This window comes from Undibacterium sp. 5I2, assembly GCF_035019605.1.
Lineage (GTDB): Bacteria > Pseudomonadota > Gammaproteobacteria > Burkholderiales > Burkholderiaceae_D > Undibacterium.
This window is the reverse complement of the sequence record NZ_JASJVS010000018.1, coordinates 1-57,671: the sequence shown is the minus strand read 5'-3', so window position 1 is coordinate 57,671 and position 57,671 is coordinate 1. Positions and strand designations below refer to the sequence as shown.

The window sequence follows — 57,671 nt, the reverse complement described above, 5'->3', positions numbered from 1 at the left end:
CCCCGGCCCTGTTTGCAGCCCTGGGCGAAGCCTTGGAACGTTTGGGTGGCCGCTATGTGACGGCCGAAGATGTCGGCACCAGTCCGCAAGACATGGCGCATGTCGCCGGCAAGACTAAGTATGTGGCCGGTTTGGGTGAGCGCGGCGATCCTTCACCATATACGGCACTTGGCTGTTTCGTCGGTGCCCAAGCGGCAGTCAAGCATCAGCTCGGGCGCGACAGCTTGGAAGGCTTGACCGTGGCAGTACAAGGTCTCGGTCATGTCGGCTACGATTATGCGCGTCGCTTACACCAAGCCGGTGCCAAGCTGATCGTTGCCGATATCGATGCCGCCGCGGTGGCCCGCGCCCAGCAAGAACTGCAGGCACGCGTCGTGCATGTCAATGAAATCTATGATGTCGCGGCCGATATCTATGCTCCTTGCGCTCTCGGTGCCACGCTCAATCTCGATACCCTGGCACGTCTGCAAGCGCGCATCGTCGCCGGTGCTGCTAACAATCAGTTGGCCAGTGCGGAAATCGGTGCCGCTTGTCGCGCGCGCGGCATTCTGTATGCGCCGGATTTCGTTATCAATGCCGGTGGCATCATCAAGGTCTGCTATGAATATATGCAAACCCCAGAAGCCGGCATGGATGCGCATGTGCGTCGTATCGGTGAAACGCTGGCAGAAATTTTTAGTCGCGCCGATTCCGAAAACTTGCCGACCAGTGTAGTGGCCGATCGTATTGCCGAAAGTCGCTTCAAAAAATAACTGTTTGTTTGCGTAAATCAGCCGCCCCGTGGGGCGGCTTTTTCGTTAGCGCGCTACCGATCACGCCGCAAACACCACACTGACGAGTAAGCCCGGTCCGCTCTCGGGTTCGGCCAGTATGACTTGGGCATGGTGTTGATCGGCGATTTTCCGCACGATGGCCAAACCGAGACCGCTGCCACTTTCAGCATTGCGCTCGACACGATAAAAGCGATCGAAAATCCGCGCGCGATCGGTCTGCGGAATGCCACTGCCGTTATCGGCAATCGACACGCAAGGCTGCGCGCCACGCCGACCGACTGCCACATCGATGCGGCCATGTGCTGGCGTATAGCGAATCGCATTGTCGAGCAAATTACCAAACAGGGTAAGCAGTGCATCTTCATTACCGCCCACGCACAGCGTTTCTTCGCTGACTTCGACACCGAGATCAATGTCTTTATTTTCTGCCAGTAAAGAAAATTCACCGACTAATTGGCGCAGCAAATGCGGTAAATTGAGCTGACTGTTCCAAGTCTGCGCTTCATGATTACTTTGGCGCGCCAAGGTCAGTAATTGTTTAACCAAATGAATAGCCCGATTGAGGCGCTCATGTAATTTCACAAAGCCGAGGCGGCGCTCGGCTTCCTCCTCGCAGCGCTCGACTAATTGCAGTTGTAATTTCAGCGCTGTCAGCGGAGTCCGTAATTCATGGGCGGCGTCGGCGACAAACATTTTTTGTAACTGTATCGATTCATCGAGGCGCGTCAACAGCGCATTGGTGGCGTCGACAATCGGCATCAATTCCGGCGCGTAGAGGGCATTTTCCAAGGGGTGCAAGACATGCACCGAACGTTCGCCGAGCGCCTCGGCCAATTGCGTCAGCCCGCGCAGACTGCGGCCGACCACCAGCCAGATCAAACCGGCTAACAGCGCGATGAGGATCAGTAAAGGAATCAAGGAACGCAGCGCCAAGCTGTATTGAATGCTTTCCCTATCCGCAATCAACTGCCCGACCTGTACCAATTGTTGATGATTTTCTTCGCTGTAAATACGCCAGGCGCGAGCGCCAAAACTGACTTCAAAAAACCCGGTTTGTGGATAGCGTGGCAGGTTCCGTGCCGGATTCGAGCTGAACACCATGGCATGCGCGGGGTTCCACACTTGCACGACGATTTTTTTGCCCGGATGACGATCGTCGGTCTCACTGTTTTGTGGCGACATATCGAGCGGAAATGAACGGACGATTTGCTTGAGCTGGTAATCGAACAATTCATTGGTTTCATGCCGAACTTTGAGAAAGCTGCCGATGCCGACAGCCAGAATCGCCGTCACCATGCCCGATATCAAACCCAATAATAATTGTTGGCGTATGCTTCTCATTCATCGCACCTGAGGTTCAATTTGTAGCCGACACCGCGTACGTTCTTGATGAACTCAGCCCCGAATTTTTTACGCAGCGTGTGGATGTAGACTTCGATGGTGTTGCTCTCGATTGTATCGTCCCAGCCGTAAATACTTTCTTCCAAACTGGCTTTGGAAATCACTTTGCCTGGCGTACTCAACAAGCTCAGCATGAGTTTGAATTCATGTGCCGATAAATGTATGGCTTGGCCATGCAGGCTGACATCGTGCGTAGACGGGTTGAGGATCAGGCCGGCATGGCGGAATTCTTCCGTGGCCGGTGCCACACAGCGGCGCAATAAGGCACGCATGCGCGCATACAGCTCATCGAGATCAAATGGTTTGACCAAGTAGTCATCGGCCCCACTGTCGAGACCGAGAATACGCTCTGATGTCAAATCACGCGCAGTAATGATCAATACCGCCGCCGTGCCACCGCCTTGACGGTATTCGGCCAACACGGTCAGGCCCGATTTTTCCGGCAGCCCGAGATCGAGCACGATCAATGGATAGGCCTGCGCCGACAAGGCCTGTTCGGCGGCGCGGCCGTCGCGTACCCAATCGACTCGATACTGTTCCTTGCTCAATCCTTCGAGCAAGCTCTCCCCTATCATCTGGTCGTCTTCGATCAGTAACACGCGCATCGGTGCGTTTTCCTCATGGTTTGCTGGTGCTTCAAAAAAAATTTCACCTGATTGAGACATAGTTTTGTCTTAGAAGAATTAAGTTTGCCTTAATTAACAGCAAATACAACAAAGACGAGGCAAGAATTCGCTTGTCTTTTTCCTGTAACAAATTCTGCCTACGATGCCATCCATTGTGAAAAACAAAAGCAACACTCTCGGTTTATTCGTTCATTCCAATTTGTTCCAATTCATTCCATACAGGAAATACCTACAATGAAGCAGCTTCAACTGAAAACAATGACACGCCACATCCTGGCCGCCACGCTCAGCATGTCGCTGGCCGCGCCGGCGCTGGCTTGGGCCGATGCCGAAGCAGAAGCCGATACCAGCATCGTCACGATAGCCGGTGCAAAAAAATCGCCGGCCGCCAGCGCCGCTATCTCACAAGGTTCGCTGACGGCCCGTTCGGCGCAGTCAGAAATCAGCGATGAATTCGTCCGCAATTACACCGTACCAACTGCCGATTTCAGTCAAATCCTGCAAATGGCACCGGCCATGTACAGCTATAGTCCGAATGGTCCGGGCTTGGGCGATACCAAAACTACGTTCCGCGGATTTTCCGACGGCGACTATTCGATTTCTTTCGACGGCATTCCCTTCCAAGACACCAATAGCCCTAGCCATCATACTTGGTCGTTTTTCCCAGCCCCCTTCATCGGTGGTGCGGTGATCGATCGCAGCCCGGGCTCGGCAGCGACCATCGGCCCAGCCAATTTCGGCGGCTCGGTGAATTTACTTTCGCGCAATTTAGAAACGCAACAACGCATCAGTACGACGGCTTCTTACGGCAGTTGGAACACCAGCCTCATCGGTGCCGAATACGAGAGTGGCCAGATCGGTCGCGACGCCAACTCAAATGTGCTGCTCAACGTGCATGAGATGAAGTCGGATGGCTATCAAACCCTCAACAAGCAGCAGCGCGATGCATTTTCCGGCAAATACCAATGGAATGCCACGCCCGACACCACGCTCACTTTGTTCGGTTCCTACATCACGGTGCATTCGAATACGCCGAGCACAAAAGCCGCCACGCGCAGCGATATCGCCGCCTTTGGCGATAATTATCTGTTGTCGTCCGACCCGAGCAAATCGAATTACGTCGGCTACAACACTTACCATGTAACCACCGATTTTGAATACATGGGTATTTCATCCAACCTCGGTGGCGGTTGGAAGCTCGATAACAAAGCCTATACCTACTACTATCATAACCAAGAATTTTACCCGGGCGCGACGATTCCTCTGACCAAGGCCAACACGGCGGCCAATAACAGCGGCACCGACAAAACCAATGGCTACCGTACTTACGGCGATATTTTCCGCATCAGCCAAGAAACCGAGTACGGCACATTGCGCGCCGGTGCCTGGGTAGAAAATGCCGCAACCAATCGCTACCAAACGCCGACCAACCCGCTGACTTGGGTCGATTCGCTGCTGCCTAACTTTCATGAAACGATTTCCAGCACCATCATTCAACCGTTCGCCGAATATGAATACAAGGTCAGCAGTGCACTTAAAGTCACGGCCGGCCTCAAATATTCGACCTATCGCCAGGATTTGACACAGTTTGCCGACAATGGCAAAACCGTCGGCAGTCTCAATGGTGCGGCGTCGATCGAACATGTCGCCAACTACCGTACCGTGCTGCCCTCGATTGATGCGCATTACCTGATCGCACCGAACTGGTCAGCCTATGCCCAGTTCGCCACCGGCGATGAAATTCCGCCGACCAGTGTGTTTGATGTGAAAAACGCCAATGTCACGGCCTTACCAGCCTCGATCAAGAGCAAAACCACGCAAATCGGCTCAGTTTGGAAAGGCGATCGTTTCACTCTTGATGTCGATGCCTACCGGATTAAATTCGACAATGCCTATTCATCGAGTACCGATGCCAGCGGCAACACGACTTTCTACGCCAACGGCAGCTCAGTCAGCCAAGGTGTGGAAGCGGAAAGCACCATCGTCATCGGTGGCGGTTTCAATCTCTACGTCAACGGCACCTATGGCAGCGCCAAGTATGCCGACAGTGGCATGTGGGTACAAAATGCGCCGTCCGATACCGAAACACTGGGTTTCAATTATGTGAAAAATGAGTGGAACCTCGGCTGGTTCACGAAGCGTGTGGGTAAAACCTTCAACGATAATGGCGGCACGCACGAAGCCGTCGCCGTCAATCCGTTCGTGGTGTCTAACTTGTTCGTCAATTATTCCTTGAAAAATATTTCCAACTCACTCAAGGGTGGCAAGTTACAGTTGAGCGTAAATAATCTGTTCGACAAGCACAGTATTGTTTCGGTCACCCCAGCGAGCAAAACCACGGCCGTATCGGCCGCCGGCGATTTGCTGACCTTGCTGCCAGCGCGCAGCGTGAGCTTGGCATTGACACTGGACTTCTGATCGTCAGATAGGTTCCATTCACTCAGAGCGCAGCTGATGCAGATCAGACTGCGCTCTGTCAATTCGCCTGGCAGGGCTGGTTCATGCTAGGCTTCTGTTCTGTTACTCATTCGTTTCATCGCCCCCATGACTACTCGTTACGACAACACCACCATTCTCTTACACTGGCTCTCGGCCGCCCTACTGCTGGCACTCTGGGCCCTTGGTCAAACCATCGATTGGTTCCCCAGCGGTTCGCCGCGGGTACTGGCACGCAGTCTGCATATCAGCACCGGCGTGTTGTTGACCGTATTACTGGTGTATCGCCTGTTCTGGCGCAGCCATGGGGGGATTAAATTGCCACCCGCGGCCAGCGGCTGGCAACAAACCAGTGCCGAGCTGCTGCATAAAGTGCTGTATCTGATGCTGGCAGTGGTATTGATACTCGGTTTGTTCAATACCTGGGTACGTGGCGACAATCTGTTTGATTTGTTCCGCCTGCCATCCTTCGCGCCGGGCGATAAGGCGCTGCGCCATCAAGTCGAAGACTTGCACGGTTTGGCTGCCAATATCTTACTGGCAATGGCCGCATGTCACGCCGCGGCCGGTTTGTTTCACTATTTCTTCTTGAAAGATCAAGTCTTGCAACGTATGTCTTGGAAAAAATAAGACCGGCGTTCAGCTCTGGCGCGGCGGTTTGTCGACAAAGCCTTCACACGGCTTGCCCGAGGCCTCGATCACATCGAGCATAGGCTGGCGCTGACTTTTCAGACCGAAAGCGCGGCAGCCGTAGCGAAACTGCGGGTCATGGGTGATGAAATAGTGGGCGCATAGGCGGCAGTTGCGCGGGCGGGCGGCTTGATCGTCTGGCATGGAATCGCTAGGAGTGAAGGAATGACGTGGAATCAGGAAGCTTGGCGCGCCAACCAGCGCCGGTAAGTCAGTAAAGCAACTTGGGCGTCATTGGCAGCGTACAGCATCTGACGCTCGGTTAACGGCCGCTGGGCCCAATTCGAGGTCGAGGTTTTCTTGGATTTCGACATTTGCATGCCGAGGAATTTCGCCACGGCCGATTTCGCCCCCATGTCACCGTGTTTGTTTTCACGCATGGCACGCGACAAATCGAGCACATTGGCGGTAACAATGGCAAATTTGCTGTTCAAGTATTTCAAATCATCGGCCAAACCATAGCCGACTTTGAGTATCTGCGGTGCTTCGAGTATGGCTTTCACCTGCGCGACATCGCTGCCTGCACTGACTGGAAATAAAAACGCGCGCTGCTCGGTGGCCAGTTGGATCAGGTGCGGGCCATCGTTATGCTGGCCCTTATTGAATACCGGTTTGGTCTCGGTATCGAAGCCTAATATTGTGGCGGCCGACAGCTGGGCATAGGCGTAGTCAGCCGTGGCAGCGTCTTGCACCAAACAAATATCGGCGAGGGCGATGCCGGGATAGGCCGGCAGGGGAGTGTCGAGTTCTGGATTCATGCGCTGATCATAAGCGAAATCATGGTTTTTTGGCAGCGCTGGCGCAGAGTTTTTTCCTCAGCCGCTCAGCTCGGCGGCACCGCGCTGTCGATACGTCGCCGCCGCCGCGGCGCATCCGCGCTGCAGGTGATGAGCAAAGTCTGGCCGTCGGGCAAGGTGACCGCAATATTTTCCCGTCCATATTGCTCGAAATGATAGAGCGTCGCCGTGCCGATGGCGGCCGACTGATGCAGTTCTGCCGTCGCCAGCAATTGCGACAAATCTTCCGAACGACCCGCTTGCCACTGTAATTTACTCATCTCGGCCTCCTCGGTTTTCACTGTAGTACTGGGCAAACGCGGCGGCATCCATGGGTTTGGCAAAATAATAGCCTTGTACTTGGGTGCAGCGCATGGTTTTCAGCAAATCTACCTGCTGCTTCTTTTCCACGCCCTCGGCCACCACATTCAAGCCCAGGCTCAGACCCATGGCGATGATGGCGCTGGCGATGGCGGCATCATCGGGATTGGTATGAATATCGTTGATGAAGGATTTATCGATTTTCAATTCATCGATAGGAAAACGGCGCAGATAAGACAAACTGGAGTAGCCGGTGCCGAAATCATCGAGCGAAATCGAGAGCCCGAGATTTTTCAAGGCGCGCAGAGCAATCAGGGTGCTGTTCACGTCTTGCATGACCATGCTCTCGGTCAGTTCCAAGATCAAATGCCGCGGATCGGCCCCGGTGCGATGGATGATGGCCGCGATGCGCTCGGCCAAATCCTCTTGACGAAACTGACGCGACGACATATTGACAGCGATTTTGACCTCACTGCCCAAACTATTGCGCCACAAAACTTGCTGACGGCAAGCTTGCGCCAGCACCCATTCACCGAGTGGCAAAATCAAACCGCTTTCTTCTGCCAGCGGGATGAATTCGACCGGATAAATCAAACCGATTTGCGGATGATGCCAGCGCACCAATGCTTCAGCACCAATGACTTTTTTGCTCAGCAAATCGATTTTCGCTTGGTAGTGTAAGGTAAATTCTTCATTTTCCAAGCCGCGCCGCAGTGCCCCTTCCATATTGAGGCGGCTGATCGCTGTCACACCCATTTCGGGTACAAATTGACGCGCACTGTTGCGACCATGTTCTTTCACGCGGTACATGGCAATATCAGCATAGCGCAACAGAATTTCGCCATGGTCGCCATCGCGCGGATACACGGAAATGCCAATGCTGGCGGTGACGAAGACATCGCTGCCGTTAATCGCAATCGGCCGCGATAAGGAATGCAGAATTTTTTCCGCCAGCAGATCGACATCGCTACCTTCCGGCAGATCGGTCAAGACAATCACAAATTCATCGCCACCGAGACGCGCCACGGTATCGGTATCGCGCACACATTGGTTGAGCCTTTGTGCGACTTGCTTGAGCATTTCATCACCGGCCCCATGACCGGAGGCGTCATTGATGAGTTTGAAATGGTCGAGGTCGAGCAGCAGCAAGCCGACTTGCAGATTCTTTTTCTTGGCAAAGCCTATCGCCTGGCTGATGCGGTCACTGAGCAGATTGCGGTTGGCCAGACCGGTCAAACTGTCGTGAGTCGCTTGATATTCGAGCTCGCGCTGGTAATTGACGCGTTCGCTGACATCATTGATGACACTGACGAAATGCGTGGTCGCAGCACCCTGTGCATCCTTGACTGGGGAAATATGCAGTTCATTCCAAAACTGGCTGCCATCTTTGCGGTAATTGCGCAGCAGTGCTTGCCCCGGGCGTTTCTCGCGCAAAGCGCTGCGTATCTGTTCCAAATCGGGCTGTGCCAAATCTTCGCGCACCAGAAAGCGCCCTTCCCGCCCGATCACCTCGGCGGCCAGATAGCCGGTAATGCGCTCGAAGGCAGGATTGACGTAGACGATGGAATGGTCATGTTCATCGCTGCGGGTGATCATGATACCGTTGCTGCTGGAAACCAGCGCCTGTTCGCGCAGTAATAAAGCCTGTTCGACTTCTTTGAGTTGAAATTGCTTATCACTGATGTGCTGACGCAGCGCGATCAAATGGGTCAGTTCGCCCGCCTCGTTGCACAGTGGGCTGACCACCTGACGCGCAAAACTGCTACTGCCGTCTTTGTTACGCACCAACACATCGCCATGCCAATGTTGACCGGCACGCAGCGCGGTGAAGGTTTGCCGGTGCTGCGCATCGCTGGCTTCATCAAGATTCCACAGTTGGCATAAGCCGCGCACTTCAGGGCTGGAAAAACCGGAACTGTGGCGATAACTGGCATTACAGTATTCGAGCTCACCGTGGGCATTGGTGATGAGAATGGCAAACGGACTTTGCTCGACCAGCAAAGCCAATAATTCCAGATGAGCTTGCAGATTGCGCTGTTCCGGGGCCGTCATCAAAGCCCGTAGCGCCCGCGTCAATTCGCTGACGAAGCGGTCGAGCATACCGCGCGCCGGACTGCCCAGGCCCAGCTCGAAACTGGCGCTTAGCTTCAATTGTACCTGCTGCTCGGCCGCCGCAGGCAAGGCCAGCTGCAACTGTAAGTGCTGCAATTCTGTCGCGGCCAAGAGCGGCCCCTCGGCGTGATACGAAATGCTGGCAGCCCCCTCTTGCAGCATGATTTCGACTCGCGCATACCCCGCCCGGCGCACCAAAATACGACAAAAGTCCTCTGCCATGGCGGCCAGATCGGTCCGATACCACAGGCAATCGCTCAGCTCACCAAGCAAACCGTACCAGTCTTCCCGCCTGTGCGATTCTGCGTCTGAAGAACCGCCCTGCACGCTCGTATTCATCTGCTGTCTGGTTCCATTTTGATTGCGATAGAAAACTGCACCAAGTTTTTATACCTGCAAAAAAAGTTTGCCGCAATGCAAACTTCCTTATAAATCACCAAAAACAGACGCTTACCGATTGCGCATCGCAGCAAATGCGTGCTACGCCAGCGTTGGCACCCCATATCTGAGGTAAAATTGACGGTTCGGTAAATCATTATTCTCCCGCTTCCGATTCGGAGCGCTTAAGGCAGACAGCACGATGCTCACATTTCAACAAATCATTCTGACATTGCAAGATTACTGGGCCAAGCAAGGCTGCGCCTTATTACAACCTTACGATATGGAAGTCGGTGCCGGCACTTCGCACACGGGCACGTTTTTGCGCGCCATCGGACCGGAGCCTTGGCGCGCCGCCTATGTGCAACCGTCGCGCCGCCCCAAGGATGGTCGTTATGGCGAAAATCCGAATCGTCTGCAACACTATTACCAGTACCAAGTCGTGCTCAAGCCGGCACCGGAAAACATCCTCGATCTGTATCTCGGCTCGCTGGCCGCGCTCGGCCTCGATTTGCAAAAAAATGATATTCGTTTCGTCGAAGATGATTGGGAAAATCCGACGCTTGGTGCCTGGGGTTTGGGCTGGGAAGTCTGGCTCAATGGTATGGAGGTGACCCAGTTCACTTACTTCCAGCAAGTCGGTGGACTCGACTGCAAGCCTATCCTCGGTGAAATCACCTACGGTATCGAACGTCTGGCCATGTATTTGCAAGGTGTCGACAATATCTACAACTTGGTTTGGACCGAGCGCGAAGAAAACGGCCAAACCGTACGGCTGTCGTATGGCGATGTGTTCCACCAAAATGAAGTCGAACAGTCTACCTTCAGTTTTGAATATTCGAATACCGATTTTCTGTTTTCCTTATTCACCAACTATGAAGCCGAAGCCAAGCGCTTGTTGGCGGTAGAAGAAAAATCGCTGGCCTTGCCGGCCTACGAAATGATACTCAAAGCGGCCCACACCTTCAATTTGCTCGATGCGCGCGGCGCGATTTCGGTGACTGAGCGGGCCGCTTACATCGGCCGCATCCGCAATCTTTCGCGTGCCGTCGCCGCCGCCTATTACGCTTCGCGGGCAGCACTGGGCTTCCCGATGTGCGCGGCCGACGATCAGCACAAGCCGGTGCTCTGAGCCGCCGTCGATACACGATCAATTTTGGATGCCGGGGTAATCCGGCACGCAGGAAAGTGAAATATGAAGCAAACATTATTAGTCGAATTATTTACTGAAGAATTGCCGCCTAAAGCGCTGGCAAAACTCGGTGCCGCCTTCGCTGCCGGCGTCGCCGCCGGCCTGCAAGCGCGCGATTTGCTCGAAGCCGATGCAGTGGTCAGCAGCTATGCCTCACCGCGCCGCCTGGCGGTGTCGATCACGCAAGTGCGCGCCATCTCGCCCGACAAACTGTTGCGCGAAAAAGTATTACCAGTCAGTGTAGCGATCGATGCCGCCGGCCAGCCGACCGCACCGCTGGCAAAAAAATTGGCAGCTATGGGTTTCCCTGAAGTACAACTGAGTGAGCTCGAACGCGCCGTCGATGGCAAGGCCGAAAGCCTGTTTTACAGCCATACCGCCGCCGGTACCGCCTTGGCACCGGCCTTGCAAGCCGCGATTGCCGAAAGCATTGCCAAATTACCGATCCCGAAAGTGATGAGCTACCAGCGTCCGGATGGCGAAACCGTGCACTTCGTGCGCCCGGTTCATTCGATATTGGCTTTGCATGGTACGACCATCGTGCCTGTGCATTTGCTCGGTTTGGACAGTGGCCGCATCACGCGTGGTCACCGCTTCCTGTCGGCCGGTGAGATCAGCATCGCCCACGCCGACGACTATGCCGCCGTGTTACAAGAACAGGGCAAGGTCATCGCCAGCGTCGAACAACGCAAACAATTAATCAGCGCCGCCTTGTTGGCCAAGGCCGGCAGCGATCTGGTGCTGATGCCGGAATCCTTACTCGATGAAGTCAGTGCCTTGGTCGAATGGCCGGTGGTGTACGAATGTCATTTCGAAGCCGAATTCCTCAGCGTGCCGCAGGAATGCCTGATACTGACGATGCAAACGAATCAAAAGTATTTCGCCCTCACCGACAGCGCCGGCAAACTGCGTTCGCGCTTTTTGATTGTCTCGAATCTGGCGACCGACGATCCGCGCTTCATCATCGAAGGCAATGAGCGCGTGGTACGCCCGCGCCTGTCGGATGCAAAATTCTTTTTCGAGCAAGACAAGAAAAAAACCTTGGCAGCGCGTTTGCCTCTGCTGGCCAACGTGGTCTACCACAATAAACTCGGCAGTCAAGCCGAACGCACCGAACGCGTGCAAGTCTTGGCCGGCAAAATCGCCGCGGCACTCGGTACCGACGTCGCCTTGGCCCAGCGTGCCGCCTTACTGGCAAAAACCGATTTGCTGACCGATATGGTCGGGGAATTTCCTGAATTGCAAGGCATCATGGGCACGTATTACGCGCTGCATGACGGCGAACCGGCCGATGTCGCCGCGGCCGCTTCAGAACATTACCAACCGCGCTTTTCCGGCGATGCCCTGCCAGCCAGCATGACCGGCACGGTGGTGGCCTTGGCTGATAAACTCGAAACCTTGGTCGGTATCTGGGGCATAGGTTTGCAACCTACCGGCGACCGCGATCCGTTTGCGCTGCGTCGTCATGCCCTGGGCATCTTGCGCATGCTGGTGGAAAAACGCCTGCCTTTGTCGCTGACGGATTTACTCAGCGACAGTGCCGCCGTATTTGCCGGCAATGCGCAGTTCCGCGATCCGAGCGCTGAAGTACTGAACTTTCTCTATGAGCGTCTGCGTGGTCTATTAAGAGGATATGATGGAACTGATCAAGTCATCGCTTTTGGAAATGAAATTAGAGCATCTATTAACAAGCTCAGCGCTATAAACGAAATTGAAGCCATAGTCGCGCAACAGCCCGATACGCTGGCCAATATCGTCGAGCGCTTGGCGGCAGTCCAAGCCTTTGCCGCGCTACCGGAATCCTTGGCACTGGCGGCTGCCAACAAGCGCATCACCAATATTTTGAAAAAAGCCGACAGCGTGCCGAGCACCGTCGACGCCAGCTTGCTGAGCGAAGTGGCGGAACAAGCGCTGGCCGCCGCTATGGCACGCGTCAAACCGGGCGTCGATGCGGCATATGCCGCAGGCGACTTTACTGCGGCGCTGAAAATGCTGGCCGCCTTGCGCGCCGAAGTAGACAGCTTTTTCAATGATGTGATGGTCAATGCCGATGATCTGGCCTTACGCAATAATCGCTTGGCACTGCTGGCGAGCTTGCATTTGATGCTTAACCAAGTTGCCGATATTTCCAAGTTGGCGGCGTGAACGGGGAACGCAAACCGATGAAACTGATTATTCTCGACCGCGATGGTGTCATCAACCAAGATTCTGATGCCTTCATCAAAGCACCTCAAGAGTGGATCGCTATCCCTGGTTCGCTGCCAGCGATCGCTCGGCTTAATCAAGCCGGCTATCGCGTCGTGGTAGCGACGAATCAGTCGGGGATCGGGCGTAAGCTGTTCGACATGGCGACGCTCAATGCCATTCATCAGAAAATGCACAGCGCCGCGCAACAAGTCGGCGCCACCATCGATGCCGTATTTTTTTGCCCGCATATGGCCGATGACTGTTGCGACTGCCGTAAGCCGAAACCTGGCATGCTGCAGGAAATTGCGCGCCGCTATGATGTCAGTCTCAAAGGCGTACACAGTATCGGCGATTCACTGCGCGATTTGCAAGCCGGTTTCGTGATGGGCTGCGTGCCGCATCTGGTATTGACCGGCAAGGGCCAAAAAACCTTGGAAAAAGGCGGCCTGCCACCCGGTACCAAGCAGTACGCCGATCTGGCTGCGGTAGTCGAGCACTTGCTCGCCGCTGATGCCGCACCTGCGCCTGACGCCTGATATTGAACCTGTTTGTGATTGTTGGAGACAAGATGCTTCGCTTTACCCGCCTGTTACGCTCTATGCTGTTTTTGTTGTTGATGATCGTTGCCACTGTTATCTGGGCACCGATCAGCATGCTGTTCGCCTTCCTCCCCTACAATCAGCGCTACTACATCACGGCGCGCTGGAATGTCTTCATCATCTGGTGCGCGCGCGTAGTCTGCGGCATACGCTATGAATTCAAGGGCTTTGAAAATTTCCCGGATGCGCCGGCGATTATTTTATCGAAACACCAATCGGCGTGGGAAACCATCTTTCTCTTGATGGCGACGCCGCGCCCGCTGGTCTTCGTCTTCAAAAAAGAAATCACCTATATTCCATTTTTCGGTTGGGCCATCTCCATGCTGCGCATGATTCCTATCGACCGCAGCAAAGGCAAGGATGCTTTCGCCCAGGTTGTGACGCATGGAAAAAAACGCTTGGCCGATGGTCAGTGGATCATCATGTTCCCGGAAGGCACGCGCATTGCGGTCGGTAAAAAAGGTAATTACAAAGGCGGCGGTGCCCGTTTGGCAGTCGAAACCAATACGCCGGTAGTGCCGATCGCGCTTAATTCCGGCGAATGTTGGCCGAAAAATTCCTTCATCAAAAAACCAGGTCTGGTCACGGTGTCGGTTGGTGCGCCGATTTATCCGGGGAACAGCACGCCGGTGGAATTGATGCAGCAAGTCGAAGCATGGATAGAAGCCGAGATGCGTGTGATTTCACCGCAAGTGTATCGTGACAAATAATCTGTGTTTGGCATGGAATGAAAACCCGCCTCCCGTCTATCATTGATATGGTGCAGCGTGCGCTGCAGCTCGAGTTATTCGGCGAGGTGCACAGTCCGGAGCGCCGCGTAGCACCACCGCAGTTGCCAAAGCTGCCAGCGCAAGCAGTCACACCACCTGCCACGGGTTCCAGACAACGCCGCATTCTTTTGGAAAATACTTGGGTCGAGTACGAATTACTGCGCTCCAAGCGGCGCAGTATCGGCTTCCTTATCCATGCACAAGGCCTCAGAGTAACGGCCCCGCGCTGGGTAACGATCGCCGACATCGAACTGGCGCTCAATGAAAAACAGTCGTGGATCGTGCGCAAGTTGGGCGAACGGCGCGAGCGCAGCGCACGCAAGCCGAGCGCCGCCTTGCCATGGCAAGATGGCACACGACTGCCGTATCTCGGCGATGAATTGTCATTACGCTTGCTGCCTGGCCCTGCTCGCAGCAGCAATCGTGAGCAGGACACCCTGTTACTGTATTGTGCAGATACCAGCTCGCAAGCGCAAATCAAAACTGCATTAGAAACCTGGCTGCGACAGCGTGCCCACGCTTACTTCACGGAGCGCCTGCCTGGCTTCGCCGAACAACTCGGTGTGCAATACCAGAGTATGCAATTATCATCGGCACGCACGCGTTGGGGATCTTGCACTTCACAGGGAAAAATCCGGCTGAACTGGCGCTTGATCCATTTCTCGCCACATATTATCGACTACGTCATCGTCCATGAACTGGCCCATTTGCGCGAAATGAACCACAGCCCACGTTTCTGGGCTACCGTGGAATCGGTGTTTCCCGATTATCACAGCGCGCGCCAACAGTTGCGCCAGCATGCGGCGGCGGATTTGCCGGAGTTTTAAGATCAAAACACGGTGCGGTGCTTTGGCGCTTCAATGCCGGCAGCAAGATCAGCAGCATCAGCACTGCGTACAGTAGCGATGCTGATAAACTACCCAAACCGGCCAACGCAACAGTGACTAAACCCGTGTGTGCGAGCAGCAGGCCGCTGACATAACATAGCGCCAGCAAGCAAAGAAACGGCACCAGCAAGGCGATGAGCAAGGCCCAACCAGCATACGCTCGTATGCGCGGCAGCGACGCCTGCTTGGCCATGGCGAACTGCTGCTCAATTTGCTCGGCGGTCAAGCCACGTAACTCGGGTGCGAACACAAACGCCAGCCATCTGCATGGTATGTCGGAAAGCATCATTCTCGTCTCCTGCAGCAATTAATCAGAGACAGGCCTACACCACAGGCCTGTGAATCAATACGATTTGTTCGAGGTTTGTATTCCTACAAAAAAATCGCTACGCTTGCATACTATGCCTTATGCACGACCAAAGGTGCCGCCCGATAAGGCATATCCTACTGATATCGCAACGCCAACAGCGAATCCTATGGCCGCACCAAGCAAACCGCCAATTGCAGCTCCCGTCACTGTACCGGCCCAACCACCTGCAGCAGCCATAGCAATGTCGCCGGATACGGTCGCCCCAGCAAGCTGTTCAATCTCAATCAGCGTCAATTCAGGCATCATCATCTCCTTGTGTGTCACTCAATTACCGAATAGGCTACTCAATACTAATGACATCAAGGCAGCACGTCTAATCGATTTATTTGATGATTTTTTCAGCTCAATTAATGCAAGCGATTGGGCTTGAGCAAGCGCAGTGTCCTTATTCCCGACACAATACGCGAGGCTGAAAAAAGTCGTAAAATCAAACCTTGTCTCCGCCCATTTACCAGGAATACCATGCGCATCCTCCACACCATGCTACGCGTCGGCCATTTGCAACGCGCGATCACGTTTTACACTGAAGTTCTGGGCATGCACTTGCTGAGTCAATCCGATAACCCTGAGTACAAGTACACTTTGGCGTTTCTTGGGTATGGCAGCAATCCCGAGCATACCGAACTTGAACTGACCTATAACTACGGCGTCGAGCAGTATGAAATCGGCACCGCCTATGGCCATATTGCGATTGCTGTACCCGATGTCGCCGCCGCCTGCCAGGCTGTCAAAGAACGTGGCGGTAAAGTCACGCGCGAAGCCGGCCCGGTCAAGGGTGGCAGCACCGTCATCGCCTTCGTCGAAGATCCTGATGGCTACAAAATTGAATTGATACAGCGCAGCTCAGAGGTGAGCCTGTAAACACGGCTGCGCTGCACGCTCTACAGCGCTGCGGTGCCGAGCTCGTCGCCGCTTTGCGGCGACTGGTAGAACGGTGCAAACCAACATACCAAGAATGAGGGGATGGTGGCCAGCATGACGAAAATAAAGTAATGCGTGTAACCTAGCCATTGCTGCAAATGTCCACTGAGGACGCCGGTCACCATCATGCACAAACCCATCAAGCCGGTACCGAAGGCGTAGTGGGTGGTGGTGTATTTGCCGGGAGCGAGTTGCTGCATCATGTAAATCATGAAGCCGACCGAACCGAAGCCGAAAAAGAATTTCTCTATCGCCACCCCAGCGGTGATCGCCAGCAAGCTGCTTGGTTGATAGATGCTCATGATCAAAAACGTGACATTGGGAATATTCACGGCGCAACACAAGAGAAACAAACTGGACTGCAAGCCACGGCGCGCCAGAAACCAGCCACCCAGCAAAGAACCGAGTAATACGGCAATCAGACCATAGGTGCCGTATATGATGCCGAGCAATTCGTTGTTCAAACCTAAGCCCCCTTGCGAGACCGGATCGACCATAAAGAAGGGGCCGATTTTTTCCAGAAAGCCTATGCTCAAGCGAAACAAAAATGCGAAGGCGATCATCAGCCAGATACCGCGTTTTTTGAAAAAGCTGCTGAATGAATCACGCATGATGTGCAGCGCCGCTTTGGCATCGGTCGGTGTGTGCTGGGCTTTGGCACCCTCTGGCATCACTCGTTTATGCCAGAACGCCATCAAAATATTCACTGCCGCAACGATGGCGAACACCACTTGCCAGGCATCGCGCCACTCTGGGCCGAAGACGGTGGCATCGTGGTGAAAAAAGTCACTGTGTAATTTGCCGCTTAAATACACCAAACCACCGGAAGCGATGATGGGACCGATATTCCAGCTCAAACCCTGGATGCCGCAGTACAAGGCTTGCATCTTGCCATCGAGCGAAGTCACGTAGACGCCATCAGAAGCAATATCTTGCGTCGCACCAATAAAAGAAATCCCCCAAAACAGCAGCATCAGAATGGCCATGTAATCAGGCAAGTTCATCGCCAATGCCACGCCGGCAAAGCCCAGGCCTATGCTGATTTGGCTGCAAATGACAAAGAATTTTTTGGTCCGGTACATCTCGACGAAGGGGGCAAACAGTGGTTTGACGGTGTAAGCCAGAATCAGGTAGCTGGCATACTGCGCCGCTTTGGCATTATCCATGCCCATGTTTTTGAACATGATGGCGGTGACGCTGGTGAGCGTCATATACGTCAGTGCCATCGTGAAATAGGCGGTCGGCACCCATAACAGGGGTGAGGCGGTGGGTTTCATCGCTTGCATGTCTCAACTTTCGTTTTTTTAATTGTTCCAACCCTTGATCTACAGAAAGCCAAGGTGCTGAGCTTGACTATCATTGGTCTCTTGCAATGATTTTCAGCCGATTTTGATGCGATTACCATCCCTCACATTCCGCTTGAAAAGGTTTTCAAGCGGAAGAATAGCATGAAATATGGCGTACAAGCATCAATTTGACGCCTATACCGCAAGGCCTCTACTTCATAGCTGTTGCTTGCATCTGTTCGATCAATGCGCGATGCTCAGGCAAATCCTCGAGCGCGTGCCGGGACATCTGGGCGATCATGTCAAATTCGCGTTGCGCGTCGCTGCTGCGGGTCCAGAGCAAGGAATTGCTGGCAAGCGTAGTCTTGAATTCCATGCCATAAAGCACGTATTGCCAACTAGAACATGGGTACATTTCCACATCACTGATAAAATCGAGCCGGTGCGGTGCACGGCTACGCCACATGGCCAATTGTTCACTGAGTTTGCTGCTGCCCGGTGCCAGATTGTCTATCCAGAACGCACTGTCACGGCGCTGTGTAAGGCAGTAATGTAATTTGATGAAATCGACGATGCGCTCGTAGCGTTGGCGCATCATGTCATTGAATACTTTCGCCACCGGGGCTTGGTTGCCATCGGCTGGAAACAGATAGCTGATCAGGTAAGCCGCGGTTTCGACCAAGCCTATGCCGGACGCTTCCAGAGGTTCGAGAAAGCCACCCGATAAACCGACGGCGACGCAATTTTTCACCCAGGCTTGGGGCCGATAGCCGAGCGCGAGGTCAATCTTGCGTGCCTGCAGTTGCGCCGCCGCCGGCCCGATATAATCACGCAAAGCTTGCTCGGCCGTCACATCGTCGGTGTGCCGGCTGGAATACACATGACCGACGCCACGGCGCTGCTGCAAGCCTATATCCCAAATCCAACCGGCTGTTTGTGCGGTCGCCATTGTGTAAGAGGGAATCGCGCTGTGCGGTTCAGGATACGGTACTTGCATCGCCAAAGCGCGATCAACGAACAGCACGTCGTCGACCGATTTGAACGGCGAACCCAAGGCCTTGCCAATCAGCGCGGCACGAAAGCCGCTGCAATCGATATATAAATCGGCCTGCAAACGACTGCCATCGCTGCACAGTAAGCTGGCGATGGCACCGTCTTGCGCCAAGTCTACTTGCTCGATGGTCGCCTGTCGGTGTACAACGCCCAGCGCGATGGCATGGCGCTGCAATAATTGAGCAAATAATCCGGCATCGAAATGGTAGGCATAATTCATCGGCCCGAGGTAGGCCGCGTCGCTGCTGCGTTTGGGTGCACGGCCGGCATCGGCCAAGGTTTTTTGCATGGTGGCAGCGGCGGCAAACGCCACACCGGCCGGTGCCGCACCCTGCAACCAATACGGTAACAGTTCGGGTGCACCGGCGCGTTGACTGGGTGAACTGAAGGGATGAAAGTAATGGTCTGCACCGGGTGTACCGGGTGGGCGTAGCCAATCAACAAATTTAATTCCTTGCTTAAACGTGGCATTACACTCGCGCACAAAACACGCTTCGTCGATGCCGATCGCCGCCAGTGTGCCACGCAAGGAAGGGAAACTCCCCTCCCCCACACCGATACTGGCAATTTCCGGCGATTCCACTACCGTAATGGCCACCGCACCGGCCGCAGCAGTGCCGAGCGATTTGGCTAAGAAGGCTGCGGTCAGCCATCCGGCCGTGCCACCACCGACGATCAATACATTTGAAATCGTTTTCATATTTATCTCCATTTTTTTGTTTTATGCCTTGAATTACGCCGTCTTTCCGGTTGCTAATTCGCAACAAGACTGAATAATACGTGAAATATGTCGCAATATTCGGCTTTTAAATTGACAGTAAGCATAAATAATCTTTACTATGAAATCGGTTTCACGCATTGAAAACCATTTCAAAGCAACACATTATGCCCGGCATACCGGCACCCCTACACGTAGACAGGAGACATATGACAACACGCCCCCACCACGCCCGTAAGCATTTGGGTACACCAATACAACTCGCTGTTTTGAGCTTGATCGCCGGGCTACATTCGGCCCAGGCGCAAGAACAAAACAGTGCGGCCCAGCAAAATAAAGCAGCGGCCGACAGCAACACCATTTCCGAAGTCCTCGTCACTGGCACCAAGCGTTCCACTTCGCTGCAAAGAACGCCGGTGGCGATCACGGCTATCAATGCAGCCGCGCTCGAAGATGCACATGTACAAACGATACAAGACGTAGTCAATCTGGTTCCTGGTTTTTCTGCCACCGCCCAAGGCGATCATGGCGTGATCACCATGACCATACGCGGCGTCGGCAATGACAGTGCGAAAACCGAATATGCTGATCCTGAAGTGGCGACCTTCGTCAACGGCATCTACGCTCCGCGTCCGGAAGGCGCGACGACCTTGTTGTTCGACATGGAAGGCATAGAAGTGTTGCGCGGACCACAAGGTACCTTGTGGGGTCGTAATGCATCGGTCGGTGCGGTCAATATGCAGACTGCCAAACCGATCCTCGGCGAACAATCGGGTAATTTGGAAGGTGGCTTAGGTAGTTTCAAACGCAGCGGCGTGCGCGGTGCCTTCAATTTACCGGTCAGCGACACCATGGCTTTGCGTTTCGCCTTCGTGAAAGAAGCGCATGATGGCTATGTCGATTACCAAACTTTGCCAGCCATTTCCTTGGCCAGCCAAAAAACCGCTTATGCCGCCTCGAACAAGGGTAGCCTGACCGGTTTTCAAGCACTGAATCCGAATCTGTTCGTCACCAATGGCCCGAAATACGGCGCGCAAGATCAAAGTGCCGCGCGTTTAAGCATGTTGTGGAAACCGACTACCGCGCTGACTTGGAATGTCTCGTATGAGAAGTATACCGATCGCGGCACACCGAACATGAATCTGATGCAAACACCTCGGACTGGCCAAAACTTGTGGTCGGCCCTGATCGATACCGCCCCATATGTCGAGCGTGATTCCGATTCGCTGCGCAGCCGTATGGATTTGACTATCGGTGACTCGATGTCGCTCTCTTATATTGCCGGTTACTCGAAATTCAGCGGTTCTTCGCGCTATGATCAAGATGGTGGCGCGGCCGTGCCGACCAGTTTCACTACCGGTGCCACACATCAGGAAAACAATACCGTCTCATCCAACTATGTCAACTACAGCCACGAGCTGGAGTTGCAATCGACCGGCAAGCGTGATGTCGATTGGTTGCTCGGTTTGTACTACGGTGCCGAAACCAATGATATCCGTTTCGATATTCCTATCATCAACGGCACCCAACAAGGCAGCGTCGGTTGGCAGGGTTCCTTCATCCAACCGAAAGAAACCGTGGAATCCTCGGCGGCCTTCGGTCAAGCGACGTGGAATGTCAGCGATCGTCTGCATCTGACCGGCGGTTTGCGTTACACCAGCGACAAACGCACCAATGTCGGCGGCAATGGTTACACTTGGAATGGCGACGCCAACGTTTCGCAAACACCTTTGAGTGGCAATATCAACCCAACGATTGCCGGCCAAGGCTACAGCCCAAGCTCGCCATCGAATGACGGCACTTATACCGGCAGCAAAGTCACCAGCTTGGCACGCATCAGCTACGACTTCGATCAAAACAATATGATCTACGCCAGCTATTCGACCGGTTATAAATCCGGCGGTCTGCAAGATGGTGGCAAAACCTATGGTGCCGAAACGCTGGCTAACTACGAAATCGGTAGCAAACATACGTTCTTGGGCGGTACGGTCAAGATGAATAATGCCTTGTACTTTGAAAATTTTAAAGGCTTCCAGTTCAGCGCACCGGTCACCAATCCTGACGGTTCGCACACGCTGGCGACCAGCAATGCCGACGGTGCCAAGATCGCCGGTTTCGAAACTGAAATTGCCGCCAAACTGAGCAAAGACGATAAGGTGCAAGTGTCCTTGGCGTATACGCCGAAAGCCACTTTGGGCAAACTGATCGGTGGCTCGAATGATTACGCCTTGCCGAAATGTGTCGCCGATCCGACCATCAGCACTTGTGTCGATGTCACCGGTTTCACCATGCCGCATACGCCGAAAATTCAAATCCAAGTACAGTATCAACACAGCTTCCATCTGGCTGCCGATGCCACCTTGACCCCACGTATCAGCGTGCATTATGAATCCGAAAGTGGTCTGAGTGTGTTCAGCGATTACTTCGGTGCACCCGATAAACAAGCTGCGTATGCCCGTACCGATCTGGGTTTGCGTTATGCCCGCAATAATTTTTATATTGATGCTTTTGTCCGTAATGCCAGCAACAGCAATATCAAAACCAGCGCGCAAAATGGCTTCTCGGTTTGGCAAGCGCAGTACTTGGCACCGCGTACTTTCGGCTTTAATACCGGCGTTGATTTCTGATCGTCGTGGCCGTGCTGGCGTTTCGCGCCAGCACGGAGTGATTTTTTATTTTTTCTCTGTTTCCTCCCTTGCCTGTGCAATGGAGGTTTTTTTTTCAGCGCGAGACGCCCTACATGAATACCAGTGAAACTTTTCTCATCGCCATGAGCATTATCTTCAGTCTGCCCTATTTGATCTGGCGTCTGTTGCGTACCGATTATTGGGCACCGCTGGTGGTGGTGCAAATTCTGGTCGGCATCGCACTCGGTCCGGGTGCCTTGGGTGCCGTGTTTCCCAGCGTTTATCAGAGCATCTTCACGCCGCAAGTCAGCCTGGCGCTCAATGGTGTGGCTTGGTGGGCGGTGATGTTGTTCGTCATGCTGGCGGGAATAGAATTGGACTTGCAACAATTGTGGCAACATCGCGTGGAAAGCGGCGTGACTGCCGCGCTGGCACTATCGGTACCGATGTTGGCCGGCTGTGCCGTGGCACTGGTCTTGCTGGCGGCTGGCGGCGAGTGGAGTGGGCTGCAGGCGCAGCCTTGGCAATTCGTGCTGGGCATAGGCATGTCCTGCGCCGTCACTGCCTTACCTATCTTGGTGTTACTGATGGAAAAACTGGAAATTCTGGAAACGCCTTTAGGGCAGCGAATTCTGCGCTACGCCAGCCTCGATGACATCGCCATCTGGGGTGTGTTGGCGCTGATTTTACTCGACTGGCAACGGGCGCAACGGCAACTGCTGTTTTTGCTCGGCTTTGCCCTCGCCAGTTGGCTGTTGCGCCGACTGATGCCGCGCCTTGCCGCACGCGACCGTTGGCCACTGCTACTGATTTGGCTGCCACTGTGCGCCTATTGTGCCGATTGGTCGGGCTTACATTTCATGGTGGGAGCCTTTTTAGCTGGTTTGGTGATCGACCGGGCTTGGTTCGTGGCGGCCCAAGTTGAGCAAGTCCGCAGTCTGGTGCTGCAATTGTTGATGCCGGTATTTTTTCTCAGCACTGGTCTGCGCACCAACTGGGAAGCCGGCAGCAGTGCCATTCTGTTGGCTGCAGCGCTGCTGTTAAGCGCAGCCATCGGCGGGAAATTATTGGGTATGCAAATCGCCGGCCGCTTGCTGAAGTGGCCGCGTGGAGAAGCGCAGATGATAGGCTGGCTGCTGCAAACCAAGGCCTTGATCATGATTATCTTCACCAATGTCTTGCTCGACAAAGGCATCATTTCCAACGCCAGCTTCACGGCCCTCTTACTGATGGCGGTGCTCAGCACCATGCTGACGATACCGGCGGTGGCACCGCAGTTGCAGCGGTCTCAAACATAGGGAGGGGCACGACGGCCCCGTCGCGATAGGCTGACTACTCTGACTGCTGCTCGGCGATCAAATTGCGATACCAATGCGCACTGTCTTTAAGTACCCGCTCCTGCGTCGCATAATCGACATACACCAAGCCGAAGCGCTTGGCATAGCCGGAATTCCATTCGAAGTTGTCGAGCAAACTCCAATAGAAGTAGCCGCGGACATCGACCCCAGCGGCCATAGCGGTTTGCAGCGCTTGCAAGTGCAGACGCACGTAGTCGATGCGCGCACTGTCATGGATGGCACCGTCTTGCATTTGGTCGGCGGCGGCCATACCGTTTTCGGTAATGTAAATCGGTGGTAAATCCGGGTATTCGCTTTGCAGCCCGACTAATAATCGGGTCAAACCTTGCGGATAAATTTCCCAGCCCATATCAGTCAAGCCGAGCGCAGCGGGAGCGGCCTGCTGCGGTGTTTCGGTGCTGATGTAAGCACGGAAATAATAGTTTACGCCGAGAAAATCGAGCGGTTGACGTATGTTATCCATATCGCCCGGCATCACATGAAAGCGGCTCAGATCCATTCTGGCTAGCGCCGCTTGCGGGTACTCGCCTTTGAAAATAGGATCCATGAACCACTGCACCGAACGCGCATATTCCCATCTGGCTTCGGCCTCGTCGGCCGCAGAGCTGGTGGCCGCATCGGCAGTCCATTGATTGAGCACGATGCCATATTGTGGACCGGCAGCGCCGGTGACCGCACGCATAGCCTGTATTGCCAAGCCATGCGATAACAGCAAATGGTGCGAGACTTGTATCGACAGCGCCGTATCGGCGACACCGGGGGCAAATTGAGCGTTGCCATAACCGAGGTTGGCGGTGCACCACGGTTCATTATGCGTGGCGATCGACGCCACGCGCGAACCAAAGCGACGCGCAACTTCGGCGGCGTACTCGGCAAAGCGTTGTGTGGTTTCACGGCTGAGCCAGCCACCTAAATCTTGCAAACCTTGTGGTAAATCCCAGTGGTACAGGGTGACATGGGCGGCGATGTTTTTCTCAGCCAGACGATCGAGCAGTTTGGCGTAAAACGCGAAGCCGGCCTCATTCCAGGCACCGTAGCCGAGCGGCTGCACGCGCGACCAAGAAATCGAAAAGCGATACGCGTCCACACCCAAGTCCGCAATGAGCTCCACATCCTCAGGATAGCGATGATAGTGGTCACAAGCAACGTCGCCACTACTGCCATCAATGATATTCCCTTCTGCATGGGTAAAGCTGTCCCAGATCGATGGCCCGCGGCCGTCTTCGGCGGCGGCACCTTCGATTTGATAGGCGCTGGTTGCCACGCCCCAACTGAAAGTGCGAGGAAAAGCTAATTTGGAATCGGTAGTTGGCATGTTGTGATAACAGTTTAATGAGATGAGCGGCAAATTTATTCTGAGCGCCACGAAAGCTGCAACGCTTCCAAGCCGAATTGCACCCCGGCACTTATGAAAACGTTTTCAAGCACAGCGAATTTAACATTCAGACCCACCGCTGTCAACTCGGAATCAGTAGTTTTTAAGCTGCAAACAACGACAACTCGCGGTGACGGCGTAACTTGCAGATGCGCATATAATGGTGCTAAAGCAAATTATGGTATTCTGCGCTTGAAAAGCTTTTCACATCCTCTCTCTTCGTTCAAAAGGCATGCAGTGATCGACAATGCAACAAGCCATTCCCCAGTAACCCTGCTCGACGTTGCTCGTGCAGCCGGTGTCTCCCCCGCTACGGTATCGCGCATACTCAATGGCACGGCCAAAGTGTCGGCCGATAAGCGGCTGGCAGTGGAACAAGCCATCGCTGAAATGCGCTTCGAGCCGAATCAACTGGCGCAGAGCCTCAAGAGCGGTAAGTCGATGACCATAGGCATCGTGGTACAAGATATCGCCAGCCCGTTTTTTGCCGAAGCCTTGCGTGGGGTCGACGATGGCCTCAAAGCCAGCGGTTATGCCTCCGTGATTGTCAGCGGGCACTGGAATGCCATCGAAGAAGCGGCGCGTATCAAACTGCTGTTAGCACGCAAGGTCGACGGTTTGATATTGCTTTCAGGCCACATCGCCGACCAAGATGTTCTGCGTTTTGCCACCCAACGCCCTATCGTCGCGACCGGCCGTTTGCTCAACAGCGCGCATGCCAAGGGTTTTAAGATAGACAATGAACACGGTGCCATGTTGGCGGTCCGTCATCTGCTTGAACTTGGTCATAGGCGGATCGCGTTTATTGCTGGCCCGTCGAATAATCCCGATGCCAATGAGCGACTGGCAGGCTATCGCCGTGCTTTGGAAGAGGCGAATTTAGCGTTTGAGGCAAAACTGGTGGTGGAGGGAGATTTACACGAGTCAAGCGGCTTACTGGCAATCAATCACTTACTGGAAAACCAACAGCAGTTCACTGCTGTGTTTGCCGTCAATGATCAAACTGCCTATGGCGTGCGACTGAGTTTGTATCGCAAGGGAATCCGCGTGCCCGACGATATGTCGGTGATCGGTTTCGATGATTTGCCAACTTCTCTCTACACCACCCCACCACTGACGACAATCCGTCAACCTTTGTATGAAATGGGTTTGGCGGCCGCTACGGCCTTGTTGGGTATCATCAATGACAAAGCCGCCGACATCAGCTTGCCGCCGCTGGAATTAGTGGTACGTGAGACGACGCGGCGCCTGCGCTGAGCTGAAGCAGCCTCGCACCTGCGTTAATCAGCTCGCCCCCGTGACTTGGCTATCTTCTTCGGCTGATTTTCAGAGCGGCGCGCCACCTTGTTCATCGCTCGCATCAAAAATACCAGACTGAGGATGAACAACAAGGACAAACCGGTAAAAATTCCTGTCCACATAGCAGCAATCGATCAAAGAGAGAGAGCTCTCTTTATATCAAGCGCTGCGCCAAGCGGTCAATCGCTGTTGCAGATTGCCAAGTAGATTTGACATTCCTTAACGATTTCCACCCTGGCAGTCTGTCGAACTGAGGCAATCGCCGCGAACTCCAACAGACTGCCAGCGCCTCAAACGTGGCCGTGCCGGCGGAAATACGCGATCAAACCACTGGTCGAGGCATCGAGCTGGGCATCATAGGCTTGGTCGCCCATGATAGCTGGTAACAGTCGGTTGGCCAATTGCTTACCGAGTTCAACACCCCATTGGTCGAATGAGTTGATGCCCCAGATCACACCTTGCACGAACACTTTGTGTTCATACAGCGCCAATAACATGCCGAGCTGAAATGGCTCCAGCGCTGGCATCAAAAGCGTGGTCGATGGCTGATTGCCGGCAAATACTTTATGCGGTAACAATTTGGCAATCTGCGGCTCATCCATGCCAGCTTGCATCAATTCTTCGCGCGCCTGCGCTTCGGTTTTACCGAAAGCCAAGGCGGCGCTTTGTGCCAGACAATTCGCTAACAGCGGCGCTTGATGCCCCGGCAAAGGATAATCGCTCGAGGCGGCAACGACGAAATCGCAAGGGATCAACCAACCGCCTTGGTGTAGCAATTGGAAAAATGCATGCTGGCCATTGACGCCGATTTCACCCCAAACAATGGGATTAGCGCGACAGGTCAGCGCTTCACCCTCACGACCGACGGTTTTACCATTCGATTCCATCTCCAGTTGCTGTAAAAATGCCGGCAAATGCCGCAGCGATTCGTTATACGGCAAAATGGCGGTGGTTTCAGCGCCAAGGAAATTGGTATTCCATACCGAAATCAGAGCGAGTAAGACCGGCAGATTCTGTTCCAGCGGTGTGGCGCAGAAATGCGCATCCATGGTTTCTGCACCGAGCAGCAAGCGCTCGAAGCCGCTCATGCCTATCGCCAGCGCCACCGACAAACCGACTGCCGACCACAGCGAGTAACGACCGCCAACCCAATCCCACAGCGGCAAAATATTGGCATCGGGAATACCGAAGGCATGGGCCTTGTCGGTACTGGCTGTGACGGCGATGAAATGCTTGCCAATCGCCCACTCTTCCATGGCCGCCGCCATCAACCAAGTACGTGCGGTTTGCGCATTGATATTGGTTTCTTGGGTGGTGAAGGTTTTCGAGGCGACGATGAACAGCGTCGTGCGCGGATCGAGTTCTTCCAATAAGGGTGCCAGATGAGCACTATCGAGATTGGAGACGTAAAAAAATTTTAAATTCGGATGCTGCATGGCTGCCAGCGCACGCGTGGCTAACTTGGGTCCGAGATCGGAGCCACCGATGCCGATGTTGACGATGTTTTGAATCGCATCACCTTTGAAGCCGCGCCAGAGTCCGCTACGCACACGTTCGACAATATCGCGCATTTGCTTGCGCACGCCGCGTACCTGCGGCATGACATCGAGTTCGGCGCTGGGGAAAGGCTTGAAATCCATGTGCCGCAAAGCGGTATGCAAAACCGCACGGTCTTCGCTGATATTGATTCTTTCACCGGCGAACATGCGGTCACGCCATTCTTCCACATGCGATAAGCGCGCCAAGGCCAGCAAGGCGTCGAGCGTAGGCTGATCGATGCGCTGCTTGGAATAATCGATCAGCAAGCCATCGAGCTCGGCGGAAAAATGTTCAAAGCGTAAAGGGTCTTGGGCAAACAATTCGCGCAAATGTGTATGTTCAAGGCGCTGCCGATGTTGCAGCAAAGATTGCCATTCTGGCGTTTGCGTAATATTCATACAGACTCTTCAGCTTCCATCTCAATTGGGAATACGGCTGGCTCAGGCGGCACTTTTCAACATTCTGGCCAGATTGACATACTGTTCAAGGGCTATCGTTTCCGGGCGACTTTGCGGATCGATGCCGGCTTCGATCAATTGCGCTTCACTGAACATACCAGCGACACAATTACGCACTACTTTACGGCGTTGCGAAAAGGCTTTGGTCACCACCGCTTGCAAGCTGGCCGGATCACATACCAAGGGACTGGCTTTCGGTATCATGCGCACAATAGCCGATTCTACCCGCGGTGGCGGATCAAAGGCTTCCGGCCGCACCACGAACATCATCGTCATCTCGTAGCGCCACTGCAGCATGACCGAGAGCCGACCGTAAGTCTTGCTACCGGGCGGCGCCACCATGCGTTCGACCACTTCTTTTTGCAACATGAAGTGTTGATCTTCCACCAAGGGGGCGATCTCGGCAAGATGGAATAACAAAGGGCTGGAAATGTTATACGGCAAATTGCCGACGACGCGTAATTTCGCCCCTTCTGGTACCGCAATCGTACTGAAATCGAATTTCAGTGCATCGCCTTCATGCACGATCAATTTGTCCGTCGCAAAGTTTTTCTTCAGCCGTGCGACCAAGTCGCGATCAAGCTCGACCACATGCAGGTGCGTCAATTCGTCGAGCAACAGACGCGTCATGGCCGCTAAGCCAGGGCCAATTTCGACCATGGTTTGACCCGGTTTTGGATCGATGGTACGAATAATTTGGCTCAAGACCAATTGATCGGTCAGAAAATTCTGCCCGAAGCGTTTGCGTGGAATATGTTTCATGATTGTTTCTGATGATGTGCCATGACGGCGGCGAGCCGGATTGCCGTCTGCATGCTGCCGCTATCGGCCAGCCCCAAGCCTTGGGCGGCCAGATCGAGGGCGGTGCCGTGATCGACCGAAGTGCGGATCAACGGTAAGCCTAAAGTGATATTGACGCCGAGTCCGAAACTGGCGAATTTGAGTACGCTCAAGCCTTGGTCGTGGTACATGGCCAGCACGCAGTCGGCTTGGTTGAGATATTTTTCTTGGAACAGCGTATCGGCCGGATACGGCCCTTCGATACTGATGCCAAGGCCAGCGGCATGCTGAATCACCGGGGCAATGATGTCTATTTCTTCGCTACCAAGATAACCGTTTTCACCAGCATGCGGATTGAGCCCGGTAACCAGCAGGCGCGGCCGTGCTATGCCGAATTTGTGGCGCAGATCATGGTCGATGATTTGTATCGTGCGCAGCAAGGAATCGAATTGTATCGCCGCTGGCACTGCTTGCAAAGGCAAGTGCGTAGTCGCCAGAGCCACCCGCAAGCCCTTGGGCAGGGTGGCATTGGCTTCACATGCCAACATCATCACCACTTGCGCCGTGCCGGTCTGTTCGGCTAAGTATTCGGTATGACCACTGAATTTGACACCGGCATCGTTGATTATGCTTTTTTGTAAAGGTGCGGTCACCATGGCATCGCACCAGCCTTGTTGTATGCTTTCGATTGCCACATCAAGGGTATGCAAAACGGCGCGGCTGTTGCGTCGGTCTAATTGACCGGCCGTGACATGGGCCGCCAGAGGGCAATCGATGACGGTCAGACGTTGATTGCCGCTGGCCGCCATGCCATTGAGTCTCAGCGCTTCCTGCGACATGCCCATCAGGCTAATGGCAGGGTCTATATCGTGGGCCAACATGGACAAATACGCCGCATCACCGATCAACACCGGTCGCACTTCATGGCGCAGCGCCCACGCTGCACGCAAGGAGATTTCCGGCCCGACGCCTGCCGGCTCGCCCACCGTGATGGCGATGACCGGCAATTTACTCTCAAGCATTACTTGTCATCCAAACGGAATTCGACATAGGTACGATCACGCAATTCGCGCAGCCAGTCTTGCAAAGCTTCATCAGCCTTGCGGTCATGCAAAGCCTGACGTGCGGCCAGACGCTTGCGATCTTTCGATTGATCTTCCGATTTGCGTTCCAAAACTTGGATCAGGTGATAACCGAATTGCGACTGGACAGGTGCGCTGACTTCATTGATCGCCAGTTTATTCATCGCTTGTTCAAATTCCGGCACCGTATCGCCCGGATAAATCCAGCCGAGATCACCACCTTTGGAAGCCGAACCATCGCTGGAATTGGCTTTTGCCAAATCTTCAAACGTTGCTGCTTTACTATCTATTTTCTGTTTCAAGTCGAGCATTTTCTGACGCACTTCGGCATCGTTGACGATTTGATTCGCCTTCATCAAAATATGCCGAACATGGGTTTGTTGAACCACGGCAGCATCCGCCTTGGTATCACTCGATGCGCGCTTACCATTGAGTTTAACGATATGAAAACCGTTCGGGCTACGCACGATCTCGGAAAATTCACCTTCTTTGATTTTACTAATCGCATCGACGAACAATTGCGGCAAACGTTCTTGCTCACGCCAGCCGAGATCGCCACCTTTGAGCGCTTCGGCACTGTCAGAGTAAGTAACGGCGAGTTTTGCAAAATCGCCGCCGCTGCGCAATTTTTGCAAGACTTCTTCGGCACGGGCGCGGCGCAGCGTAATTTGCTCTGCCGTTGCATTTTCAGGAATCCGCACCAAGATATGCGCCAAATTGATTTCTTGCTTATCTACTTTCGCACTGGCTTCGGCGGCGAGGAAGTTATCGACCTCGGACTCAGTGATCAAAATTTTACTGTCGACTTCACGCTCACGTACCCGTTGCATCAGGATATCGTCACGAATTTCTTCGCGGAAACGTGGGTAAGGCGTGCCTTCGCGTTCAATTTGATTGCGGAATTCTTGCAAGCTCATTTTATTTTGTTCAGCCATGCGCAACATCGTGCGATCGAGCATGACATCATCGACGCGTATACCGTTCTCCTTAGCCAGTTGCAACTGCGCACGGTCGAGTATCATGCGTTCCAAAATTTGCTTTTGCAAATCGGCACGCTCAGGCGCGGCCGTACCAGCAGTCTTCAGTCTGCGCTCAACGGATAACAAGCGCTCGTTCAATTCCTGCCGGGTAATGACTTCATCATTGACGACGACGACGATGCTGTTGACCACTTGCGCTTTGCCAGCGGCTTTAGTCTGAGCAAGAGCGGCATGCCCGCTCAGCAAGCCGGTCAGCAGAACGGAGGCCGTGAGAACGGAAAGGAATTGACTTTGTTTCATGTTCAATAGATGTCGCATAATGATCTGAAAAAACGGTTTAAGACCGCAGTATAGAGTGTTCCGGCGGCTAAAAAGTTGCAATATACACGTTAGTGTCGATTTCACAAACAAGCAGCCAGCGCTTGTCTGCGAAGAAAACCGCCAACCCCCTGATAAATCTGGCTTACTTAACGCTCACTGATAGCTTGATAACCGGAAATATTGCGTTTTAATGCTTCAATCGGATTATTTCCCACGCCTAAACGCGCCAGACCACTCAACTCGAGCTGTATCGAAAACCCTGAATTATTGCTCACACTGTTGATGGCAAAGCGTTGCAGCACAAAACGCAGGGCCCAACAATCGGCTTTGTATTCAAACCCAACCAAGCCATCGACGATCTTCTTATCCATCAAGGAATAATTCGAGCGTCCCACGGCATACCAGCGATCAGCCACCGGCCATTGACCGGAGATATCGATCTGCTCCAAAGTGTCGCGCTGAAAGCGGTAGGCCAGATTCAAGACCTTCTTCGGTTCCGGCTGCCAACGCACACCATAGCTGGCCTGTACAGATTGGTTACTACTCTGACTAAATTGCAAAGCGGCATCAGCAGTCAGGCTTTTCGACACTTTCGCCGTCGCCGCCAGCAACAAATCCGAACGGCTAGGGGCGAACGTGGTATCGAGCGTCACTCTTTGCGTGTTGAAATAAAAGCGTTGGCCAATAGCTAAGCGCATCAATTCCTCGCCATCCATTTCCAGATAACGCGAAACCAGTGCCGCCGTAATTTGATTCGAATCACCTACTCGATCATCACCGGTAAAGCGGTTGGTGCTGAAAATCTGCGAAAAATTGAAATCGGCGTCGCCACTGTCAAAGTTTGGCAAGGCCGATTGGTCGACATAGGGGGTACGAACATAGAACAAACGCGGTTCCAGCGTTTGCGTGACCGGTTGGCCAAACAAGTTGGACTGCCGTTCGAACACCAGCCCACTATCGATCGCAAAAGTCGGCACGACACTTTGCATGCCGCTAGGCTGACCGGCAATCTGATTGGCCAGTTGATAATTCGCCGCATGCAAGCTGATTTGCGGAATCACAAAATAGCCAGGCTGCACCAATGGCAGCGATAATTTCGGATTGACCACCAAGCGATCACCACGCAGCAAATCAGGATGCCAGAAGCGGGTGAGCGTGGTATCGAGCGACCAGTCAAAACCCATGACATCATATTGCTCTGCATGCAATTGCAACTGCGGCAGACGGTCATACGGCCGAGCAATCGGGGCGGTCACATCCTGCAGCACTTGGTAATTGGTAGTGCGGAAGGTCACGTTCCAAAACGAGGCGGGAGCATAAGTTAAGGATAAATCGCGCAACAGCAAGCGCTGCGAGGTTTTGGTGATCGAATTGGAGAAGTCGGCCGGATAATTATCATCAGAGGCGGCATTGTAATTCCATGCCAGCGCCAAGCCGGGCATCAGCGTTTGCTCATGCACCGAGGTAATCGCATACCGATTGCTCTTGGTCACTTTATCGTCGAGTATGCCTTCGATGGTGGTTTCACCGCGATAAGAGGGATCGAGATAACGCGCTTCTGCACCCAGTTGCAAACCACGTTTAGCTATGAACTTAGGATAAAGGGTGAAATCGCGATTCGGTGCAATATTAAAGTAATACGGTAAGCCGAACTCGGCCCCGCCGCTAGACGAAGCCCCGACCACCGGCGGCAAAAAGCCGGAATGACGCGCCCCGGAAAGCGGGAAACTCAGCGACGGCGTCGCCAAGATAGGCGTCCCCATGAAATACAGCACCGATCTGCCGGCCACGCCAACATCGAGTCCGCTGTCGAGATCGAGCGTATTGGTGCGTAAGTACCAGTCCGGATCGGGCCCATCGCAGGTGCTGTACGTGCCGTTATGGACGATAGAGCGTTCATCATCAAGAAAATCGATGCGCTCCGCTTCACCCTGAGCATTACTTTTCAGTAACTTATAGCTGCCATTAATCAAATTGCCGAAGCTGGTGCTCAGTTGCAGATGCAAGCTGTCGCCTTTATAGCAATCGCCATAGCGATCCATGCGCACCTTGCCACTGGCCGCGAACTCATCGTCGATAAATGAATAGCTGGCCTTGTCCGACGTCATGGTGGTACCACCCTTGACGATTTCCACATTGTCTTGAAATTGGATATCGCGTTCCGGGCGGCCAAAAGTCTGCTCGGCGCGCACCACGGTGGGCGCATCCTTATCGTCGGCGCGCAGTGGATTAGTTTGCTGACGTCCGAGACGATCTTGTTCGAAATCAAACTGCTGTGTTGCTGGCCCCGTGAACGGCGGCAAGGTTTGAGCTTGCACCTGTGAATAGAATGCGGGAACCAATACCGACACGAGAATTGCCGGTATAGTAGGAAACATCAGCGGTGAGTGAGATAATACGGATTTCCTGCGCATGTATTCGGTTTTTAGTAAGCGTTTGGCGGCTGGTAGAGACGGTGTCATTGAGACAAGCGCCACAAATCAGTCGCTTATTATAGGTGAAATGCTGCAGAAACAATCCTTAGCTTGCACACAAACTCATTGAGCGACCCATTTACCCATGCCTTCTACCCCAGCTTCTGCCTCTTTTGCATCTTTGTCTGACACAAAAACGGCGCGCCGCCTCGCTTTACAAGATTGGCTGGCGACCCTGACTACGCCGCATTTGCAGCTCGATAGCTTGCGTTTGGCCTCGGCCGACGCCAGTTTTCGCCAATTTTACCGGCTCGACAGCAGCGATGGCCGCAGCTTGATTGCCATCGACGCGCCGCCGGCCACTGAAAATTCGGCCAATTATATTAAAGTAGCAACGCTGTTCAAACAATTGTCGCTCAGCGTACCGGACGTGTTAGCCCATGATTTAGAGCAAGGTTTTTTACTCGTCAGTGACCTCGGCACGCAAACCTATGCCCAAGTGCTCAACCATGACAGCGCCCACAAATTGTATCTCGACGCCATCGACAGCTTGATCTTGATGCAAGCGCAAAGCCAGCCCGAGCAATTACCGGAATACGATCGCGCCTTTCTGATGCGTGAACTCGGCATATTTTCCGAATGGTATATCGGCCAACATCTGGGTCTGACCCTGACACCGGCGCAAAGCCAGACCCTGGATAAAGTGTTCGAGCATCTGAGCGCCAACGCTATTGCACAGCCACAAGTCTTTGTGCATCGCGATTACCACTCGCGCAATTTGATACCCATGGAAAAAGGCAATCCCGGCATCGTCGATTTTCAAGACGCGCTGTACGGCCCGATCACCTATGACTTGGTATCGCTGTTACGCGATGCCTACGTGCAATGGGATGAAGAACTGGTACTCGACTGGGCCATACGCTATTGGGAAAAAGCACGGCGCGCCGGCTTGCCGGTGGCAGCCGATATTGACAGTTTTTACCGCGACTTCGAATGGATGGGCTTGCAACGCCACTTAAAGATACTCGGCATCTTTGCGCGCCTGTCTGTCCGCGATGGCAAGAATCAATTCCTCGCCGACATGCCGGTAGTGATGGAATATATACGCAAAACCACGCATCGCTACAAGGAATTGGTACCGCTGCTGCGTTTGCTCGATGAATTGGAAAATACCGCGCCGGCAGTCGGCTATACTTTTTAAGGTCGCCCCACCATGAAAGCCATGTTATTGGCCGCCGGACGCGGCGAACGAATGCGCCCACTGACCGATACCTGCCCGAAACCTTTGCTCAAGGTGCGCGGTCGGCCCTTGATCGTCTGGCACATTTTGAACTTGGTCAAGGCTGGCATCCACGACATCGTTATCAACCATGCCCATCTTGGGGCCATGCTCGAAGACAGCCTTGGCGATGGCAGTCAGTTCGGTGCACGGTTGCAGTATTCACCGGAAACGACGGCGCTCGAAACCGCCGGCGGTATCGCACAAGCCTTGCCCTTACTCGGTAACGCAGCATTTTTGGTGGTGTCAGCCGATATTTATATTCCGCATTTTGATTTCCGCGCATGTCTGAACACGCTGGAAGAGAATGACCCTTGGGGCACGCCGCTGGCAGCCGAGACGCGCGACTTGGCATGGTTGTATATGGTCAAAAATCCGCCCTTCCATCCGCACGGCGACTTTGCCTTAAGCCTGATGGGATTGTCCAATCACAAGGAAGATCGCCATACTTTTGCGAATATCGGGGTGTACCGACCGGAACTGTTTGCCAGCATTGAAGCCGGCAGCCATGCCAAACTCGGCCCTTTATTGACGCAACACATAGAGAGTGGTCGCATCGGCGGCGAACTGTATCGCGGTATCTGGCATAACGTCGGCACGCCGGAACAATTGGCCGCCCTCAATGCTCCACTCAAGCTTAACCAGGACAGCTGATGAACCCGAATTGCTCCGAATTTAAGGCCCGTCGCCTGCGCTTACTTTCTTTGATGCAAGCCCAAGGTGGTGGCGTCGCGATTATCCCCAGCGCGCGCGAAGTAATACGCAATAGCGACAATCACTATCCATTCCGGCATGACAGCTATTTTTACTATCTGTCCGGTTTCATGGAGCCGGATGCCGTGCTGGTCTTGCTTGCCACCGCAGAACAGGCGCACAGCATCCTGTTTTGTCGCGAAAAAAATCCGGAACGAGAAATTTGGGATGGTTTTCGCTACGGCCCGGCGGCGGCACAAGAGGTGTTCGGGCTCGATGCCGCCTGGCCGCTGTCGGTCTTGACGGAAAAGTTAGCCGATTACTTGGCTAACGCTGCTACCGTGTTTTACAGCAACGCCGCCGAGCCCCGGCTCGATAGCGAACTGCAACAAAGTCTGGACTTAGTCCGTGGACGTGCGCGCAGCGGTGTGCAAGCGCCGAGCCAGACTGACGATGTGCGGCGCTTGATCGATGAAATGCGGCTATTTAAAGACGACAAAGAAATCGCCCTCATGCAAACCGCTGCCAGTATCGCCGGTGACGCCCATGCGCGCGCCATGCGTTACGCCGCACCGGGTCAATTCGAATACCAGCTCGAGGCAGAAATTCTGCATGAATTCCTCCATCGTGGTGCCCAAGCCCCGGCTTACGGCAGTATCGTCGCCTCCGGTGCCAATGCCTGCGTGCTGCATTATCAAAGTAATCGGGCGCAAATCCGTGACGGCGATCTGATTCTCATCGATGCCGGTTGTGAATTTGACAGCTATGCCGCCGACATCACCCGCACCTTCCCGGCCAACGGCAAATTCAGTGCGCCGCAAAAGACCCTGTACCAAATCGTGCTGGCCTCGCAGCAAGCGGCGCTAGCCTGTGCCCATCCGGGCGCACGCTATATCGATGGTCACCATGCCGCCGTGCGCGTGCTGACCGAAGGCATGCTCGACGTCGGCTTGCTCGATAAGAACCGCGTCGGCACGCTCGATGATGCCATCGCCAGCGCTGCCTATCGACAGTTTTACATGCATTCGACCGGCCATTGGCTCGGTCTCGATGTGCACGATGTCGGCCGTTATCATTGCAAGGAAGGTGCAGACACACCGTATCGTCCGCTGGCAGCCGGCATGGTCATCACCATCGAACCGGGCTTATATGTGCGCCCAACCGAACAAGTACCGGAACGCTTCTGGAACATCGGCATCCGCATCGAAGATGATATTCTGATCACCGCCGAAGGCCACCTCGATCTCAGCCGAGCCACCCCGAAAACGGTGGAAGAGATTGAAGCCCAAATGCGTGCACGCTGAACCGATGACAACCAGCGATTTCGATATTGCCATCTGCGGTGCCGGCCCAGTTGGGCAGAGCCTGGCCTTGTTATTGCACCAGCATGGCATGCCAGCGGCGCGGATAGGCTTGTTTGATGCCCGCAGTGCCGAGCAAGCCGAACAAGATGCCCGCTCCATCGCGCTGGCACACGGCAGTTGGCAAATCCTGCAAGCGGCCGGCTGCCTGCCGATTGCGGCGACACCGATACATGAAATTCATGTCTCGCGCCGTGGCCACTTCGGCCGCAGTTTGCTACGCGCCAGCGACTACCACGTGCCGGCGCTCGGCTATGTGGCGCGCTATGGCGACATCATCGCACCGATGCAGCAAGCGCTGGCCAAGGCCGGCATCGCCGTGCTGCGACCGCTGCGGCTGGAACAGCTCACGGAAACGGCCGAGCATGTTGAGCTCAGTCTGCGCCCAGACAGCGCCAGCGCGTCGACCACATTCCGTGCCGGCGTGCTGATTCAAGCCGAAGGTGGCAATTTTGCCGAGCAAGCGCAACGCAGTCAGCGGCGCGATTATCAACAAACCGCGATCATTGCCCATATCCGTTGCAGCATGCCGCTGCCGGGACGCGCCTTCGAACGTTTCACCGAGCAAGGCCCGCTGGCCCTGCTGCCGCAGGACGATGGCTACGCCTTGGTCTGGTGCGTGCGTCCGGCGACGGCAGAAATGCTGCTGCAAAAAAATTCGGCCGACTTCCTGCACGCCTTACAAGCAGCGTTCGGCGAGCGTCTCGGCGACATGCTGCAGGTATCGGAGCGGGTCGGTTACCCGCTCGGGCTCAATGCCCAGACCCATGTCAGTGCGCGCACACTCACCATTGGCAATGCCGCCCAGGCGCTGCATCCGGTAGCCGGTCAAGGCCTCAATCTAGGGCTGCGCGACAGCTTTATCTTAGCCCAGTGCCTGAGTCGTCAAGCAGCCGAGACCGCCTTGGCCAGCTTCATCGCCGCACGCCGTCAAGACCGCGCCCTCACCATCGGCCTCACCGATACGCTGGCGCGGGTGTTTACCGTCGGTGGCGATGGCAGTATCGCCCAGAGCCTGTTAGGACTCGGTCTCGGTGCGCTCGACCTCATCAAACCGGGCAAACGGCTGCTGGCCGAACAAATGATCTATGGCTGGCGCTGAGAATTATTACAAAAAAATGAGGGATCCGGTACACTGCCGTCCGCACCTATCCACCTTCACTGAGGATCAATATGAAATTACGCACTAAACGTCGCCATTACAATTACAGCCGCCTGGTCAACCACCAACTCGCGACCGTACTCGAATCAGCCTTTGAAGAATTCCGCCTGAACTTCAGCGAAGAAGGCCAGTCACTGACTGAATCGCTCGATGCCTTGCAAAAACTCGGTGCCAGCTATCGCCACTTCAAAAAGTTCGCACTGCGTTTCGCTGCTTCGCACTGATCGCGGTTTCAGTTAATCGGCAAACCGCTGCTCGGCTTGATCTCTTCCATGCAGATCATCGAACGCAGCGACGCCACCCCCGGTACCTGCATGAGCGTGTCAGTCAGAAATTGTGACAAGCTCTTCAGGTCCGCCGCCACCACTTTGAGTATGTAATCAAAGTCGCCGGAAATCGTATGGCATTCGATAATTTCGGTAAACGCGCGCAGTTGTCGTTCCACTTCACGCACATTGCGAAATTGCTCGCGATCGAGCGATAAATTCACAAACGCCATCACCCCCAGCCCTACCGCCGCCGGTGCCACCTGCGCTACATAGCCGCGAATAATCTGCTTCTCTTCTAAAGTACGCACGCGTCGCAAGGTTTGCGGTGCCGATAAATGAATCCGCTCGGCCAAATTCAAATTACTCATGCGGCCATCACTCTGCAGACAGCGCAAAATACTCAAATCATAGGCATCCATATCGGCTCCTTTTTCATGAAATTTTATGATAATGCATATTTATGTAATTTAAATTCATTATTTTTAATTACATGAAATTAAATTTCTAATTTAATCAATATCAAAGAGAATTTAGCAATCTTATTTTCTCTGTCATGGCTACAATAAAGGCAGGAACAAGTCGATCACAGTCGCGCCTGGCGCACTGAGGCTCTTGCGAAATGTGAAATAATTTCGCAACGGCTTCCGGGGCAGCAATCTACCCCACTGACAATGTTCCGTCTTTCATACACTATACGGAGAACACCATGGTCACTTTCATCGGCACTCAAGAAATGCAAACCCACTTACGTCTGGTCACGCCGGAAACCGCGATCACCCGCATGGCGCAAATGATTAAAGAAGATTATCTGCGTTGGGAAATGTTTGATAAATCGGCCCGCGTGGCGAATCACTCAGCCGATGGGGTGATCGAATTGATGCCTATTTCAGATGGTAAAAATTATTCCTTCAAGTATGTCAATGGTCACCCGAAAAACACCCAAGCCGGCTTATTAACCGTGACCGCCTTCGGCGTCTTGGCCGATGTCGATACCGGCTATCCGCGTTTGCTCTCAGAACTGACCCTGACCACCGCTCTGCGCACAGCCGCTACCTCAGCCTTGGCTGCTACCTACATGGCGCGGCCGAACAGCCGCAGCATGGCACTGATCGGCAACGGCGCACAAAGCGAATTCCAAGCCATCGCCTTCCACGCCATGCTGGGAATAGAAGAATTACGCGTGTATGACGTCGATCCGGCGGCCACCGACAAACTGATACATAATCTGCGCGCTTACCCACAACTGCGCGTGATCCGCGCCGCTTCGGTCGCCGCTGCCGTACTCGGTGCCGACATCGTCACTACCGTCACGGCCGACAAAACCAATGCCACCATCCTGACCCCCGAAATGATACGCCCCGGTATGCATATCAATGGCGTCGGCGGCGATTGCCCGGGCAAGACCGAATTACATGCCGATATCCTGCAACGCGCTCACGTCGTAGTCGAATATGAGCCACAATCGCGTATGGAAGGCGAATTGCAGCAAATGCCGGCCGATTTCGCCGTCACCGAACTGTGGACTATCCTGGCCGGCAGCGCCAGCGGCCGCAGCAATGCCGAGCAAGTCACGGTGTTTGATTCGGTCGGCTTTGCGCTCGAAGATTTTTCCGCCATGCGCTATCTTGAAAAATATGTGATGCAAAAAACCTCGGCCCTGCTCGATCTGATTCCGGAAATGATGAACCCGAAAGATTTGTACGGCATGGGAATGGCAACACAAGTCGCTGCCGCGACCAGCACACCGACTCAAACCGCTGGTAACGCCACCGAACTACCGATACACGCTTGACTATAGAAACGATAAAAGAATGAAAACCATTTCCCTGATTGGCGCACCGACCGATGTCGGTGCCAGTGTACGCGGTGCCGGTATGGGCCCGGACGCCTTGCGCGTGGCCGGCCTCAATGAAGCTTTGAGCGCCCGTGGTCTGCAAGTGATAGACCATGGCAACTTGCATGGCCCGGCCAATCCCTGGGAACCGGCCGTCAATGGTTTGCGCCATCTGCGCCAGGCAATAGACTGGAATCAGGCAGTCTATGATGCGGTCGAACTGGCCCTGCGCAATGGCCATTTGCCGATGATGTTGGGGGGCGATCACTGCCTGGCCATCGGTTCGATCAGCGCGGTCGCCGCGCATTGCCGTAGCACTGGTAAAAAATTACGCGTGCTCTGGTTCGATGCCCACGCCGACAGTAATTTGTCGACCATCAGCCCGACCGGAAATATCCACGGCATGCCGGTGGCCTGCCTGATGGGACATGGTCCGAAAGAATTGATCGGGTATGCCGGACACACCCCGGCCATGCAGCCCGACGACATTCGCCTGATCGGCATCCGCAGTGTCGACGCCGGCGAAAAAAAATTCATCGATGAAATGGGCATGCAAGTGTTCGACATGCGTTACATCGACGAGCACGGCATGCGCAATGTGATGACTTCGGTACTGGCCGGACTCGATGCCGACACCCACCTGCATGTGAGCTTCGATATGGATTGCCTCGACCCCGGCATCGCGCCCGGCGTCGGCACCGCCGTATTGGGCGGGCCGACTTACCGCGAAGCGCAACTGTGCATGGAAATGATCGCCGATACCGGCATGATGGCTTCGCTCGATTTAGTCGAACTCAATCCTGCCCTCGATGTGCGTAACCAAACGGCGATGTTAGCGGTCGACTTGATCGAGAGCTTGTTCGGCAAATCGACGCTGGTACGGCGTTAATTTTTCGAAATCAAGACTTGGCCTCATTCAACCCTTGCGCATGCAATAGTAACTGTTGGTAAGCATGGTCGACAGCGGCCGTTGCGCCCGGATTTTCTTGTAGCTTTTGATACGACAGCGGGGCAAAGTAGCGATTACTTTCATAGTTGAACACCGTGTAGGCTTCGTTGAAGGTGTGGCCGCCGCTGAAGGTCAAATAGGCTGCGGTCATTAACTGTGCCTGTTCCGTAGGAAAAGCAGGAGAAGCCGTTGCTATTTTTTTGAATAAGTGTTTCAAAATATTGCTACTCCCCGACATACCAACAGCAACCGGCGTTTCGCTGTGCAGCGCCGCCTGATTGTGACCGGTCAGGTTGGTTACCGGCAATTGATACCGGTCGATTGGTCGTTCACCCTGACCAAGATGTAATTCGGCGCTCGCGGCCTGTTTCTGGTAATGCAGCATGACACCGTGACGCTGCGATTGCTCGGCTGAATTATTCACCCGCACAAGCAAGCGTTGTCGCGTGATGACATTGACATAGAGCTTGCTTGCCTCAGCCAGCATACCGCTCAAGCTAGGCGCGCAATTAGTATATTTAACCGCCAGCGCCAGCAGCAAAGGAAGGCTGTATGCGTCTTCGCATGCCAGCATCGCCATGAAATTTTTCGGCGTGCTGCTGGCAATAAATTGATTCGCTTCCAGCATGTCAGTCCGCCATGCCGGACAATCTTTCTTCATGATGTCGACAACGTATTGGCAAATCTCCGATTGCGCCGACTTGCTATGCGCTTGAAAATCTTTGCTTACGTAATCGGCAATCATTTTTCCAGCAGCAAGCATGTCTGCATTCGGGTGCAGCACCAAGTGACTGGATAACTCGGTCTCAAACAAGCGTCCGTAGTAATTATCATTATGCCGAGTGACGTGAAATTCTTTATCAATGGAAGCGATCATGCGATCTATGCTTGCGAGAATATCTTTCGCCTGATCAGCATATTGGCTGGCGATCGCATCACGCAGCGTCGTTAAACTCTCGGCAGAAAAATCGCGTGATAGGAAATCATTTTTTAGCGCCAATCCTACCTGCGACTTGGTCTCAGGGCTTAGTTCGCTACTTTTTTCCAATGCTGCCGCGATGTCTATCAGTGCTTCGCCGGCCGTTCTGATTTTCCCGGCTTCATGCTTAATCGGTGTTGCGCTTAAAGGCGTCACAATATGATTGCGTAACAGCGTGTAATCGGCTTGACTCAATTTTCCGTGCACATTTTGAATCACCCCAAAGCCATCGTAACGTATTTGATGCATAGTTTTTTCTGCAATTTGCGGCGCAATGCTTTTTCCGATTAGCTCACGTTCCATTCTCTCTCTCGCCTTGTGGCCACCTGTCAGACTGGAAAGCGCTCTGATCTGCTGGAAAAATGCAGATTTGATTGGCTGCATCGGCTTCAACGAGGGTGCGCTGACGCGCACCTCGCTATTTTTCGCCGCAACAAAAGTTTTAACACCGGTGCCAGGACTTTTATCGCCGTTGATGGTATCGGTGGCACGGCGAAACAGCGCCGACATCGAACTGGAAAAAGAGTGAATGTGAGACATGATGATGTGAATTTCCCTTGCTCGATCGAAGTAATAAAGGCGTCGCTGAGCGAGTTGCTGCGTTAAAGTCTTTAGCTCACAGCAATTTTAGGGATTAAAAAAAGATGCAACAATCGGACTGGTACCAAAAAACCAAAGAAAATTTATTTCAAAGTACTGAAGACTGCATCGAGACATTCGCGTGCCCTTTTGGCTGATCATTACCCACATTCAGCTCAATTACGCATCCCCCCAGTCGCCCAATTCGTCATTTTCGCGCTGGCGGAAACGGCCAAGAGAGGGCCCGGGGGAATGGCGCACATTGTTAAAACTTATGGGTAACGATCAGTCAAAGGCATGTGGGAATAACGCAGCATGCTGTGTTTTCCGTCAGACTTACGCGACCGACTCCTGGCTTCTGTTGACGTTTAGTTGCTGTATTTCTGCCGACACCTTAACAAGTTTTTGGTAGGCATGATCGACCGCAGGCGCGACATCGCTGTTGTAACTCAATGCTTTATAAGAGAAAGGTTTGAAATTTTGCTTGCTGTGATGGGCAAAAACGGCGAAGGTATCATTCAAGGCTTGCCCTCCGACGAAAGAAAAATATGCCGCTGTCATCAGGGTTGCCTGTTCCATAGAAAACCCAGGACACTGTTCTTCAATCTCATGGAATAGAAAATTCAATAAATTATTACAGCCTGCCATGCCGAGCTCTTGGTCTTTGTCACTGGCGACGTGCAAACTGCGGCTCGTCAGGATGACATCCGTATAAAATTGATGCGCATCATTGACTATTTTCGCGCACTGCGGCGCGCACAGCAGATATCGGAGTGCGGTCGCCAACACCAAAGGGATGGCGTGCACAGAGTCGGTATTGAGCATGTTAATCAAACCAAACGGCGAAGGTTGCGCAATGAACTGCGCCGCCTCAGGGATACTTGTTAAGTACTCGGCCTGATCTTGTGCCATGTGCTCACGGACCAGCAGACTGATGTAATTTTGTCCCGCCTCATCGTAGCAAGCCATATCAGCGAGCATATAATCTTTGATGTTTTGGCTGATTTGCAGCATGCCCGAATTGGGACGGGCGAGTAAATCGCACGCCAGTTCGCGTTCGAACAGTTGGCAGTAGTATTGATCATTCTGTTTATCCAGAGCAAGCTTCTTATCGGCAGAATCGACCAGTGCTTGAATGCTGGGTAACAACTCGCCCGTGCTGCGTGCGTACTTGGCGGCCCATACCGTATATAAATTTTTTAAACTGTTTTGTGACACCCCGCCCGCAAGGAAATGGCTTCGCAACGTCCCTCCCATCTCACATTTGGTGATTTCTCCGATTTCCGTACTGGCTTCGATCAGTGCCACCATATCGACCAAGGCTTCGCTTACCGTTCTGCTGCTTGGTGGTGTCACTTCGCTAGGCTCTGGCAAGTGTTTGGGCATGATATTGCTAAAAGTAATCTGACCATAAAATGCATTATCGCGGCCAACCGCCGCGCCTTGCGGTGTCAAGGCCAGCGCATGTCTGACAGTGGGTGCAGCGGCAGAGCGTGGCGAATGCGTGCCGCGACCACTAAACACGGCTTTGAGTCGAGAGAAAAAAGACTTGGTCTTTTTTTGCTGTGCCCCCTCACTGCGGGCAGGCACGCTCAATGTCGAGTTCGACACCGCTTGGGTCTGTGCCAAGCCACGCGGCGGTGCCGCCGGGGGATGATTCTCAATATGAAACGTCGTCGCAGCACGCGGTGGTGCCGCATAAAAAACAAATTTTGGCATAGGCTCTCTGGAAGGTCAGCACATAATAAATCTTAATTTTGCATCGATGCAGCAAGAAAAGCTTTCAGAAAAAAGCTATTCCTGGTGCGACGAGGGCGCAAAAAAAAGGGGACACACTGTTCCACACAGGTGCCCCCTCAGCCGGCACGCGCAATGACGCGCACCGATTTTAATCAGCATCGCTTACTCGATCGCTTTAACCATATCCTCAATCACTTTTTTCGCATCGCCAAACACCATCATGGTTTTATCCATGTAAAACAATTCATTGTCGAGACCAGCGTAACCAGACGCCATCGAACGCTTGTTGACGATAACGGTTTTGGCTTTGTACGCTTCCAAAATCGGCATGCCGGCGATGGCTGATTTCGGATCTTTGGCGGCAGGATTGACGACGTCATTGGCACCGAGTACCAGTACCACATCGGCCTGGCCGAATTCATTGTTGATGTCTTCCATCTCGAACACTTGATCGTAAGGCACCTCTGCTTCCGCCAACAAAACATTCATGTGACCCGGCATACGCCCAGCCACCGGATGAATCGCATACTTGACCGAAATACCTTTGTGCGTCAGTTTTTCCGTCAATTCTTTCAAGGAATGCTGCGCACGCGCGACCGCCAGACCGTAACCAGGAACGATGATCACCGTCTCTGCATTACCGAGCAAGAACGCGACGTCATCGGCGGAACCGGATTTGACATTGCGTGCCGCCTGGGTACCAGTTTGCGCCGCCGCCGGCGCACCACCGAAACCGCCCAACAAGACATTGAAGAAAGAACGGTTCATCGCCTTACACATGATGTAAGACAGAATCGCACCGGAGGAACCGACCAAGGAACCGGCAATGATGAGCATGGAGTTATTGAGTGAAAACCCGATCCCCGCTGCCGCCCAACCGGAATAGCTGTTGAGCATGGAAACCACCACCGGCATATCGGCGCCGCCGATAGGAATGATGATCAACACACCGAGGATGAAAGCCAAGGCTGCCATCAAGGCAAACGGTGTCCAGCTTTGGGTGATACAAAAAGCAATCCCCAAGCCGAACATCGCCAGCGCCAGCACCAGATTAAGCTGATGTTGGCCGGCAAAGCTGACCGGCGCGCCCTGAAACAGGCGGAATTTGTATTTCCCCGAGAGCTTGCCAAACGCGATCACCGAACCCGAGAAGGTAATGGCACCGACAAAAGTACCGATGAACAATTCGAGACGATTGCCGAACGGGATAGGTGCATCACGGGCGACGATGTTGAATACCCAAGGCTCAGACACCACGGCCACGGCGATACAAACTGCCGCCAAACCGATGAGCGAATGCATGGCCGCGACGAGTTCCGGCATTTTCGTCATTTCCACACGTTTCGCCAGCAGTGCACCGATACTGCCACCGACCACCACACCGAGTGTCACCAAGCCATAGCCTAGGCCATTGCCGGCACTTTCAGTCTTGAGCTTGATGATGAGTGCAATCGTGGTTGCCACGGCCAACGCCATGCCGAGCATGCCGAAAGCATTCCCACGTCGGGCCGTGGATGGATGCGACAAACCTTTGAGGGCTTGAATAAAACAAACCGATGCGATCAAATACAGCATCGTAACCAAATTCATGCTCATTATTTAATCTCCTTGGTCGTGCTTTTCGGCTCTTTTTTCTTGAACATTTCCAGCATGCGCTGGGTCACCAAAAAACCGCCGAACACATTGACGGCCGCCAAGGCGACGGCCAAGGTGCCCATCACTTGCGCCAACAAGCCTTCGGTAAGGCCGGCAGCGAGCATGGCACCGACGATGATAATGGCTGAAATCGCATTGGTCACCGCCATCAAAGGCGTATGCAAAGCGGGCGTAACCGTCCACACCACGTGGTAGCCGACATAAATTGCCAGCACAAAAATGATGAGATTGGTAAGGGTATGACTGACTTCCATGATGTCCTCTCTGTTATCGGGATATGCGACATGCAAAACCAGGCGCCGGCAGCAAGGCCGACTGGCCGATTGAATACTCCTTAATACTCCTTAAGACTGCTGATCTGATTCTTAGCGTTAACAAACACCACCTTCGGTTTGTAAGTGCGCGCTTCTTCTTCTGTCATCGGCGCGTAAGTACAAATAATCATCAGATCGCCGAGCTGAACTCGGCGGGCCGCCGCGCCATTGAGCGAAATTTCGCCGCTGCCGCGTTTGCCACGAATGGCATAGGTGGAGAAGCGCTCACCGTTGGTGACGTTGTAGAGCTCGATCTGTTCGTGTTCCGTGATATCGGCAGCATCGAGCAAATCTTCATCAATTCCACATGAACCTTCATAGTGGAGATCGCACTGGGTGACAGTGGCGCGATGAATTTTGGCGCGGAGCATATTTCTTTGCATGGGTGTTCTACCTTCTGATACGTGTTTCTAAAAAATGTACGACCATGCCGGCAAAACCTCTATGTTTTCCGGCAAGATTTACTTCTATGACTTCTTACAGACTTCGCCGGCGTGGCACATCAGCGTAGCGGCGATGATTTCATCGTCGCGGTTGATGGCCAAAGCCGCCTCTTTATCGACGATGAGCTTGAGGAAGTCGAGCACATTGCGCGCATACAAAGCCGAAGCGTCGGCCGCCACCAGCGTCGCCAAATTGGCTATGCCGACGATATGCACGCCATGCTTGGTGACGATTTTATCGAGTTCGGACAAGGGGCAATTACCGCCCTGCTCAACCGCCATATCGACAATTACCGAACCCGGCTTCATTGCCATGACCGTCTCTTCGGAAATCAGCAGCGGCGCTTTCCGTCCCGGTATCAGGGCGGTCGTGATGATGATATCGGCTTGCTTGGCCCGTTCATGCACCAAGGCCGCCTGCCGTTCCATCCACGCCGCCGGCATCGAGCGCGCATAGCCGCCGCTGCCTTTGGCGATTTCACGCTCTTCATCGGTTTCGTAGGGCACATCGATGAATTTGGCACCGAGTGACTCCACCTGCTCTTTTACCGGTGGGCGCACATCCGAGGCCTCGATCACTGCGCCCAGGCGCTTGGCCGTGGCGATCGCTTGCAAACCGGCTACCCCGACGCCCATGATCAGCACGCGTGCCGCTTTCACGGTACCGGCAGCCGTCATCAGCATAGGCATGAAGCGTTGATAGGTGTTGGCCGCCATCATGACTGCCTTATAACCGGCGATGTTGGCTTGTGAAGACAGCACATCCATAGCCTGCGCGCGGGTAATGCGCGGCGCGGCTTCGAGGGCGAACGCAGTCAAGCCGTGTGTCGCCATGGCTGCGAGATTGTCGGCATCAAACGGGTTGAGCATGCCGACGACGACCGTGCCGGACTTGATCAAAGTCCGTTCGTTCGCATCCGGTGCGCGCACCTTGAGCAGCAATTCGGCGGCAAATACCTCTGCCGCGCTGCCGATTTGGGCACCAGCGGCCAGATACGCCTCATCAGTAATACTGGCAGCGATACCGGCGCCGGCTTGTACGATCACGACATGCTTAGCCGCAATGTACTTCTTAATAGTTTCCGGGGTGGCCGCGACACGTGTTTCGCCGGGCCGGGTCTCGGCGGGAATGCCGATTTTCATAGATGTACTCCCTGACAGTCAATAAATTCTTTTGGCATGGATACCAGCAGTCTGCGCTCAGGCGTCGATGAACGACTCGCCATCAGGGCGGCTTGGCGTGAACGAATATTTCTTACTGGGATCTTACATTTAGTATTCGACAACGATATTACACGTAAAATGTTTTTTAGCACAACCGTTCGTTTTTTACTGAATTTTTTTATTCACCACTTCGGTGCACGAGAAAAGATCCCTGAAAATTAATAGAAAAAAATATATTTCCCTTTATAAACAATGTTGTATAAAAAAACTGGATAATAAAGCACGGACCAAAAGTCACCCACTGTGCTCATTTACTGGGCAATTAGCAAGACAAGCAGCAAATCTGCACGCACTAATTTGCTGACAAATTTGCTGGTTTGCCACACAAATTTTGACGACAAAGTAAAATATAGGGCTACGAGAAAGAAGTTATGTCACTTATTTGGAAACCAGCCGTTACCGTGGCTGCAATTATTGAAAGAGATCATCGTTTTCTGATGATAGAAGAAGAAACGCCTGAGGGCTTGCGTTTCAACCAACCGGCCGGTCATCTGGAAGCCGGTGAATCCTTGGAACAAGCCGTAATCCGCGAAACTCTGGAAGAGAGCGCGCACGACTTCACGCCCACCGCCCTCATCGGTACCTACCTGTCGCACTCCGACGAGCAAACCTATCTGCGCTTTGCCTTCACTGGTGAAGTCGGTGCGGCCCTTGGTCTCCCGCTCGACAGCGGCATCGTGCGCGCCTTGTGGATGAGTTACCACGAGATCCTCGATTGCGAACACCGCCATCGCAGCCCGCTGGTCTTACAATGCATAGACGATTTTTTACGCGGGAAACGCGCCCCGCTGTCGCTCTTGTTTACCCATCCCAGCGCACTCGGACCGAAATAATGCGTAAAAAAAGAGTCGTGATAGGCATGTCGGGTGGCGTTGATTCATCGGTATCGGCGTGGCTACTCAAAGAACAAGGCTATGAAGTCATCGGCCTGTTCATGAAAAACTGGGAAGATGATGACGACAGCGAGTACTGCTCGACTCGGCAAGACTGGATCGATGCGGTCAGCGTGGCCGACGTGCTCGGGGTCGATATCGAAGCCGTCAATTTTGCCAGCGAATATAAAGATCGGGTGTTTGCCGAATTTCTGCGCGAATACCAAGCCGGTCGCACCCCGAATCCCGATGTGCTGTGCAATGCAGAAATCAAATTCAAAGCCTTCCTCGATCACGCCATGCAACTCGGTGCCGATTACATCGCTACCGGCCACTACGCCCGAGTGCGTGAAGTCAATGGTGAATTTCAATTGCTGAAAGCCTTGGATGCCAGTAAAGACCAAAGCTATTTCCTGCACCGTTTGAACCAGCAACAACTGGCCAATACCCTCTTTCCGCTCGGTGAAATCCACAAGACCGAAGTGCGCAAGATTGCCGAACAATTACGCCTGCCGAATGCCACGAAAAAAGATTCAACGGGTATTTGCTTCATCGGCGAGCGCCCGTTCCGCGAATTCCTCAACCGTTACCTGTCCTATCAGCCGGGCGATATCCGTACACCTGAAGGGCAATTGATCGGTCAGCACGTCGGTTTGAGTTTTTACACCTTGGGACAGCGCAAAGGCATAGGGATAGGCGGCATCAAATCACATCAAAACGCCGACGGCAGTAGCGATGCTTGGTATGTGGCACGCAAGGATATTGCGGCCAACACCTTGTACGCCGTGCAAGGTCATGAACATCCTTGGCTATTATCGACAGATTTGGAAGCCCGGCAAGTAAGCTGGGTGGCCGGACATGCGCCGCAACAAGCGGCCTTGGCGGCTAAAACACGCTACCGTCAGGCTGATATGGCCTGCACCTTCGGCGCTGATGAAGATCGTTTTGCCTTACATTTCGAGACAAACCAATGGGCCGTCACTCCGGGGCAATCTGCCGTCTTGTATGATGGTGAGGTCTGCTTGGGTGGTGGCATTATCCACGCCGTCGGACTCTGAAACGGAGCGCTGTTGATCACACCGATACACCGCTTGTATGCATTTGCAAGTAGACACAATGTCACAATTTATCTACGCAAGCGCAGCAGACTGGTGTATCGTATGCCGGATAAACTTGCGTGTTTTGCGCTGTTTATCGAGTTCGAATGTAATATAATTTACACTATTAGCGATATTTCGGATAAATATTCAGCTCAACGCATGTCACAATTGAATTAAAGCAAGTCCACTTGCTCGACCGAATGACACATTGACATGATGGAATTACATTAGTATTTTTCATACAGCGCACACAACGGATCTTCATGAATCGCCCAGATACCAACGCCCTTGGTGGCACAGTCAACGTCCGTATAGGCAAGGTCTACATGAACTTGTCGAAAGCGCATAAAAAAACGGCGGACTATGTACTGTCCAATGTGTTTCGTTCTGCCACGATGTCGATTGATGAACTCGCCAATGCCGTCGGCATCTCTGTGGCGACCGCGAACCGCTTTGCGCGCGCGCTTGGCTTCGAAGGTTATCCGCAATTTCGGGCCGAATTGGTGTGTGGGTTTGAAGCCATGTTGGCACCGATCGATAATTTGCGCAGCGAAGTCAACCGTCCGGCCAGCAGTACCGAAATTATCGCCGGTTCGCTCAATGAAGATTTGGCGAATTTAGAAGCGACACGGCGCGCCCTCGATACCGATTTATGCAATCAAGCGGTACGCATGATACTCAATGCCGAACGCATCTACATCGTCGGCTACGGTGCCAGCGCCTTCCTCGGCGGTTTGATGGCACATAATCTTGATCCGTTTTGCACTACTGTGCAATCGACCATAGGCAGCGGCGGGCCATCCACCGTGGCACGGCAATTGTTCAAATACACCGAGCGCGATTTGATCATCGGCATTTCCTTTCCACGCTATGCCGAAGATGTCGTGACCATCTTGCGCCAATTGCATGAAAAGCATGTCCCTATCTTGGCACTGACGGATGCCCCGAGTTCGCCGCTGGCGGCGCTGGCCAATGTCACGCTGTATGCACAGACACGGCGGCACTTCTCACCCAACTCAGAAGGTGCGGCCCTGTGCCTGATCGAAGCCATTTGCAGCGCCGTGGCGCATCAAGCTAAAGCACCGGTGCATGCGGCTTCCGAGATGACGAAATTCGTCCTGCCTTGGTTATACCAAGACCCGAATCACAGCGCCAAAAAAGCGCTGATCCCGGTTAAATAAGCGCCGCCTGCTCAGGCACTAAGACTTATTCTGCTGCAATCACTTGAGCAGCAGCATTAATTACTGCAGCAATACGGCCGACATCACGCAATTGTGTTACCGACATACCTTCTTTTTGCAGTAATTCGAAGTGTGATTTCACGCAAAAGTGGCATTTGCCGACGATTGATGCTGCCAGTGCATACATTTCAAAGCGACGCTTATCGACCCCACCATTGGTGGCATAGGCATTCATACGCAATTGCGCAGCCTGGGTTTTCAAATCGGCATCGTCCGCCATTTCCACATACGGGTACCAGATATTATTCATGCCCATGAGCGCGGCGGCAGTCAGGGCCGCGTGGATTTCTTCGGCACTGATGGCATCACTACTGCGTATCGCATCGATGATGAACTTACTTTTTGCCGCAAAGGCCGCTGCCAGCGCTACACCGACGGCATCATTGCCTTCTAGGCTGGAACGGGCGATGGTGCCGTCGAGATTGAGACGAATATCCTTGGCATAATCAGGGATCTTACTTTTAATTGAATTTAAGAATTCCATAGTTTTTTCCTATCTATTAGTGAGATAAAAACCCGCCGCAGCGGGTTTCATCATACTCGCTACTTGCTTACAGTGTAGAACCGCCGACGCTACGATTGCATGGGCACAGTTCATCAGTTTGCAAACCATCAAGAATGCGCAAAATTTCAGTTGGGTTACGACCAACGTTGAGGTTATTCACCGAAACGTGCTGAATGACATTGTCCGCATCGACGATGAAAGTCGCGCGCAAAGCAACGCCGGCAGCGATATCGCGCACGCCAAGCATGTCAACCAAGGAACCGGTGGAATCACCAAACGAATAGTGATTGAGCTTGTCGAGGTCTTTATGTTCACGGCGCCATGCCAATTTGCAGAATTCATTATCGGTCGAACCACCCAAGAGGATAGCATCGCGATCGGCGAAATCATTCGTCAATTTAGCGAATTCAACGATTTCTGTTGGGCAAACGAAAGTGAAATCTTTCGGGTAGAAATAAATGATTTTCCATTTGCCTGGGAACGAGGCTTCGGTGATGTCTTCAAATGCGGAAACGCCGTTCTCTTCGTGATGATTAAAACCTGGCTTAGCTGCTGTAACTTTGAATGCGTCTAATTTTTGACCTACAGTTTTCATAAAAATCTCCTTAGTGGGCGGTTGGTACGGGCCGTCGACCCGCGATGACATAAAGCATATCACTATGATTTTTAAATATCCAATAGATTATAACTAAACACCATTTAGGCAAAACGTATTCAAAACCCACAGCTACCTCAACTGCGCTGCTTTCTCGTGCAGAAACAGAGCAAAAACTGCGCTTTACTGGCGCGCAACGTTATAATTCTCGACCGATATCTCAACAGGGCCTCTACCGTGTCTGATCGACTTGCCGTCCTACCGCAATACCTTTTGCCCAAACAGGCGCTGACTATCTTTGCCGGCAAAGTTGCCAATGCCAAAGCAGGCGTGCTCACCAGCAAGTTGATCACTTGGTTTATCGGCCGTTATCGTGTCAATATGGCGGAAGCAGCCAATCCTGATATTGCCAGCTACGCCAGCTTCAATGAGTTTTTCACCCGCGCGCTGCGTGCCGATGCCCGCCCGCTAGCCAAGAGCGCACTGGTCTGCCCGGTCGACGGGGCCATCAGCCAGTTCGGCGCCATCGAGCAGGGGCAAATTTTTCAAGCCAAAGGCCACCAGTACTCAGCCACCGCCTTGCTCGGAGGCGACAGTGCAGCGGCGGCCAACTATGCCAACGGCAGCTTTGCCACTATCTACCTGAGCCCGCGCGACTACCACCGCATCCATATGCCCTGCGATGGCAGACTCACCCGCATGGTCTATGTTCCGGGCGACTTGTTTTCGGTCAATCCGACCACGGCCCGCGGCGTACCAGGCTTATTCGCGCGCAATGAACGGGTGGTGTGTTTTTTTGAATCTGATCACGGCCCCTTCGTCCTGACACTGGTTGGTGCAACCATCGTCGGCAGTATGGCGACGGTATGGCATGGCATCATCAACCCGCCACGCCGCAAAGCAGTCCAAGAGTGGCATTACCGCGATCAAGCGATCGTATTAAAGCAAGGTGAAGAAATGGGCCGCTTCCTGCTCGGCTCCACCGTGGTCTTATTATTCCCGGCCGGTGCCGCGCAGTTCGATCCTGCTTGGCAGGCGGAAAAATCGGTCGTGATGGGCGAAGCGATGGCGCAACGCGCCTGAATCTCCCCTGACTACTCTATCCAACCCGGTTCGCCGGGTTTTTTTTCGTCGCGGCGACCACTCCAACACAAAAAATCGACCGTTCCTATAAAAAGCACTTGCAAAATATCGGCTCGCGCTTATAATCCTAAATAGGAATTGTTATCATTTAGATTTAGGAGAATCGAATGCTCGAAGCGCGCCACCCTTCTTCTTGCCAGCCCGATGTGACGTCAGCCTCGCCACAACCGTGCCGGCCCAGCATATCTGGCAGCATTCCGCGCCTCAAGAGCTGCGAACTCATGCAAAGGGAAAGAGAAATTGAGATCGATCACGAGGGAAAAATTTACCACCTGCGCCTTACGCGCTTGAACAAATTGATACTGACCGCCTGAATTCAGGCCCGCACCATCATCACAGGGAGAAGCGCCATGTCCTTAGCTTATTCAAACGAGCAACTCAACAGCACGCCGAGCGGCCACAGCACGCAACCCGAGTTATTGGTCTCGGCGCTACTGCATCTGATGTCGCATTACAGCGTCAATGCCCGGCAAAGCGACGGTAGCAGCGCCTGCCTCAAATTGGCCGCCGTGATTGAACGTCACTTGAAAGCCCTGACCGCCTTGCCTAACTTAGCCCCCGTCTTGCATGCCACTTGCTTGCAATTATCGGAGCAATGGGCCGGGCTGATCGATGCGCAACTACCCCAGTCGAGCAAGCCGCGCCGCTTTTCTTGGATGAACGCAACACCACCACGCCATTCCACTTAACGACCAAGAGAGACAGTGATGATCGTTTGCGTCTGCAATAATATTTCTGAACGCCAGATCGCCAGCGCCTGTGCGGCTGGCCACACCACGATGGCTGATTTGCGGCACCATTTACAAGTTGGCACGTGCTGCGGAAAATGCGCCGGCTGCGCCCGAAAAGTTTTACGCGAATGCAATGAAAACAGCGCCTTGCCGGCCCATGTCATCCCGCTGGTCTTGCAGCGCCGGCCACTCTCAGGAGTCGCGGCATGAATGCTTACGCCTGCGCCGGCAACCTCGGCCAGCCACGCGCGAACACACGTTGGATCGCGCTCCCGCTGATCGCGGCACTGCACGTGTGCCTGATCTTCGCACTCCAGCAAGGCATGCTGACGACTGCCGTACCCAGCCTGCCGAAAGAACTCGTCACCATCTTCATCAACCCGGCCGCCCCGCCAGCGCTGGCGCCGCCGCAGTTGCCGCTGATCAGCCGCAGCCTAGCCTTGCCAGCCCCCGCCATCGCCGTCATCGCACCACCTGAGCTCCCCAGCATCACACTGCCGGCTGCCACGTCTATCGTCGCTGGCCCAGTTGCCGCTGCACTACCCACTGTCAGCAGCGCGGCTGTCGCGACTGTCACAGCCACGGCCAGCAACAGTAGTAAAACCAGCGCAGAACCGAAAAGCATCAGCCAGCTCGAATACCTGCGCGCACCACAAGCGACTTACCCGGCGCAGTCACGGCGTTTGCGCGAACAGGGCAAGGTGATACTGCGCGTAGTAGTGAATGAAGCTGGCCAAGCCGATAGCGTAGAGGTGCATCAATCGTCCGGTTCCGCACGCCTCGATGAAGCGGCCCGTTATGCACTCTTACGCGCCCTGTTCAAACCGTATTTGGAAGACGGCAAAGCCATCAGTGTCGCGGCCAAGGCGGTGATCAATTTTTCGCTTGATAGCTGAAGGCATGTGACAAAATTGGCGGCGAAATTGACGCTTTTATTTCTGCAGCAGAAGAGCTCCCTCTGTGTCAGGATAGTTGGTAAGTTGTAAGCGCTCCATCATCAACAACCTATTCAAGCAACGGTTTCACTGGCTAAATCGTGCTTATGCAAATTCCACGGTAACAGCGCCTCCACCTCGTCACCGTCACGAGAGACAGCAAAGTCGCCGCGTTTAAATTCGAGCCCAAGGGCAAAAAATGACTGCAAAATTCGCTCACGATTGCTATGATAAAAATTCATAAACCGTTTTCGAGAGGAATTTCATGAAAGGCGATGCCAAAGTCATCAAACTGCTCAATGCACAATTGACTAATGAATTGAGCGCAATCAATCAATATTTCTTGCATGCACGAATGTACAAGCATTGGGGATTCGATAAAATTGCACAGAAAGAATATCAAGAATCGATAGGCGAAATGAAGCATGCCGACAAGTTGATTGACCGCATTTTGATGCTCGGTGGTTTACCGAATTTGCAAGCACTGCACAAATTGATGATCGGTGAGCATGCGGAAGAAATGCTGCGTTGCGACCTCAAGCTGGAATTAGCGGCGCAACAAACTGTCAAGGAAGGCGTGGCGATGGCTGAAACTTGCGCCGACTATGTCTCACGTGACTTATTCCAATTGATACTCGAAGATACCGAAGAGCATATCGATTGGCTGGAAACCCAACTTGAGCTGATGGAAAAAGTCGGGATACAAAATTATCTGCAATCGCAGATCAGTGTGGCGAGTTGAGCTTCGAGCGAGCTTAAAAATCGACCAAAACCGCGCAGATTAACTCTGCGCTTCCTCGGAGACTACCACTGATCTTTTCTGGCGCTATGCACCTTTTTAAAATAGTCGCGATAGTGCTGTTTGACCGCATGCGCGCCCTCGGCACGCCGTTGCTGCGACACTTCTTCTTTCAAGAGCTTGCTGTAATTAGCGAATTCAGCCTCGGTAAGACGCTGATCAGCAATTGCGCTCCGAATAGCGCAACCAGGCTCAGCAACATGGCAACAATTATTATAGCGGCAGTGCTGGCTCAATGCCATAATGGACTGAAACACCCGCTCCCGACCTTGGGTGGCTTCATCCAGTTGCAACTCGCGCATGCCGGGGGTGTCGATGATCGCCACGCCATTGTCGCAAAAGAATAGCTCACGGCGCGTAGTGGTGTGCTTGCCGTGGGCATCATCTTGACGAATTTCCCGAGTCGCCAAATTGCTACCCAACATGGCATTGATCAATGTCGACTTACCGACACCGGACGAACCGATCAAGGCGATCGTGGTACCGGCACCGAGGTAGGCTGATAACACATCAAGCGAAGCCGGTATGTTGACACTCAGACCGTGGACATGCTCCACACCTAGGCGGGTAAGCTGATCGAGATAATGCTCAAGATCATCACAGGTATCGCTCTTGCTCAGTATCAGCACCGGGCTGATGTTAAACTCATAGGCCAAGGCCAAGTAACGTTCGAGTCGCTTGACGTTGAACTCTTCGTTAGCACTGGTCACAATCCATAAATAGTCGAGGTTCGCCGCGATCACCTGTGGCACGCCATTCGAGATACGGCGCAGGCGATTTTTTGCTTCGAAGATGCGCTGGAGACGGTGATGCTCGTGGTCCGCCGTAGCGATCACCCAGTCGCCCACTGCCAAATGCTGACTGAGCGGCTGAAACTGCGCGCCGCATAGGACAGAGCGCTCGCCGTGCAGCCCCATCGCGACGACGCGGTTACGGTGGATTGCAGTAATACGCAAGATGCGCTCCGGCGTCTCTTCAGCGCCAATTTCAAGCAAAGACAACTGTTGAAAAAAGCAATGCGACCAGCCAAATTTTTGCAGTGATGAATACGTCATGTCGACTCCAAGGTGAAATCGGCTTGGGCCACCGATTGCTGTATTTTTTTATCAAGAATGAAATTATTTTAAACAAAAAAATATTTCCACAGGGAAATTATCTGAAAAATACAACACCTTCGTCAAACGAACTCATGGTTTTCATTTGGCATTGAGCATCCACAGCGCGATCAGAAATAATTTGCTCCAATCTGATTCGATCAGCGAGCGGCAAAATGCTTGTTCTGACTACTGCCCCCATATAAAATAATACAAACACTGATTTTCCTTTTCCTCAGTCCAAATTTTGTTTTTCAAAACAAATATGGATCGCTCAGGCAATTTTTCAGCCGATTGCTCCTAAGCCCGACAGACTCCTGGCCAACAACACTAACGATTTTCACCTGATAAACGTCAATTACCCCGGCCTCAAGGCCGGAGCTTGAAAAAGCTCGGTTGACCAGACTGAGCGCAAAGCATCGCGCTACGTTGCAACGAAGTACAA

General features: G+C 53.5%; 56 protein-coding genes (1 of these 56 running past the window's edge). 29 read left to right on the top strand and 27 right to left on the bottom strand.

The genetic code is table 11. The features are described 5' to 3' along the window. Positions 1-752 carry the 3' portion of a Glu/Leu/Phe/Val family dehydrogenase gene (locus QN359_RS08705; protein ID WP_322250934.1) on the top strand. The gene continues 280 nt to the left of window position 1, outside the view, so the window shows 752 of its 1,032 coding nt (coding positions 281-1,032); the start codon falls outside the window, past its left edge; the stop codon is at positions 750-752. 60 nt (positions 753-812) lie between these two features. Here QN359_RS08705 and QN359_RS08700 read toward each other — a convergent pair whose 3' ends face one another. Further along, entirely contained in the window at positions 813-2,114 is a 1,302-nt protein-coding gene (locus QN359_RS08700; RefSeq protein ID WP_322250933.1) for a HAMP domain-containing sensor histidine kinase, read from the bottom strand. Continuing rightward, entirely contained in the window at positions 2,111-2,779 is a 669-nt protein-coding gene (locus QN359_RS08695) for a response regulator transcription factor (protein WP_322251085.1), read from the bottom strand. Before QN359_RS08695 ends, QN359_RS08700 begins: the two co-directional genes overlap by 4 nt. Before the next feature lie 255 nt (positions 2,780-3,034). Here QN359_RS08695 and QN359_RS08690 point away from each other — a divergent pair, with 255 nt between their 5' ends. Further along, positions 3,035-5,218, top strand: coding sequence for a TonB-dependent receptor (locus QN359_RS08690; RefSeq protein WP_323493241.1), 2,184 nt, complete (start codon positions 3,035-3,037; stop codon positions 5,216-5,218). 126 nt (positions 5,219-5,344) lie between these two features. Continuing rightward, entirely contained in the window at positions 5,345-5,866 is a 522-nt protein-coding gene (locus tag QN359_RS08685; protein WP_322250931.1) for a cytochrome b, read from the top strand. Positions 5,867-5,875: 9 nt separating this feature from the next. Here the strand turns inward: QN359_RS08685 and QN359_RS08680 are convergent, their stop codons facing one another. From QN359_RS08680 to QN359_RS08665, 4 genes are all read right to left on the bottom strand, one after another. Next, positions 5,876-6,070: a hypothetical protein gene (locus tag QN359_RS08680; RefSeq protein ID WP_322250930.1), complete on the bottom strand. Its 195-nt coding sequence runs from the start codon at positions 6,068-6,070 to the stop codon at positions 5,876-5,878. A 32-nt stretch (positions 6,071-6,102) separates the two neighbouring features. Further along, the gene (locus QN359_RS08675) at positions 6,103-6,684 is read right to left on the bottom strand and encodes a 3'-5' exonuclease (RefSeq protein ID WP_322250929.1); all 582 of its coding nucleotides are present in this window, start codon (positions 6,682-6,684) and stop codon (positions 6,103-6,105) included. A 65-nt stretch (positions 6,685-6,749) separates the two neighbouring features. After that, complete coding sequence (locus QN359_RS08670; RefSeq protein WP_322250928.1) at positions 6,750-6,983, bottom strand: hypothetical protein; 234 nt, start codon at positions 6,981-6,983, stop codon at positions 6,750-6,752. Beyond that, positions 6,976-9,474 carry an EAL domain-containing protein gene (locus tag QN359_RS08665; protein ID WP_322250927.1) on the bottom strand — a complete coding sequence of 833 codons (2,499 nt, stop codon included), beginning with the start codon at positions 9,472-9,474 and terminating at the stop codon, positions 6,976-6,978. The genes QN359_RS08670 and QN359_RS08665 overlap by 8 nt, the downstream gene beginning before the upstream one ends. A gap of 241 nt (positions 9,475-9,715) precedes the next feature. Here QN359_RS08665 and glyQ point away from each other — a divergent pair, with 241 nt between their 5' ends. From glyQ to QN359_RS08640, 5 genes are all read left to right on the top strand, one after another. After that, the gene (gene glyQ / locus QN359_RS08660) at positions 9,716-10,645 is read left to right on the top strand and encodes a glycine--tRNA ligase subunit alpha (protein WP_322250926.1); all 930 of its coding nucleotides are present in this window, start codon (positions 9,716-9,718) and stop codon (positions 10,643-10,645) included. 63 nt (positions 10,646-10,708) lie between these two features. Then, positions 10,709-12,850, top strand: a complete 2,142-nt coding sequence (glyS, locus tag QN359_RS08655) for a glycine--tRNA ligase subunit beta (RefSeq protein WP_322250925.1) — start codon at positions 10,709-10,711, stop codon at positions 12,848-12,850. Positions 12,851-12,867: 17 nt separating this feature from the next. Next, a complete protein-coding gene (gene gmhB / locus QN359_RS08650; protein WP_322250924.1) occupies positions 12,868-13,428 on the top strand; it encodes a D-glycero-beta-D-manno-heptose 1,7-bisphosphate 7-phosphatase in 561 nt (186 codons plus the stop codon). Between the two features lie 32 nt (positions 13,429-13,460). Continuing rightward, the gene (locus QN359_RS08645; RefSeq protein WP_322250923.1) at positions 13,461-14,201 is read left to right on the top strand and encodes a lysophospholipid acyltransferase family protein; all 741 of its coding nucleotides are present in this window, start codon (positions 13,461-13,463) and stop codon (positions 14,199-14,201) included. A 17-nt stretch (positions 14,202-14,218) separates the two neighbouring features. Next, on the top strand, positions 14,219-15,088 hold the full coding sequence (locus tag QN359_RS08640) for a SprT family zinc-dependent metalloprotease (RefSeq protein WP_322250922.1): 870 nt from the start codon (positions 14,219-14,221) through the stop codon (positions 15,086-15,088). On the opposite strand, the gene QN359_RS08635 is transcribed toward QN359_RS08640, so the two are convergent. Next, positions 15,003-15,437 (bottom strand): hypothetical protein, encoded by a 435-nt coding sequence (locus QN359_RS08635; protein ID WP_322250921.1) that lies wholly within the window; start codon positions 15,435-15,437, stop codon positions 15,003-15,005. The two genes, QN359_RS08640 and QN359_RS08635, sit on opposite strands and share 86 nt — an antisense overlap. Before the next feature lie 117 nt (positions 15,438-15,554). After that, positions 15,555-15,761 carry a hypothetical protein gene (locus QN359_RS08630; protein ID WP_322250920.1) on the bottom strand — a complete coding sequence of 69 codons (207 nt, stop codon included), beginning with the start codon at positions 15,759-15,761 and terminating at the stop codon, positions 15,555-15,557. Positions 15,762-15,980: 219 nt separating this feature from the next. Here QN359_RS08630 and gloA point away from each other — a divergent pair, with 219 nt between their 5' ends. Further along, complete coding sequence (gloA, locus tag QN359_RS08625) at positions 15,981-16,379, top strand: lactoylglutathione lyase (protein ID WP_322250919.1); 399 nt, start codon at positions 15,981-15,983, stop codon at positions 16,377-16,379. A gap of 20 nt (positions 16,380-16,399) precedes the next feature. Here the strand turns inward: gloA and QN359_RS08620 are convergent, their stop codons facing one another. Continuing rightward, positions 16,400-17,725 carry an MFS transporter gene (locus tag QN359_RS08620; protein ID WP_322250918.1) on the bottom strand — a complete coding sequence of 442 codons (1,326 nt, stop codon included), beginning with the start codon at positions 17,723-17,725 and terminating at the stop codon, positions 16,400-16,402. 211 nt (positions 17,726-17,936) lie between these two features. After that, positions 17,937-19,478 (bottom strand): tryptophan halogenase family protein, encoded by a 1,542-nt coding sequence (locus tag QN359_RS08615; RefSeq protein ID WP_322250917.1) that lies wholly within the window; start codon positions 19,476-19,478, stop codon positions 17,937-17,939. A 227-nt stretch (positions 19,479-19,705) separates the two neighbouring features. On the opposite strand from QN359_RS08615, the gene QN359_RS08610 reads away from it, so the two are divergent. Both QN359_RS08610 and QN359_RS08605 read left to right on the top strand, forming a co-directional pair. Next, entirely contained in the window at positions 19,706-22,123 is a 2,418-nt protein-coding gene (locus QN359_RS08610; RefSeq protein WP_322250916.1) for a TonB-dependent receptor, read from the top strand. Between the two features lie 113 nt (positions 22,124-22,236). Further along, positions 22,237-23,421: a cation:proton antiporter gene (locus QN359_RS08605; RefSeq protein ID WP_322250915.1), complete on the top strand. Its 1,185-nt coding sequence runs from the start codon at positions 22,237-22,239 to the stop codon at positions 23,419-23,421. Positions 23,422-23,455: 34 nt separating this feature from the next. On the opposite strand, the gene QN359_RS08600 is transcribed toward QN359_RS08605, so the two are convergent. Next, the gene (locus tag QN359_RS08600; RefSeq protein ID WP_322250914.1) at positions 23,456-24,796 is read right to left on the bottom strand and encodes a GH1 family beta-glucosidase; all 1,341 of its coding nucleotides are present in this window, start codon (positions 24,794-24,796) and stop codon (positions 23,456-23,458) included. 297 nt (positions 24,797-25,093) lie between these two features. Here QN359_RS08600 and QN359_RS08595 point away from each other — a divergent pair, with 297 nt between their 5' ends. Continuing rightward, on the top strand, positions 25,094-26,113 hold the full coding sequence (locus QN359_RS08595; protein WP_322250913.1) for a LacI family DNA-binding transcriptional regulator: 1,020 nt from the start codon (positions 25,094-25,096) through the stop codon (positions 26,111-26,113). Between the two features lie 332 nt (positions 26,114-26,445). Here the strand turns inward: QN359_RS08595 and pgi are convergent, their stop codons facing one another. The 5 genes from pgi to QN359_RS08570 form a co-directional block, all read right to left on the bottom strand. Then, positions 26,446-28,092 (bottom strand): glucose-6-phosphate isomerase, encoded by a 1,647-nt coding sequence (gene pgi / locus QN359_RS08590; RefSeq protein ID WP_322250912.1) that lies wholly within the window; start codon positions 28,090-28,092, stop codon positions 26,446-26,448. 42 nt (positions 28,093-28,134) lie between these two features. Next, positions 28,135-28,914: a 16S rRNA (adenine(1518)-N(6)/adenine(1519)-N(6))-dimethyltransferase RsmA gene (gene rsmA, locus QN359_RS08585; RefSeq protein WP_322250911.1), complete on the bottom strand. Its 780-nt coding sequence runs from the start codon at positions 28,912-28,914 to the stop codon at positions 28,135-28,137. Then, positions 28,911-29,954: a 4-hydroxythreonine-4-phosphate dehydrogenase PdxA gene (gene pdxA / locus QN359_RS08580; RefSeq protein ID WP_322250910.1), complete on the bottom strand. Its 1,044-nt coding sequence runs from the start codon at positions 29,952-29,954 to the stop codon at positions 28,911-28,913. The genes rsmA and pdxA overlap by 4 nt, the downstream gene beginning before the upstream one ends. Beyond that, the gene (locus tag QN359_RS08575) at positions 29,954-31,294 is read right to left on the bottom strand and encodes a peptidylprolyl isomerase (protein WP_322250909.1); all 1,341 of its coding nucleotides are present in this window, start codon (positions 31,292-31,294) and stop codon (positions 29,954-29,956) included. Before QN359_RS08575 ends, pdxA begins: the two co-directional genes overlap by 1 nt. 167 nt (positions 31,295-31,461) lie before the next feature. After that, complete coding sequence (locus tag QN359_RS08570; protein ID WP_322250908.1) at positions 31,462-33,693, bottom strand: LPS-assembly protein LptD; 2,232 nt, start codon at positions 33,691-33,693, stop codon at positions 31,462-31,464. Positions 33,694-33,874: 181 nt separating this feature from the next. On the opposite strand from QN359_RS08570, the gene QN359_RS08565 reads away from it, so the two are divergent. From QN359_RS08565 to QN359_RS08545, 5 genes are all read left to right on the top strand, one after another. Beyond that, complete coding sequence (locus QN359_RS08565; protein WP_416200224.1) at positions 33,875-34,930, top strand: aminoglycoside phosphotransferase family protein; 1,056 nt, start codon at positions 33,875-33,877, stop codon at positions 34,928-34,930. 12 nt (positions 34,931-34,942) lie between these two features. Then, positions 34,943-35,662 carry an N-acetylmuramate alpha-1-phosphate uridylyltransferase MurU gene (gene murU, locus QN359_RS08560; protein WP_322250906.1) on the top strand — a complete coding sequence of 240 codons (720 nt, stop codon included), beginning with the start codon at positions 34,943-34,945 and terminating at the stop codon, positions 35,660-35,662. Continuing rightward, on the top strand, positions 35,662-37,005 hold the full coding sequence (locus QN359_RS08555) for an aminopeptidase P N-terminal domain-containing protein (protein WP_322250905.1): 1,344 nt from the start codon (positions 35,662-35,664) through the stop codon (positions 37,003-37,005). Before murU ends, QN359_RS08555 begins: the two co-directional genes overlap by 1 nt. 4 nt (positions 37,006-37,009) lie before the next feature. Continuing rightward, positions 37,010-38,164, top strand: a complete 1,155-nt coding sequence (locus QN359_RS08550; RefSeq protein ID WP_322250904.1) for an FAD-dependent monooxygenase — start codon at positions 37,010-37,012, stop codon at positions 38,162-38,164. Between the two features lie 71 nt (positions 38,165-38,235). Beyond that, positions 38,236-38,448 (top strand): hypothetical protein, encoded by a 213-nt coding sequence (locus QN359_RS08545; RefSeq protein ID WP_322250903.1) that lies wholly within the window; start codon positions 38,236-38,238, stop codon positions 38,446-38,448. Positions 38,449-38,456: 8 nt separating this feature from the next. Here the strand turns inward: QN359_RS08545 and QN359_RS08540 are convergent, their stop codons facing one another. Next, positions 38,457-38,912 carry an Lrp/AsnC family transcriptional regulator gene (locus QN359_RS08540; RefSeq protein ID WP_322250902.1) on the bottom strand — a complete coding sequence of 152 codons (456 nt, stop codon included), beginning with the start codon at positions 38,910-38,912 and terminating at the stop codon, positions 38,457-38,459. 287 nt (positions 38,913-39,199) lie between these two features. Here QN359_RS08540 and QN359_RS08535 point away from each other — a divergent pair, with 287 nt between their 5' ends. Both QN359_RS08535 and rocF read left to right on the top strand, forming a co-directional pair. Next, a complete protein-coding gene (locus QN359_RS08535) occupies positions 39,200-40,285 on the top strand; it encodes an ornithine cyclodeaminase (protein ID WP_323493240.1) in 1,086 nt (361 codons plus the stop codon). 19 nt (positions 40,286-40,304) lie between these two features. Next, positions 40,305-41,216, top strand: a complete 912-nt coding sequence (rocF, locus tag QN359_RS08530; protein WP_322250901.1) for an arginase — start codon at positions 40,305-40,307, stop codon at positions 41,214-41,216. 10 nt (positions 41,217-41,226) lie between these two features. Here the strand turns inward: rocF and QN359_RS08525 are convergent, their stop codons facing one another. Further along, on the bottom strand, positions 41,227-42,504 hold the full coding sequence (locus QN359_RS08525) for a hypothetical protein (protein WP_323493239.1): 1,278 nt from the start codon (positions 42,502-42,504) through the stop codon (positions 41,227-41,229). Positions 42,505-42,529: 25 nt separating this feature from the next. On the opposite strand from QN359_RS08525, the gene QN359_RS08520 reads away from it, so the two are divergent. Beyond that, complete coding sequence (locus QN359_RS08520; protein WP_323493568.1) at positions 42,530-42,784, top strand: hypothetical protein; 255 nt, start codon at positions 42,530-42,532, stop codon at positions 42,782-42,784. 386 nt (positions 42,785-43,170) lie between these two features. On the opposite strand, the gene QN359_RS08515 is transcribed toward QN359_RS08520, so the two are convergent. The 5 genes from QN359_RS08515 to QN359_RS08495 form a co-directional block, all read right to left on the bottom strand. Beyond that, positions 43,171-44,553 carry a hypothetical protein gene (locus QN359_RS08515; protein WP_322250898.1) on the bottom strand — a complete coding sequence of 461 codons (1,383 nt, stop codon included), beginning with the start codon at positions 44,551-44,553 and terminating at the stop codon, positions 43,171-43,173. 183 nt (positions 44,554-44,736) lie between these two features. Further along, the gene (locus QN359_RS08510) at positions 44,737-46,170 is read right to left on the bottom strand and encodes an NAD(P)(+) transhydrogenase (Re/Si-specific) subunit beta (protein ID WP_322250897.1); all 1,434 of its coding nucleotides are present in this window, start codon (positions 46,168-46,170) and stop codon (positions 44,737-44,739) included. Further along, positions 46,170-46,484: an NAD(P) transhydrogenase subunit alpha gene (locus tag QN359_RS08505; protein WP_322250896.1), complete on the bottom strand. Its 315-nt coding sequence runs from the start codon at positions 46,482-46,484 to the stop codon at positions 46,170-46,172. Before QN359_RS08505 ends, QN359_RS08510 begins: the two co-directional genes overlap by 1 nt. A gap of 80 nt (positions 46,485-46,564) precedes the next feature. Further along, positions 46,565-46,927, bottom strand: coding sequence for an aspartate 1-decarboxylase (gene panD, locus QN359_RS08500; protein ID WP_322250895.1), 363 nt, complete (start codon positions 46,925-46,927; stop codon positions 46,565-46,567). Positions 46,928-47,011: 84 nt separating this feature from the next. Beyond that, positions 47,012-48,130, bottom strand: coding sequence for a Re/Si-specific NAD(P)(+) transhydrogenase subunit alpha (locus tag QN359_RS08495; RefSeq protein WP_322250894.1), 1,119 nt, complete (start codon positions 48,128-48,130; stop codon positions 47,012-47,014). 452 nt (positions 48,131-48,582) lie between these two features. Between QN359_RS08495 and QN359_RS08490 the strand changes: the two genes are divergently transcribed. From QN359_RS08490 to QN359_RS08480, 3 genes are all read left to right on the top strand, one after another. Then, positions 48,583-49,044: an NUDIX hydrolase gene (locus QN359_RS08490; protein WP_322250893.1), complete on the top strand. Its 462-nt coding sequence runs from the start codon at positions 48,583-48,585 to the stop codon at positions 49,042-49,044. Then, a complete protein-coding gene (gene mnmA, locus QN359_RS08485) occupies positions 49,044-50,141 on the top strand; it encodes a tRNA 2-thiouridine(34) synthase MnmA (RefSeq protein WP_322250892.1) in 1,098 nt (365 codons plus the stop codon). Before QN359_RS08490 ends, mnmA begins: the two co-directional genes overlap by 1 nt. Before the next feature lie 305 nt (positions 50,142-50,446). Then, positions 50,447-51,364 (top strand): MurR/RpiR family transcriptional regulator, encoded by a 918-nt coding sequence (locus QN359_RS08480; RefSeq protein ID WP_322250891.1) that lies wholly within the window; start codon positions 50,447-50,449, stop codon positions 51,362-51,364. A gap of 25 nt (positions 51,365-51,389) precedes the next feature. Here QN359_RS08480 and QN359_RS08475 read toward each other — a convergent pair whose 3' ends face one another. Then, positions 51,390-51,908 (bottom strand): carboxymuconolactone decarboxylase family protein, encoded by a 519-nt coding sequence (locus tag QN359_RS08475; protein ID WP_322250890.1) that lies wholly within the window; start codon positions 51,906-51,908, stop codon positions 51,390-51,392. Positions 51,909-51,975: 67 nt separating this feature from the next. Continuing rightward, positions 51,976-52,524, bottom strand: coding sequence for a peroxiredoxin (locus tag QN359_RS08470; RefSeq protein WP_322250889.1), 549 nt, complete (start codon positions 52,522-52,524; stop codon positions 51,976-51,978). A 237-nt stretch (positions 52,525-52,761) separates the two neighbouring features. Here QN359_RS08470 and asd point away from each other — a divergent pair, with 237 nt between their 5' ends. The 6 genes from asd to bfr all read left to right on the top strand — a co-directional run bounded on the left by asd (position 52,762) and on the right by bfr (position 56,075). Continuing rightward, entirely contained in the window at positions 52,762-53,607 is an 846-nt protein-coding gene (gene asd / locus QN359_RS08465; RefSeq protein ID WP_322250888.1) for an archaetidylserine decarboxylase, read from the top strand. A gap of 167 nt (positions 53,608-53,774) precedes the next feature. Next, entirely contained in the window at positions 53,775-53,981 is a 207-nt protein-coding gene (gene hemP, locus QN359_RS08460; protein ID WP_322250887.1) for a hemin uptake protein HemP, read from the top strand. Positions 53,982-54,017: 36 nt separating this feature from the next. After that, a complete protein-coding gene (locus QN359_RS08455; RefSeq protein WP_322250886.1) occupies positions 54,018-54,356 on the top strand; it encodes a hypothetical protein in 339 nt (112 codons plus the stop codon). An 18-nt stretch (positions 54,357-54,374) separates the two neighbouring features. Beyond that, entirely contained in the window at positions 54,375-54,608 is a 234-nt protein-coding gene (locus QN359_RS08450; RefSeq protein WP_322250885.1) for a (2Fe-2S)-binding protein, read from the top strand. After that, positions 54,605-55,294, top strand: a complete 690-nt coding sequence (locus tag QN359_RS08445; protein ID WP_322250884.1) for a TonB family protein — start codon at positions 54,605-54,607, stop codon at positions 55,292-55,294. Before QN359_RS08450 ends, QN359_RS08445 begins: the two co-directional genes overlap by 4 nt. Positions 55,295-55,598: 304 nt before the next feature. Beyond that, positions 55,599-56,075 (top strand): bacterioferritin, encoded by a 477-nt coding sequence (gene bfr / locus QN359_RS08440; protein WP_322250883.1) that lies wholly within the window; start codon positions 55,599-55,601, stop codon positions 56,073-56,075. 62 nt (positions 56,076-56,137) lie between these two features. On the opposite strand, the gene rsgA is transcribed toward bfr, so the two are convergent. Both rsgA and QN359_RS08430 read right to left on the bottom strand, forming a co-directional pair. Continuing rightward, positions 56,138-57,187: a ribosome small subunit-dependent GTPase A gene (gene rsgA, locus QN359_RS08435; RefSeq protein WP_322250882.1), complete on the bottom strand. Its 1,050-nt coding sequence runs from the start codon at positions 57,185-57,187 to the stop codon at positions 56,138-56,140. A 293-nt stretch (positions 57,188-57,480) separates the two neighbouring features. Next, positions 57,481-57,671: hypothetical protein (locus QN359_RS08430; RefSeq protein WP_323493566.1), on the bottom strand; the 191-nt coding region annotated here is incomplete at its 5' end.

Bases quoted from the DNA above. Each gene is read 5' to 3' on its own strand.
- panD (WP_322250895.1), bottom strand. From the start codon at position 46,927: ATGCAAAGAAATATGCTCCGCGCCAAAATTCATCGCGCCACTGTCACC.
- QN359_RS08505 (WP_322250896.1), bottom strand. From the start codon at position 46,484: ATGGAAGTCAGTCATACCCTTACCAATCTCATCATTTTTGTGCTGGCA.
- QN359_RS08475 (WP_322250890.1), bottom strand. From the start codon at position 51,908: ATGGAATTCTTAAATTCAATTAAAAGTAAGATCCCTGATTATGCCAAG.
- QN359_RS08490 (WP_322250893.1), top strand. From the start codon at position 48,583: ATGTCACTTATTTGGAAACCAGCCGTTACCGTGGCTGCAATTATTGAA.
- QN359_RS08675 (WP_322250929.1), bottom strand. From the start codon at position 6,684: ATGAATCCAGAACTCGACACTCCCCTGCCGGCCTATCCCGGCATCGCC.
- QN359_RS08480 (WP_322250891.1), top strand. From the start codon at position 50,447: ATGAATCGCCCAGATACCAACGCCCTTGGTGGCACAGTCAACGTCCGT.
- QN359_RS08695 (WP_322251085.1), bottom strand. From the start codon at position 2,779: ATGCGCGTGTTACTGATCGAAGACGACCAGATGATAGGGGAGAGCTTG.
- QN359_RS08545 (WP_322250903.1), top strand. From the start codon at position 38,236: ATGAAATTACGCACTAAACGTCGCCATTACAATTACAGCCGCCTGGTC.
- glyQ (WP_322250926.1), top strand. From the start codon at position 9,716: ATGCTCACATTTCAACAAATCATTCTGACATTGCAAGATTACTGGGCC.
- QN359_RS08685 (WP_322250931.1), top strand. From the start codon at position 5,345: ATGACTACTCGTTACGACAACACCACCATTCTCTTACACTGGCTCTCG.
- mnmA (WP_322250892.1), top strand. From the start codon at position 49,044: ATGCGTAAAAAAAGAGTCGTGATAGGCATGTCGGGTGGCGTTGATTCA.
- QN359_RS08455 (WP_322250886.1), top strand. From the start codon at position 54,018: ATGTCCTTAGCTTATTCAAACGAGCAACTCAACAGCACGCCGAGCGGC.
- gmhB (WP_322250924.1), top strand. From the start codon at position 12,868: ATGAAACTGATTATTCTCGACCGCGATGGTGTCATCAACCAAGATTCT.
- gloA (WP_322250919.1), top strand. From the start codon at position 15,981: ATGCGCATCCTCCACACCATGCTACGCGTCGGCCATTTGCAACGCGCG.
- QN359_RS08450 (WP_322250885.1), top strand. From the start codon at position 54,375: ATGATCGTTTGCGTCTGCAATAATATTTCTGAACGCCAGATCGCCAGC.
- QN359_RS08445 (WP_322250884.1), top strand. From the start codon at position 54,605: ATGAATGCTTACGCCTGCGCCGGCAACCTCGGCCAGCCACGCGCGAAC.
- QN359_RS08670 (WP_322250928.1), bottom strand. From the start codon at position 6,983: ATGAGTAAATTACAGTGGCAAGCGGGTCGTTCGGAAGATTTGTCGCAA.
- QN359_RS08665 (WP_322250927.1), bottom strand. From the start codon at position 9,474: ATGAATACGAGCGTGCAGGGCGGTTCTTCAGACGCAGAATCGCACAGG.
- QN359_RS08510 (WP_322250897.1), bottom strand. From the start codon at position 46,170: ATGAGCATGAATTTGGTTACGATGCTGTATTTGATCGCATCGGTTTGT.
- QN359_RS08520 (WP_323493568.1), top strand. From the start codon at position 42,530: ATGCTTTTTCCGATTAGCTCACGTTCCATTCTCTCTCTCGCCTTGTGG.
- hemP (WP_322250887.1), top strand. From the start codon at position 53,775: ATGCTCGAAGCGCGCCACCCTTCTTCTTGCCAGCCCGATGTGACGTCA.
- rsgA (WP_322250882.1), bottom strand. From the start codon at position 57,187: ATGACGTATTCATCACTGCAAAAATTTGGCTGGTCGCATTGCTTTTTT.
- QN359_RS08565 (WP_416200224.1), top strand. From the start codon at position 33,875: ATGCCTTCTACCCCAGCTTCTGCCTCTTTTGCATCTTTGTCTGACACA.
- rocF (WP_322250901.1), top strand. From the start codon at position 40,305: ATGAAAACCATTTCCCTGATTGGCGCACCGACCGATGTCGGTGCCAGT.
- QN359_RS08645 (WP_322250923.1), top strand. From the start codon at position 13,461: ATGCTTCGCTTTACCCGCCTGTTACGCTCTATGCTGTTTTTGTTGTTG.
- QN359_RS08575 (WP_322250909.1), bottom strand. From the start codon at position 31,294: ATGAAACAAAGTCAATTCCTTTCCGTTCTCACGGCCTCCGTTCTGCTG.
- QN359_RS08600 (WP_322250914.1), bottom strand. From the start codon at position 24,796: ATGCCAACTACCGATTCCAAATTAGCTTTTCCTCGCACTTTCAGTTGG.
- QN359_RS08470 (WP_322250889.1), bottom strand. From the start codon at position 52,524: ATGAAAACTGTAGGTCAAAAATTAGACGCATTCAAAGTTACAGCAGCT.
- QN359_RS08610 (WP_322250916.1), top strand. From the start codon at position 19,706: ATGACAACACGCCCCCACCACGCCCGTAAGCATTTGGGTACACCAATA.
- QN359_RS08555 (WP_322250905.1), top strand. From the start codon at position 35,662: ATGAACCCGAATTGCTCCGAATTTAAGGCCCGTCGCCTGCGCTTACTT.
- QN359_RS08640 (WP_322250922.1), top strand. From the start codon at position 14,219: ATGAAAACCCGCCTCCCGTCTATCATTGATATGGTGCAGCGTGCGCTG.
- QN359_RS08700 (WP_322250933.1), bottom strand. From the start codon at position 2,114: ATGAGAAGCATACGCCAACAATTATTATTGGGTTTGATATCGGGCATG.
- QN359_RS08680 (WP_322250930.1), bottom strand. From the start codon at position 6,070: ATGCCAGACGATCAAGCCGCCCGCCCGCGCAACTGCCGCCTATGCGCC.
- QN359_RS08615 (WP_322250917.1), bottom strand. From the start codon at position 19,478: ATGAAAACGATTTCAAATGTATTGATCGTCGGTGGTGGCACGGCCGGA.
- QN359_RS08535 (WP_323493240.1), top strand. From the start codon at position 39,200: ATGGTCACTTTCATCGGCACTCAAGAAATGCAAACCCACTTACGTCTG.
- pdxA (WP_322250910.1), bottom strand. From the start codon at position 29,954: ATGCTTGAGAGTAAATTGCCGGTCATCGCCATCACGGTGGGCGAGCCG.
- QN359_RS08635 (WP_322250921.1), bottom strand. From the start codon at position 15,437: ATGATGCTTTCCGACATACCATGCAGATGGCTGGCGTTTGTGTTCGCA.
- QN359_RS08540 (WP_322250902.1), bottom strand. From the start codon at position 38,912: ATGGATGCCTATGATTTGAGTATTTTGCGCTGTCTGCAGAGTGATGGC.
- QN359_RS08570 (WP_322250908.1), bottom strand. From the start codon at position 33,693: ATGTTTCCTACTATACCGGCAATTCTCGTGTCGGTATTGGTTCCCGCA.
- QN359_RS08515 (WP_322250898.1), bottom strand. From the start codon at position 44,553: ATGCCAAAATTTGTTTTTTATGCGGCACCACCGCGTGCTGCGACGACG.
- QN359_RS08525 (WP_323493239.1), bottom strand. From the start codon at position 42,504: ATGCATCAAATACGTTACGATGGCTTTGGGGTGATTCAAAATGTGCAC.
- QN359_RS08620 (WP_322250918.1), bottom strand. From the start codon at position 17,725: ATGCAAGCGATGAAACCCACCGCCTCACCCCTGTTATGGGTGCCGACC.
- QN359_RS08605 (WP_322250915.1), top strand. From the start codon at position 22,237: ATGAATACCAGTGAAACTTTTCTCATCGCCATGAGCATTATCTTCAGT.
- pgi (WP_322250912.1), bottom strand. From the start codon at position 28,092: ATGAATATTACGCAAACGCCAGAATGGCAATCTTTGCTGCAACATCGG.
- rsmA (WP_322250911.1), bottom strand. From the start codon at position 28,914: ATGAAACATATTCCACGCAAACGCTTCGGGCAGAATTTTCTGACCGAT.
- bfr (WP_322250883.1), top strand. From the start codon at position 55,599: ATGAAAGGCGATGCCAAAGTCATCAAACTGCTCAATGCACAATTGACT.
- murU (WP_322250906.1), top strand. From the start codon at position 34,943: ATGAAAGCCATGTTATTGGCCGCCGGACGCGGCGAACGAATGCGCCCA.
- glyS (WP_322250925.1), top strand. From the start codon at position 10,709: ATGAAGCAAACATTATTAGTCGAATTATTTACTGAAGAATTGCCGCCT.
- QN359_RS08690 (WP_323493241.1), top strand. From the start codon at position 3,035: ATGAAGCAGCTTCAACTGAAAACAATGACACGCCACATCCTGGCCGCC.
- QN359_RS08630 (WP_322250920.1), bottom strand. From the start codon at position 15,761: ATGCCTGAATTGACGCTGATTGAGATTGAACAGCTTGCTGGGGCGACC.
- QN359_RS08550 (WP_322250904.1), top strand. From the start codon at position 37,010: ATGACAACCAGCGATTTCGATATTGCCATCTGCGGTGCCGGCCCAGTT.
- QN359_RS08495 (WP_322250894.1), bottom strand. From the start codon at position 48,130: ATGAAAATCGGCATTCCCGCCGAGACCCGGCCCGGCGAAACACGTGTC.